48 protein-coding genes and 5 tRNA genes (1 of these 53 running past the window's edge) are annotated in these 57671 nt (G+C 63.5%); 31 read left to right on the forward strand and 22 right to left on the reverse strand.

Annotated elements, in window-relative coordinates; all coding sequences use genetic code 11:
* Positions 1-205 precede the first annotated feature (205 nt).
* On the reverse strand, positions 206-646 hold the full coding sequence (locus QD228_RS03965; protein WP_077375053.1) for a PAS domain-containing protein: 441 nt from the start codon (positions 644-646) through the stop codon (positions 206-208).
* A 219-nt stretch (positions 647-865) separates the two neighbouring features.
* A complete protein-coding gene (locus QD228_RS03970) occupies positions 866-2167 on the reverse strand; it encodes an MFS transporter (RefSeq protein WP_279874610.1) in 1302 nt (433 codons plus the stop codon).
* Between the two features lie 372 nt (positions 2168-2539).
* Between QD228_RS03970 and QD228_RS03975 the strand changes: the two genes are divergently transcribed.
* Positions 2540-2872 carry a SelT/SelW/SelH family protein gene (locus QD228_RS03975; RefSeq protein ID WP_077375047.1) on the forward strand — a complete coding sequence of 111 codons (333 nt, stop codon included), beginning with the start codon at positions 2540-2542 and terminating at the stop codon, positions 2870-2872.
* A gap of 18 nt (positions 2873-2890) precedes the next feature.
* On the opposite strand, the gene QD228_RS03980 is transcribed toward QD228_RS03975, so the two are convergent.
* Entirely contained in the window at positions 2891-3910 is a 1020-nt protein-coding gene (locus tag QD228_RS03980; protein ID WP_077375044.1) for a zinc transporter ZntB, read from the reverse strand.
* A gap of 139 nt (positions 3911-4049) precedes the next feature.
* Here QD228_RS03980 and QD228_RS03985 point away from each other — a divergent pair, with 139 nt between their 5' ends.
* Positions 4050-4970, forward strand: a complete 921-nt coding sequence (locus QD228_RS03985) for a DMT family transporter (protein WP_084208049.1) — start codon at positions 4050-4052, stop codon at positions 4968-4970.
* A gap of 35 nt (positions 4971-5005) precedes the next feature.
* Here the strand turns inward: QD228_RS03985 and ppk2 are convergent, their stop codons facing one another.
* Positions 5006-5905 carry a polyphosphate kinase 2 gene (ppk2, locus tag QD228_RS03990; RefSeq protein ID WP_279874506.1) on the reverse strand — a complete coding sequence of 300 codons (900 nt, stop codon included), beginning with the start codon at positions 5903-5905 and terminating at the stop codon, positions 5006-5008.
* A 232-nt stretch (positions 5906-6137) separates the two neighbouring features.
* Complete coding sequence (locus QD228_RS03995; protein ID WP_279874508.1) at positions 6138-6881, reverse strand: arylesterase; 744 nt, start codon at positions 6879-6881, stop codon at positions 6138-6140.
* A gap of 92 nt (positions 6882-6973) precedes the next feature.
* Between QD228_RS03995 and QD228_RS04000 the strand changes: the two genes are divergently transcribed.
* The 10 genes from QD228_RS04000 (at position 6974) to QD228_RS04045 (ending at position 19415) form a co-directional block, all read left to right on the forward strand.
* Positions 6974-7786 (forward strand): ABC transporter ATP-binding protein, encoded by an 813-nt coding sequence (locus QD228_RS04000; RefSeq protein ID WP_279874509.1) that lies wholly within the window; start codon positions 6974-6976, stop codon positions 7784-7786.
* A 43-nt stretch (positions 7787-7829) separates the two neighbouring features.
* Positions 7830-10553 carry an FtsX-like permease family protein gene (locus QD228_RS04005; protein ID WP_279874612.1) on the forward strand — a complete coding sequence of 908 codons (2724 nt, stop codon included), beginning with the start codon at positions 7830-7832 and terminating at the stop codon, positions 10551-10553.
* Between the two features lie 219 nt (positions 10554-10772).
* Positions 10773-12035, forward strand: a complete 1263-nt coding sequence (gene glyA, locus QD228_RS04010) for a serine hydroxymethyltransferase (protein WP_077375029.1) — start codon at positions 10773-10775, stop codon at positions 12033-12035.
* A gap of 252 nt (positions 12036-12287) precedes the next feature.
* Positions 12288-12581, forward strand: coding sequence for a DUF6506 family protein (locus tag QD228_RS04015; protein WP_279874510.1), 294 nt, complete (start codon positions 12288-12290; stop codon positions 12579-12581).
* 221 nt (positions 12582-12802) lie between these two features.
* Complete coding sequence (locus QD228_RS04020) at positions 12803-13690, forward strand: FCD domain-containing protein (protein ID WP_279874512.1); 888 nt, start codon at positions 12803-12805, stop codon at positions 13688-13690.
* Positions 13691-13895: 205 nt separating this feature from the next.
* Positions 13896-14864: a TRAP transporter substrate-binding protein gene (locus QD228_RS04025; RefSeq protein WP_205700493.1), complete on the forward strand. Its 969-nt coding sequence runs from the start codon at positions 13896-13898 to the stop codon at positions 14862-14864.
* 155 nt (positions 14865-15019) lie between these two features.
* The gene (locus tag QD228_RS04030; protein WP_279874515.1) at positions 15020-15661 is read left to right on the forward strand and encodes a TRAP transporter small permease; all 642 of its coding nucleotides are present in this window, start codon (positions 15020-15022) and stop codon (positions 15659-15661) included.
* The gene (locus QD228_RS04035) at positions 15661-16962 is read left to right on the forward strand and encodes a TRAP transporter large permease subunit (protein WP_216061351.1); all 1302 of its coding nucleotides are present in this window, start codon (positions 15661-15663) and stop codon (positions 16960-16962) included. The genes QD228_RS04030 and QD228_RS04035 overlap by 1 nt, the downstream gene beginning before the upstream one ends.
* A 303-nt stretch (positions 16963-17265) precedes the next feature.
* Positions 17266-18162, forward strand: coding sequence for an HAD-IIB family hydrolase (locus QD228_RS04040; RefSeq protein ID WP_170212637.1), 897 nt, complete (start codon positions 17266-17268; stop codon positions 18160-18162).
* A gap of 41 nt (positions 18163-18203) precedes the next feature.
* On the forward strand, positions 18204-19415 hold the full coding sequence (locus tag QD228_RS04045) for a glycosyl transferase (protein ID WP_077375009.1): 1212 nt from the start codon (positions 18204-18206) through the stop codon (positions 19413-19415).
* Positions 19416-19533: 118 nt separating this feature from the next.
* Here QD228_RS04045 and QD228_RS04050 read toward each other — a convergent pair whose 3' ends face one another.
* Positions 19534-21408, reverse strand: coding sequence for a sugar phosphorylase (locus QD228_RS04050; RefSeq protein ID WP_254696543.1), 1875 nt, complete (start codon positions 21406-21408; stop codon positions 19534-19536).
* 207 nt (positions 21409-21615) lie between these two features.
* Complete coding sequence (locus tag QD228_RS04055) at positions 21616-21864, reverse strand: GlsB/YeaQ/YmgE family stress response membrane protein (protein WP_077375006.1); 249 nt, start codon at positions 21862-21864, stop codon at positions 21616-21618.
* Between the two features lie 306 nt (positions 21865-22170).
* Here QD228_RS04055 and nrdR point away from each other — a divergent pair, with 306 nt between their 5' ends.
* The 9 genes from nrdR to lon all read left to right on the forward strand — a co-directional run bounded on the left by nrdR (position 22171) and on the right by lon (position 31925).
* On the forward strand, positions 22171-22659 hold the full coding sequence (gene nrdR, locus QD228_RS04060; protein ID WP_077375003.1) for a transcriptional regulator NrdR: 489 nt from the start codon (positions 22171-22173) through the stop codon (positions 22657-22659).
* Positions 22660-22796: 137 nt separating this feature from the next.
* Complete coding sequence (ribD, locus tag QD228_RS04065; RefSeq protein WP_279874518.1) at positions 22797-23939, forward strand: bifunctional diaminohydroxyphosphoribosylaminopyrimidine deaminase/5-amino-6-(5-phosphoribosylamino)uracil reductase RibD; 1143 nt, start codon at positions 22797-22799, stop codon at positions 23937-23939.
* Positions 23940-24108: 169 nt separating this feature from the next.
* Positions 24109-25257 carry a bifunctional 3,4-dihydroxy-2-butanone-4-phosphate synthase/GTP cyclohydrolase II gene (ribBA, locus tag QD228_RS04070; RefSeq protein WP_077374998.1) on the forward strand — a complete coding sequence of 383 codons (1149 nt, stop codon included), beginning with the start codon at positions 24109-24111 and terminating at the stop codon, positions 25255-25257.
* A gap of 111 nt (positions 25258-25368) precedes the next feature.
* Positions 25369-25851, forward strand: coding sequence for a 6,7-dimethyl-8-ribityllumazine synthase (gene ribE / locus QD228_RS04075; RefSeq protein ID WP_043331374.1), 483 nt, complete (start codon positions 25369-25371; stop codon positions 25849-25851).
* A complete protein-coding gene (gene nusB / locus QD228_RS04080; protein WP_084208057.1) occupies positions 25848-26363 on the forward strand; it encodes a transcription antitermination factor NusB in 516 nt (171 codons plus the stop codon). Before ribE ends, nusB begins: the two co-directional genes overlap by 4 nt.
* A gap of 1 nt (position 26364) precedes the next feature.
* Complete coding sequence (gene thiL / locus QD228_RS04085; protein WP_176493459.1) at positions 26365-27393, forward strand: thiamine-phosphate kinase; 1029 nt, start codon at positions 26365-26367, stop codon at positions 27391-27393.
* Complete coding sequence (locus QD228_RS04090) at positions 27390-27863, forward strand: phosphatidylglycerophosphatase A (RefSeq protein WP_077374989.1); 474 nt, start codon at positions 27390-27392, stop codon at positions 27861-27863. The genes thiL and QD228_RS04090 overlap by 4 nt, the downstream gene beginning before the upstream one ends.
* A 65-nt stretch (positions 27864-27928) precedes the next feature.
* Positions 27929-29209: a DUF945 family protein gene (locus tag QD228_RS04095; protein ID WP_271302186.1), complete on the forward strand. Its 1281-nt coding sequence runs from the start codon at positions 27929-27931 to the stop codon at positions 29207-29209.
* A 265-nt stretch (positions 29210-29474) separates the two neighbouring features.
* Positions 29475-31925, forward strand: coding sequence for an endopeptidase La (gene lon / locus QD228_RS04100; protein WP_279874520.1), 2451 nt, complete (start codon positions 29475-29477; stop codon positions 31923-31925).
* A 119-nt stretch (positions 31926-32044) separates the two neighbouring features.
* Here lon and QD228_RS04105 read toward each other — a convergent pair whose 3' ends face one another.
* Positions 32045-32386 (reverse strand): YegP family protein, encoded by a 342-nt coding sequence (locus QD228_RS04105; protein WP_077374980.1) that lies wholly within the window; start codon positions 32384-32386, stop codon positions 32045-32047.
* 402 nt (positions 32387-32788) lie between these two features.
* Here QD228_RS04105 and ilvD point away from each other — a divergent pair, with 402 nt between their 5' ends.
* A complete protein-coding gene (gene ilvD / locus QD228_RS04110) occupies positions 32789-34633 on the forward strand; it encodes a dihydroxy-acid dehydratase (protein WP_136938759.1) in 1845 nt (614 codons plus the stop codon).
* Between the two features lie 191 nt (positions 34634-34824).
* Here the strand turns inward: ilvD and QD228_RS04115 are convergent, their stop codons facing one another.
* Positions 34825-36390 (reverse strand): sensor domain-containing diguanylate cyclase, encoded by a 1566-nt coding sequence (locus tag QD228_RS04115; RefSeq protein ID WP_279874522.1) that lies wholly within the window; start codon positions 36388-36390, stop codon positions 34825-34827.
* 650 nt (positions 36391-37040) lie between these two features.
* Complete coding sequence (locus tag QD228_RS04120; RefSeq protein ID WP_271302191.1) at positions 37041-38636, reverse strand: helicase HerA-like domain-containing protein; 1596 nt, start codon at positions 38634-38636, stop codon at positions 37041-37043.
* Between the two features lie 637 nt (positions 38637-39273).
* On the opposite strand from QD228_RS04120, the gene QD228_RS04125 reads away from it, so the two are divergent.
* Positions 39274-39633, forward strand: coding sequence for a hypothetical protein (locus QD228_RS04125; RefSeq protein ID WP_065392586.1), 360 nt, complete (start codon positions 39274-39276; stop codon positions 39631-39633).
* Positions 39634-39814: 181 nt separating this feature from the next.
* Here the strand turns inward: QD228_RS04125 and nudE are convergent, their stop codons facing one another.
* A complete protein-coding gene (nudE, locus tag QD228_RS04130; RefSeq protein WP_077374968.1) occupies positions 39815-40444 on the reverse strand; it encodes an ADP compounds hydrolase NudE in 630 nt (209 codons plus the stop codon).
* A gap of 215 nt (positions 40445-40659) precedes the next feature.
* Between nudE and QD228_RS04135 the strand changes: the two genes are divergently transcribed.
* The 4 genes from QD228_RS04135 (at position 40660) to QD228_RS04150 (ending at position 44905) form a co-directional block, all read left to right on the forward strand.
* Positions 40660-41349, forward strand: a complete 690-nt coding sequence (locus QD228_RS04135; RefSeq protein WP_077374965.1) for an HAD-IA family hydrolase — start codon at positions 40660-40662, stop codon at positions 41347-41349.
* Positions 41349-41741 carry a S4 domain-containing protein gene (locus QD228_RS04140; protein ID WP_077374962.1) on the forward strand — a complete coding sequence of 131 codons (393 nt, stop codon included), beginning with the start codon at positions 41349-41351 and terminating at the stop codon, positions 41739-41741. The genes QD228_RS04135 and QD228_RS04140 overlap by 1 nt, the downstream gene beginning before the upstream one ends.
* Positions 41742-41951: 210 nt before the next feature.
* Positions 41952-42878, forward strand: a complete 927-nt coding sequence (hslO, locus tag QD228_RS04145; protein WP_176493583.1) for an Hsp33 family molecular chaperone HslO — start codon at positions 41952-41954, stop codon at positions 42876-42878.
* Between the two features lie 467 nt (positions 42879-43345).
* Entirely contained in the window at positions 43346-44905 is a 1560-nt protein-coding gene (locus QD228_RS04150) for a phosphoenolpyruvate carboxykinase (RefSeq protein ID WP_084208062.1), read from the forward strand.
* Positions 44906-45026: 121 nt separating this feature from the next.
* Here the strand turns inward: QD228_RS04150 and QD228_RS17140 are convergent, their stop codons facing one another.
* On the reverse strand, positions 45027-45896 hold the full coding sequence (locus QD228_RS17140) for a lytic transglycosylase domain-containing protein (protein ID WP_333781906.1): 870 nt from the start codon (positions 45894-45896) through the stop codon (positions 45027-45029).
* Between the two features lie 165 nt (positions 45897-46061).
* Positions 46062-47792, reverse strand: a complete 1731-nt coding sequence (locus tag QD228_RS04160) for a proline--tRNA ligase (protein ID WP_279874525.1) — start codon at positions 47790-47792, stop codon at positions 46062-46064.
* 293 nt (positions 47793-48085) lie between these two features.
* On the opposite strand from QD228_RS04160, the gene QD228_RS04165 reads away from it, so the two are divergent.
* Positions 48086-49516, forward strand: coding sequence for a hypothetical protein (locus tag QD228_RS04165; protein WP_279874527.1), 1431 nt, complete (start codon positions 48086-48088; stop codon positions 49514-49516).
* A gap of 40 nt (positions 49517-49556) precedes the next feature.
* On the opposite strand, the gene QD228_RS04170 is transcribed toward QD228_RS04165, so the two are convergent.
* The 8 genes from QD228_RS04170 to uvrY all read right to left on the reverse strand — a co-directional run bounded on the left by QD228_RS04170 (position 49557) and on the right by uvrY (position 56024).
* A complete protein-coding gene (locus QD228_RS04170; RefSeq protein ID WP_167592971.1) occupies positions 49557-49988 on the reverse strand; it encodes an STAS/SEC14 domain-containing protein in 432 nt (143 codons plus the stop codon).
* A 158-nt stretch (positions 49989-50146) separates the two neighbouring features.
* On the reverse strand, positions 50147-50977 hold the full coding sequence (locus QD228_RS04175) for a formate/nitrite transporter family protein (RefSeq protein ID WP_279874529.1): 831 nt from the start codon (positions 50975-50977) through the stop codon (positions 50147-50149).
* 315 nt (positions 50978-51292) lie between these two features.
* Positions 51293-51377, reverse strand: a tRNA-Leu gene (locus QD228_RS04180).
* 385 nt (positions 51378-51762) lie between these two features.
* A tRNA-Cys gene (locus tag QD228_RS04185) sits at positions 51763-51836 on the reverse strand.
* 109 nt (positions 51837-51945) lie between these two features.
* Positions 51946-52020 (reverse strand) — tRNA-Gly (locus tag QD228_RS04190).
* A 205-nt stretch (positions 52021-52225) separates the two neighbouring features.
* Positions 52226-52774, reverse strand: coding sequence for a CDP-diacylglycerol--glycerol-3-phosphate 3-phosphatidyltransferase (gene pgsA, locus QD228_RS04195; RefSeq protein ID WP_077374945.1), 549 nt, complete (start codon positions 52772-52774; stop codon positions 52226-52228).
* A 244-nt stretch (positions 52775-53018) separates the two neighbouring features.
* The gene (gene uvrC / locus QD228_RS04200) at positions 53019-54971 is read right to left on the reverse strand and encodes an excinuclease ABC subunit UvrC (protein ID WP_077374942.1); all 1953 of its coding nucleotides are present in this window, start codon (positions 54969-54971) and stop codon (positions 53019-53021) included.
* A 387-nt stretch (positions 54972-55358) separates the two neighbouring features.
* Entirely contained in the window at positions 55359-56024 is a 666-nt protein-coding gene (gene uvrY, locus QD228_RS04205) for a UvrY/SirA/GacA family response regulator transcription factor (RefSeq protein ID WP_279874531.1), read from the reverse strand.
* A 221-nt stretch (positions 56025-56245) separates the two neighbouring features.
* Here uvrY and QD228_RS04210 point away from each other — a divergent pair.
* The 3 genes from QD228_RS04210 to QD228_RS04220 all read left to right on the forward strand — a co-directional run bounded on the left by QD228_RS04210 (position 56246) and on the right by QD228_RS04220 (position 57572).
* A tRNA-Ala gene (locus QD228_RS04210) sits at positions 56246-56321 on the forward strand.
* Positions 56322-56394: 73 nt separating this feature from the next.
* Positions 56395-56470 (forward strand) — tRNA-Ala (locus QD228_RS04215).
* Positions 56471-56699: 229 nt separating this feature from the next.
* Complete coding sequence (locus QD228_RS04220) at positions 56700-57572, forward strand: AraC family transcriptional regulator (protein ID WP_279874533.1); 873 nt, start codon at positions 56700-56702, stop codon at positions 57570-57572.
* An 87-nt stretch (positions 57573-57659) separates the two neighbouring features.
* Here the strand turns inward: QD228_RS04220 and QD228_RS04225 are convergent, their stop codons facing one another.
* Positions 57660-57671, reverse strand: partial view of an ABC transporter ATP-binding protein gene (locus QD228_RS04225; RefSeq protein ID WP_279874535.1) — the 3' portion only. The gene runs 1068 nt beyond the window's last position; 12 of the gene's 1080 nt are visible here — the last part of the coding sequence; its start codon lies beyond the right edge, outside the window — the gene reads right to left on this strand; its stop codon occupies positions 57660-57662.

Below are 57671 nucleotides of genomic sequence, written 5' to 3' on the forward strand. Positions count from 1 at the left end.
AGGCGTCAGACACCGCCTGCGGCGACCTGCCGAAGGCTCCTTCGCTATATAGCGCTGGAGAAGTTCGATGACAAGTCCTGTGTGCGTGGAAGCATGCTCTGGTGGGTCGCGGGGAAGTTTTCGTCTGCGCACGAACGCCAACGCCCACCGGGTGGTGGGCGTTGGAGAGTCGTTCATGACCGAAAGGAGGGGAGCGTGTCAGTGGTCACTCGACATCGCTCTTGCGGGCTTCCCGCAGGCGCTCCAGCTCCTCATGCGCGGTCATCAGGCTGGTGACATCCTTCTGGACACCGACGAAGTACTGGAGATTGTCGTGCTCGTCGAAGACCGGTGTCATGGAGAGTTCGTTCCAGAACAGGCTGCCATCCTTGCGATAGTTGCGCAGTATCTCGCGGCACGGGCGCTTGTCGCGCAGCGCGGCACGGATGTTGTCCAGCTGTGGCTGGTCACGGTCGTCATTCTGCAGAAAACGGCAATCGCGGTAGAGAATCTCGTCGGCGCTGTAACCGGTAAGGCGCTCGAAGCCCTGATTCACGTAGATCAGGATGTTCTCGTCACCTTCCTGTTCGGCCACCACGATGCCATCGTCCGAGGCATTCACCACTCTCTCGAGCAGCTCGGGGCTGATCATGTGGGGTCTTTTCATCTGGCACTGATCCTTGCGGCTAAAGAACCCGGCCCTTGTGACCGAGCCCGAGAGTACGGGTATCGGGTGCCTGTCCGTGTGCCCGGACATTCCAGCACCATCATCGGTTTCACTATGGCGGGGAGACGCGGCTTATGCAATCGCAGCCGCTAATGTGTCGGGGGCCAGCGCCTGTCCCGGGCCCCCGTCGCGAGGTTTGGCAGACCGCTCCGTCCGGTATCAGTCGTCTTCCACTTCCGGCAGACGTTGCGCACACAGGGCGGCCGCCGTGGCGACACCGGCTAGAATCAGCAGCAGCCACTCGCTGCCCAGCCATTGGGCCAGACCGCCGATGGCCAGACCCAGCACCAGCATCAGCACGCCGGTGAGGGTGTTGGACAGAGCCACGTAGAGCGCGCGATTGTCAGCGCTGGCGAGATCCACTACGTAGGTCTTGCGTCCCAGACGAATGCCGGAATGTGCGATCACCAGCAACCCGTAGACCACGGCATAACTCCAGACGCTGTCGGAAAGCGCTCCGGGCCACCACACCATGCTGCCGGCCAGCGCGCAGCACACGGCGGCACCGGCGCCGGCGTTGCGCATCACGCGCCGACTCGAGGTATCGGCAAGCTTGCCCCAGATGGGGCTGGCGACCATGCCCGCCAGGCCTGACACGACCACCAGTACCCCGAGTCCGCCGAGGCTTTCGCCACTCTGCTGCTGGCCCAGCAGCGCGATGTAGGGGAGTGCCAGGGCACTTGAGAGCAACAGCGCACGCGCCAGATTGAAATTGCGGAAGGCGGCGTCATGGCGCAGCTGGCTGAACCCCTGGCGCACGGTGTCCCAGGCATTGGCACCGCCGCTGGTGGCGCCGCGATCTTCCTTGATCAGCGCCGCGCAGAAAGCATTCAGGCTCCAGCCCAGTGCCGCGATCGCCATCAGGGTGGCAAGCACCTGTTGACCGGGCTGTTCGCCCAGCAGCATCAGAACACCCCCCGCGAGCAACGTCATGGCGCCGGCCAGGCTGCCACTCCATCCCATCAGGCGGCCACGGCGCTGCCTGGCGATCGTCTTGCCCAGCACGTCCTTGGTGGCGATGGAGGCCACGCCACGCCCCAGTGACAGCACGACCAGACACCCCAGCACCAAGCCACCGGCCAGGCTGCCGCCCAGGCCACTGTCACCGTCGCCTCGAGAGAGCAGCGTGATGATCACCAGGCTGAAGGCCATCAGCGCTTGCAGCACGGACCCCGCGACCCAGACCCATTTGCGCCGCGGGAGCGGGCGGATGAAGCCCGCCACCACCAGTTGCGGCAGCAGGGCGCCGGCTTCACGAATCGGCACCAGCAGCCCCACCATCCACACCGGGGCGCCGATCAATCCCAGCAGCCACGGCAGCACCAGGCGTGCACTTGCCAGCTCGTCGGCCAGCTTGGTCCCCAGCGAGGCCAGCAGATGACGCCAGACATTGCCGGGCTGCTGATGGCAGGCATCCTCGGAGATATCCTTGCACATGCGCGAGTCTTCATCGCCGGTCATGCGCTCGAAGAAGCGGCTCTGGGCGCCGCTGGTGGTGTCCTTGACCTGGTCCTGCTCCGGGCGTTGTCCCGTGGCGTGCTCCTTCTGGGGGTCAGGCGTCCCTGTCGTCGTGGCCTCCGTCGAGGCATCTGACGAGGGCCTTGAGGCCGAGCGCGAGGAGGGAGACGATGGGGACGAGGACGATGACGGGTCTGACATGCATGGCTCCGAAGGTCGGCGGCTGAAACCTCATTATTCCGTGCCCGTGCGGGGATGCCCAGTGCCAGTTGTCGACGCTCTCATCCCTGCACGCATTTCGGCATTGACCCGGACGCCTCGCTGCAGTGAAGTGGGAACGGCAACTCTTCACTCACGATTGGAACGCTCGCTCTCATGGATCAACCGTCCACGCTCAAGATTCGCATTCACTACTGCACCGGCTGCAACTGGCTGCTGCGCGCGGCTTGGTATGCCCAGGAACTGCTCTCCACCTTCGGGGAAGCGCTGGATGAGGTCGCTCTCGCGCCCAGTCACGGCGGGCACTTCGAGGTGCTCTGCCAGCCTGCGCCTGACGCCGAATGGCAGGTGCTCTGGGAGCGCAAGCGGGATGGCGGCTTCCCGGACAGCCGTGACCTCAAGCAACGCGTGCGTGATGTGCTCGACCCGGAGCGCGATCTCGGTCATATCGACCGCGCCAGCCGCGAACAGGGCACCCCGACACCGTGACGAGTGCCCCGATCCGCGTCACCACCATTTCTTGCGCTTGAGCAGCCACATCTGCATCGCGACCACCCCAAGCGTCATGCCGACGAACAGCGTGAAGCCCCATGGGCTCTCGCTGCCGGGAATCCCGCCGACATTGACGCCCAGCAGTCCGGTGAGGAAGCCCAGCGGCAGGAAGACGGCGGTGATGACGGAGAGCAGGTACATGCGCTGGTTGAGCTGCTCGTTGTGCTCACTCATGCGCTGCTCGTGAAGGATCAGGGCGCGTTCCTGCATGGCCTGAAAGTCCTCCACATAACGCGACAGCTGGTTGGCGATCTCGCGCAGGTCCAGTCGCGCCTGCTCATCGATCCACAAGGGCCCCTGAGCCAGCTGGGCCAGGCAGTCGCGCTGAGGACCCATGAAGCGCCGCAGGGTGATCAACGGGCGGCGTAGCCGCGTGATGTCGTCGGGATCGATCTCCACGTCATTGAGCTGATCCTCCTCGAGGATCGCCAGTTGATCGTCAAGGCGGTGGCTGAGCTCGGCGACGCGATCAACCAGCGCATCGCTGATCATCGCCAGCAGCCAGGAGATGTTTTCGGCTCCCTGGCCGGCTTCCAGCTGCTCGCGTACCTGGGTGATCGACTGGAAGGGGCGTCGGCGCAGGGTGATCAGGCGAGTCGGGCTCATCCACAGGCGCAGTGACAGCAGGTCTTCCGGCGCGGCACCCGGGTTGAGATTGATGCCGCGCAGGGTGGTGACGATGCCGCCGCCGAAACGTGCGACGCGTGGGCGTGTGTCCAGCTCGGTGAGGGCCTCGATGCTGGGATCATCCAGCTGCGCGATGCCGGCGAGATAATCATTGACGTCGCCTCGCGTGTAATCGAGGTGCATCCAGATCAAGGCCTCCGGCTCCTGCCAGGCCTGGCGCAGCTCATCATCGCTCAAGAGGGTCGCGCTGCCCTTGCCGTCGAGACGGTAGGCGCTGACCAGCGCCGTGGAGGGGGGATCGGGCTGCGGGTTGGCGTGCGGTAGCTGCGAAGAGGGGCTGGTGGTCATCGTAAAGCGTCCTTTGCGTACACGGGCTTGCAGCTGCACGCCACGCGCGCGATGCTCAAGCCTGCGACGCGCATGGCGGGCATGGGCGTCAGGTCGACACCGCCAGGATAGCGGTATCCGAATTGCGAGGAAGCATGCCATGAGTCAGGACAGGGAGGCCATGCTCTATGGTCTGGGAGCGGTCGGGCTGTGGTCGACCGTGGCAACGGCCTTCAAGCTGGCGCTGGCGCAGATGTCGCCGCTGGAGCTGGTGTGGCTGGCAGCGCTGGTCTCCTGGCTGTTGATCGGCGTGCTGATGTGGCGTCAGGGTCGGCTGCGCGAGGCGCTCGCCAGCGGCTGGAAAGGCGGCTGGCGGACAGCGGCCTGGGCCGGGCTGATGAACCCGGTCGGCTATTATCTAGTGCTGTTCGGTGCCTACGCACGTCTGCCGGGGCAGGAGGCCATGGCGCTCAACTATACCTGGGCACTGGCGATGGCCTTTCTTGCCGTGCCGATCCTCGCGCAGCGCCTGACGCGCATCGATGTCGCGGCAGGGCTGATCGCCTACGCCGGGGTGTGGACCATCGCCACCCGCGGGCAGGTGTTCGATGTCGCCTTCGCCGACCCCCTCGGCGTCGGACTGGCGCTGGGCTCGACCCTGCTGTGGGCCCTCTACTGGCTGCTGAACGCGCGGGATGCCCGCGCCCCGCTGGTCGCCCAGTGGCAGAACTTCAGCGTCGCCTTGCCGGTCCTGACCTTGCTGGTGGCCATCGGGCCGGGGTTTGGCAACTTCATCGGGGAAGACGCCAATCCTCAGGCGCTGATGGCCGGGCTCTATGTCGGCCTGTGCGAGATGGGCATCGCCTTCGTGCTCTGGCAGCTGGCGGTCCACAAGGTGTCGCGTACCGCCAAGGTCTCCAATCTGATCTTCCTGTCTCCCCCCGTGTCGTTGACGCTGCTGCACTTCATCGTCGGCGAGCCGATCCTGACCTCGACACTCGCGGGGCTGGTGCTGATTCTGGCAGGCCTGGGCCTGCAGCAGCTGCAGAAGGCGCCGGAGACACTGTCACACACGACATGAGCGCGCTCCGCCCGCGTCTGCATCCTCAGGGCGTGCTAGTCCGTGGGCAGGATCAGACGGCCGGCATCCACCACGATCAATGGGTCCGGCGTGCCGATCAGCCGTGGGTCCTTGCCGGGGTAGTCGAGCTGGCTGAGCACATGGCGCAGCGCGCCGATGCGAGCACGACGCTTGTCATCGGAGCGAATCAGCGTCCAGGGCGCGTGGCGACTGTGGGTACGCGCGAACATCGCCTCGGCCGCGGTGGTGTAGTCGTCCCACTTCTCCTGGGCCACGGCGTCCATCGGTGACAGTTTCCAGCGCGTCAGCGGGTCGGCGGCGCGCTTGGCGAAACGATTGGACTGCTCTTCCCGGGAGACCGAGAAATAGAGCTTGACCAGATGCAGGCCATCCTCGACCCACAGGCGCTCCTGCTGTGGCACCTGGACGAGAAAACGCTCGACCTCGTCAGGGCTGGCGAAGCCCATCACCGCCTCGACTCCTGCACGGTTGTACCAGCTGCGATCGAACAGCACGACCTCACCACTGGTGGGAAAGCGCGAGACGTAGCGCTGGAAGTACCACTGTCCCTTCTCCGTCTCGTTGGGCTTGTCCAGTGCCACGATGCGCGCGAAACGCGGGTTGAGGTATTCCATGAAGCGCTTGATGGTGCCGCCCTTGCCGGCGGCGTCACGCCCCTCGAACACGATGGCCAGCCGCTCGCCACTGTCACGCAGCCAATGCTGGACCTTGAGCAGCTCGATCTGCAGGGCCCGCTTCTCGGCCTCGTAGACCTTGCGCTTGAGCCGCTTGTCGTAAGGGTAGGCGTCGCTGGAGACCGGCCCGAGCGTCATGTGGGGAGTTTCGGGGGCCGACGGGGGCTGCCCGGTTGCCGCATGCGCGGGTGTCGCTGTGGGGGGGGACTTGCCGGGGACTGCCTTGCGGGACTGGCTCATGGTGGAATCCTCAGTGCTCTGAAGGGCGAAGCGCCCCGGGCGGGGCACGATGGACGAGCGTGATGAAAAGCGTGGCGGCAGGGCATGACAAGAGGGCTTGTCGGGAGGACGTATCGAGAGGGCGTATCGAGAGGGCGCATCGAGAGGACACGCCCTTCGGGAAACCACCGTCACCTTTGATTCTGGCCGGGATGCCCCATGTCATGTTCAGGCAAGGTAGACACGTGCAGGGTCATTGTGTGGCAGGTAGCGCGAGCGGCTCGAGCGTCGGCCAGATGTTGTCCAGCAACCTCGGCTGGGCCTTGGCCGTCGGGTGGATACGGTCCTGTTGCATCAGTTTCTGGCCGGCCGGCGCCGTGGCGATGCCCTCGAGAATGAAGGGCACCAACGGCACGGAGTATTCGTCGGCCAGGTCTCGATAGACCTGGCGGAAGGCGTCGGTATAGGCCGGGCCATAGTTGGGCGGGATCTCGATCCCCAGCAGCACGGGCTGGGCGCCGGCATCCTCCACGGCATCGATCATGCTGGCCAGATTGGATTGCATGCGCGCAGGCGGCAGGCCGCGCAGGCCATCATTGCCGCCCAGTTCGATCATCACCAGCGAAGGGTCGTGTCGGTCGAGCAGTGCCGGCAGGCGATTCAGGCCGCCTTCGGTGGTATCGCCGCTGATGCTGGCATTGATGACCTCAGGCGCATCGTTGCCCAGGGTGTCCTCGAGGCGCTCGTCGAGCAACGCGACCCAACCCCGGCTGCTGTCGATGCCGTAGCCGGCCGAGAGGGAGTCGCCGACCACCAGCCAGGGAGCCGGCGCCTCTGCCAGCGCCACCTGAGGCGCCAGCACGGCCACGAGGGTCAGTGCCGTACTGGCAAGCGCATTGCGCAGCCGCGTGAGTCCGGCAGTCTTGCGCGTGACGCGCGGTTCGGCGACTCGGGACAGACGTTGCGTTTCACGGCGATTCACCAGCCATCTCTGCATTCCTCATCTCCATCATCTGCACACGTTTCACATCCGTTTCGGGGACTGGCGTTCATGGCCATCCCGTTCACAACCATAAGCGAGCAGACACGATGTCACATAACGCCTCCATTAACGACGCCCCCTTTGCGTCGGATCAAGCGTCAGTCGCGGCACCGTCAGCAGCGAATCCGCAGGCGCCGACGGCAGTCCTCAATGTCACGGGTCTGACCCAGCGTGTCGCCAGCGGTGACGGCCAGTTGACCATTCTTGAAGATCTAGAGCTTGCCGTGGCAGCCGGCGAGAGCGTGGCGATCATCGGGGCCAGTGGTTCCGGAAAATCCACGCTGCTGGGGTTGCTGGCGGGGCTGGACAGTCCGACCCAAGGCGATATTCGCCTGTTCGGCACCTCGCTTGCCGGATTGGATGAAGACGGGCGTGCGGCGCTGCGCGCGGGGCAGGTGGGCTTCGTGTTCCAGAACTTCCAGCTGCTGCCGACCCTGACGGCGCTGGAGAACGTGCTGATGCCGTTGGAGCTGGCGCCCCGGGGCGATATCGAGGCCAGGGCGCGCGACTGGCTGGCGCGGGTCGGGCTGGGAGAGCGTCTTGATCACCTGCCGCGTCATCTGTCTGGCGGCGAGCAGCAGCGGGTGGCGATCGCCCGCGCCTTCGTGGCGGGACCGGGGCTGGTGTTCGCCGATGAGCCCACCGGCAATCTGGATACCGCTACCGGTGATCGCATCGCGGAGCTGCTGTTCACGCTCAACCGTGAGCGCGGCACCACGCTGATTCTGGTCACCCATGATCTGACCCTGGCCAGACGCTGTGATCGCTGTCTGACGCTGGAAGCCGGCAAGCTGGTCGAATGGCAGGACGATGCCTCGGCACCTGCGGTGGCCACACCGCAAGGAGGGCAGCATGACTGATGCCAGCATGACATCTGACGCGCGATCGCCGCGCGGGGGCGCCATGCGTCTGCCGCTTGCGTTGCGTGGCCTGCTGCGGGACCTGCGTGCCAGTGATGTGCGGGCGCTGTTTCTGGCGTTGATGCTGGCGGTGGCCGCGACCACCATGATCGGCTTCTTTCTGGATCGTCTGGATCGTGGTCTCACGCGCCAGGCGGGACAGCTGCTGGGGGGAGATCTGGTGCTGGAGTCCAGCAATCCACTGGACCCGCGTTTCCGGCAGGCCTTCGAGGAGGCCGGGCTCGAGATGTCGCCGCAGCTGGGCATGGTCTCGATGGCCTCGCATGGCGACAGCTTCGTGCTCTCGAGCCTCAAGGCAGTCTCGCCGGGGTATCCGCTGATGGGGCAGGTCGAGCTTGCCTCCGATACGCCCGAGACCCGAATCGCGGGGGCGGACGGCAAGCCTGCCGACGACGGGTCGGCTGATGGCGAGAGAGCCGCCACGCGCCCCGCCATCCCGCCACCCGGGGAGGCCTGGCTGGTGCCACGCCTGGCCACGGCGCTGGGAGTGTCGCCGGGGGATACCCTCACCGTGGGACGCAAGACCCTGACCCTGACCGGTCTGATCACTCGTGAGCCGGACCAGCAGGGTGGTTTCTCCGAATTCAGCCCGCGCCTGATGTTCAACATGGCGGATCTCGAGGCGACCGGTCTGATCCAGCCCGGTTCACGCATGGAATATCGCCTGCTGGCCGCTGGCGATCCGGCGGCGGTGCAGCAGGCGCGCGATGCCATCGCGCCGCTGCTGGCGAGTGCCGACAATGCCGAGGTGCGCCTCAAGGACGTGCGCGAGGATCGCCCGCGACTGGGGCGCTCACTGGAGCGTGCCGACAAGTATCTGAGTCTGGCCGGACTGGTGGCGGTGCTGCTGGCCGGGGTCGCGGTGGCGATGTCGACGCGCCGCTATGTGGAACGCCATCTGGACAGTGCCGCGCTATGGCGTTGCTTCGGGGCTTCCCAGCGTCAGCTGTCACGGTTGTTTGCCGCTCAGCTTGGCTGGCTGGCGCTGCTGGCCAGTACCCTGGGGGCCGTATTGGGGCTGCTGGGGCAGATGGGGCTGGTGGCACTGCTGGAGCGCTTCCTGCCGCTGGAGCTGCCGGCGCCGGGCCCCTTGCCGCTGGCATTGGGGATTCTGACGGCACTGGCGGTGCTGGCCGGCTTCGCCGGTCCGATGCTGCTGCGCCTGCGTCAGGTCAGTGCGCTCAAGGTGCTGCGGCGTGAACTGGCCCCGCTGCCGGCCTCGGCCTGGGTGGTGGTGGCGATGGCCAGTCTGGTGTTCGGCGCCTTGATGTGGCTCTACTCGGGCGATCTCATGCTGGCGGCCGGGTTGCTGGTCGGTGGCATCATCGGGCTGGGACTGTTGCTGGTGGTGGGGCAGCTGCTGCTGTCACTGATGGTCAAGGTGGTGGCGCGTACGCGGGGACAGGGCGGCTGGAGTCGGCCGGTCCGTCTGGCGGGCGGGCTGCTGGCGAGGCGTCGCGGCGCCAGTCTCGGTCAGCTGGTGGCCTTCGCCGTCACCTTCGCGGCCGTGGCACTGATCGCGCTGGTGCGTGGTGATCTGATCAGCCGCTGGCAGGCGCAGATTCCGGCCAATGCCCCCAACCACTTCGCCATCAACATCCAGCCGGGCCAGCAGCAGGCCTTCGGCGAGGAGCTGTCGGCCATCGTGGAGGCGCAAGGGGCGGAGTCGACCCAAGACGGCCTGAGTGAGCTCTATCCAATGGTGCGAGGGCGCATCACCGCCCTGAAAGGCGAATCCTTGCTGGGTCGCTCACAGCAGCGGGCGCTGGAAAATGCCGCTACCCGTGAACGTCAGCCGGACACGGAACAGGCGGCCGGTGGCATGCAGGAAGGCACCGGGGAGGCTGAATCCTCACGCGGCGTGCCCCAGCGTGAGCTCAATCTCACCTGGCATCGTGATCTGCCTGATCACAACCGCGTGACGGCAGGTGACTGGGCGCCGCTCGAGGACTTCGCGGATGCCGAACCCTCGCGCCGTCAGGCCATCGCCGAGGCGCAGGGGGTGCCGGTCTCGATGGAGGAAGACCTGGCGCAGCGCATGGGACTGTCCATCGGCGATAGCCTGTCGTTCACCATCGGCAGCGAGACCCTCAAGGCGCAGGTGGTCAATCTGCGCCATGTGGACTGGGACAGCTTCATGCCCAACTTCTATGTGATCTTCCCGCCCGGGGCGCTCGAGAGCTTCGCCCACAGCTACATGACGGCGTTTCATCTCGAGGATGAGGGAGCGCTGGCACCGCTGGTGCGCGATTACCCCAGCGTGTCCCTGATCAACATCGACGCGATTCTCACGCGGGTGCAGGAGCTGATCGCCCAGGTCTCGCGGGCCGTCGAGCTGATTCTCGGTCTGGTACTGCTGGCCGGTGCCAGCGTGCTCTACGCGGCCCTGGTGGCCAGCCGCCCCGCACGAGAACACGAAGGCGCGCTCTACAAGGTATTCGGTGCCGGGCAGAGCCTGCTGGCCCGCCTGCAGGCTGCCGAGTTCGTGCTGCTGGGGGCGTTGAGCGGTCTGCTGGGTGCGATGCTGGCGGAAGGGGCGGCGGTCGGGCTCTATTCCGGCTGGCTGGGCCTGCCGGTGGTGCTGCATCCGTGGCTGTGGCTCGGCCTGCCGCTGATCGGCGCTTTGCTGGTCGGCGGGCTGGGCTTCTGGCTGTCGCGGGAAGTGCGCCGCCAGCCGCCCATGGCAGGGCTGCGCGCCCTGCAGTGAGCACGGAAAGGCAGCGTCAGCGCAGTGCATGACGCCGCCGCAGGATGGCCTCGGGATCGTCGTGTCGATCGTGAGGCCATCCTGCGTTAACAATGATGCTGATTCATGTGAATCGGACCGCCGGCTGAGGTATCATGCTGGTCCTGATCTTACCCCTAGATGGCGATCCGGCCGCGCCGGAATTCGCTGTCGTCATCACCCTTCAGGCGAGGACACCCGATGTTCACCCGTGACATGCAGATTGCCGGTTTTGATGATGCGCTCCTGAGCGCCATGGACGACGAAGTCGTTCGCCAGGAAGCTCACATCGAGCTGATCGCCTCCGAGAACTACGCCAGCCCCCGCGTCATGCAGGCGCAAGGCTCCCAGCTGACCAACAAGTACGCGGAAGGCTACCCGGGCAAGCGTTACTACGGCGGTTGCGAGTTCGTCGACAAGGTCGAGCAGCTGGCCATCGATCGTGCCTGCGAACTGTTCGGTGCCACCTACGCCAACGTTCAGCCGCACGCCGGTTCCCAGGCCAACAGCGCTGTCTTCCAGGCGCTGGTCTCGCCGGGCGACACCATTCTGGGCATGAGCCTGGACGCGGGTGGCCACCTGACTCACGGTGCACGTCCGAACTTCTCCGGCAAGCACTACAACGCCGTGCAGTACGGTCTGGGCGAAAACGGCCTGATCGACTACGCCGAAGTCGCGCGTCTGGCGCGTGAGCACAAGCCGAAGATGATCATCGCCGGCTTCTCCGCCTACTCCCAGATCATCGACTGGGCCGAGTTCCGCAAGATCGCCGACGAAGTCGGTGCCTACCTGCTGGTTGACATGGCCCACGTGGCCGGTCTGGTCGCCGCCGGTGTCTACCCGAGCCCGCTGCCCCACGCCCACGTCGTCACCACCACCACGCACAAGACCCTGCGCGGTCCGCGTGGCGGCCTGATCCTGTCTGCCGAAGGCAATGCCGACATCGAGAAGAAGCTGAACTCCGCCGTCTTCCCGGGTGGCCAGGGTGGTCCGCTGATGCACGTCATCGCGGCCAAGGCGATCTGCTTCAAGGAAGCGATGGATCCGTCCTTCAAGACCTACCAGCAGCAGGTCGTCAAGAACGCCCAGGCCATGGCGTCCGTGTTCCTGGAGCGTGGCTTCGAAGTCGTCTCCGGCGGCACCGAGGACCACCTGTTCCTGCTGTCACTGGTCAAGCAGGGCCTGACCGGCAAGGACGCTGACGCTGCCCTGGGCCGTGCCCACATCACCGTCAACAAGAATGCCGTGCCGGGTGACCCGCAGTCGCCGTTCGTCACCTCCGGTCTGCGTATCGGCACCCCGGCCGTCACCACGCGCGGCTTCAAGGAGCAGGAGTGTCTGGATCTGGCGGGCTGGATCTGCGACATCCTCGAGGCGATGGTCGCCGGCGATTCCGCCGCTGCCGAAGCCGAGGTACAGGCCAAGGTCTCCGAGGTCTGTGCACGTCTGCCGGTCTACGCCTGAGTTCCTGACGGATGGCGCTCGCCGACACATGATGTTCGCATCATGAGGGAGCTGGCCATCGGTTCGGAGTAAGGTGCTCGAGAACGCCTGTCGCGAAAGCGGCAGGCGTTTTTTTGTGCCCGGCTCACGTCCAGATGGGGCGACATGTCGTTGATCCGTGGTCCACAAGCGCTCAGAAAGATCAGTCCTGATGCTCGCGGGGACACGCTAGGCTTCTTGATGCGTGATCCATCTCGTGGTGAGGAGACTTTCATGGCCGTGAAGACGCACGACGTTATGCACCATGCCTTCCTGATTCTGGTCGAGCACAGTGGCAATACCTCGCTGAGCAGCCAGGGGAGCGGGGAGATGCGACTCTCCGTCGCGACACTGGGCTCGCTCAAGGCGGCCGAGCGACTGGTCAGTGAGCTGATCGCCCAGGGGGTCAGTCAGATCGAGCTCTCGGCAAGCTTCGGCGTGGCGGGCGAGGCCGCGGTGAGAACGGTGGTGGCCGATAGCGGCGCCGAGCGAACGGTGATGATCGGTCGTGTCCGGTTCGCGACGTGAGCGAAGATGGCGCGAAGTCTGGTGAAGTTGAATAATCCTTGCGCAACATGGAGTTGCGTAAAGGTGTGACCAAAGTCGGGTCTCACCCTTGGTCTAAGGTGTCTTGTTGGCATGTCTGACATGGGCTATTCCTTGACGGACAAGAGCGCACCGCGACCCATCCTGCGAGGGAGGTGAGCGAGCCACAATTGACGCGCCACGCCATCAAGGAACGTTCGATCATGCCCACGCCACCCAGGAGTGCAGCAGGCGGCCACCCGCGCGCCAGCACGTCATCCCCAACGTCAGCGACCGCCAGTGAATCGTCGACCACCGCCCGTGTCGATGTGGCGGAATGGCTGGCGCAGGCCATCTTCGAGAATCGTTATCCGCCGGGCAGTCTGATCCCTCGTGAGCTGGATCTCTGCGATCAGCACGCCCAGAGCCGTGCCACCGTACGCACCGCGATCCATAGTCTGGTCAATGCCGGCATCCTGACCCGCACCACCGGGCAGGGCACGCGCGTCAATCCGCTCAGCGAGTGGCATCTGCTCGACCCACGCGTCACCGGCTGGATGACACGCTATGCGATGCCGCATCCGCAGCTGGCACGGGATATCTACGCCTTCCGCATTTCCATCGAACCCTTCGTTGCCGCACTGGCGGCCACCGAGGCCACCGCCCAGGACCTGTCCGCCATCGAGCAGGCCTACGACGGCATGGCGGCGGCGGTGCATGGCGGCAGCGCCATGGAAGAATTCGATCGTGCCGACATCGCCTTCCATGACGCCATCTTCGCCGCGACCCACAACGTCATCTGGGCACAGCTCGGCCATGTGCTCAAGCCTTCGATCAGCCTGCTGGTGGCGACCTCCAACCACAACGCCTCGGAGCTGGGCGACAGTCTCGGTCGCCATCGTGCGGTGATGGAGGCCATTCGTCTGCGCCAGCCGGAGGCGGCCCATGCCGCGACCCTGCATGTGCTGGACCGCACCGGGCGCGATCTCGGACTCGCCATGCCCGAGGTGGCTGATGGGCCGCACGGTGTCGGGCGCGCCCAGGAGCCGCTGGAGCTGCTGCGTCGTTTCGGTCAGCTGCCCAGTCTCTCCGCCCCCCTGTCAAGAGAGTGACCCGCGCCCTGGGCGTCGCCACGCCGGGAAGTGTCTGCACGTCTTCCCTCCGCCAAAGAACGTCATAACAAGTCATAACACGTCATAACAACACGCCAGGAGTTCCACCATGCCGCATTCCACCACGTCCCACCGTCCGTCCCTCGCCTCCGGGCGTTTCGCGCTCAAGGCGCTTGCCCTTTCAACGGCGCTGGCCGCCAGTGCGATGGCCGCGCCCAGCTGGGCGGCCGAGTACGAATGGACCTTCCAGACCTCGGAAACGGCCGGTGAGCCGCAGTTCGAAGTCAAGAAGGCCTGGGCCGAGAACATCAAGACCATGTCGGATGGGCGCATCGCCATCGAGATCCTGCCGGTCAATGCCGTGGTACAGGCCAACCAGACGCTGGACGCCGTCAGCGCCGGCATCCTGCAGGGCCACCTGACGGACCCGTCCTACTTCTCGGGCCAGAATCCGGCCTTCGGCATGCTAGGCAACCTGGTGGGTGCCTGGGGGGATCCACTGGAATATCTCGAGTACATGCAGCACGGCGGTGGTGAGGCGCTCTACAACGAGCTGGTCGAGCCCTACGGCGTGCATCTGATCGGCGCAGGCGCCACCGGGCTTGAGTCCTTCGTCTCCAAGAAGCCGGTGCGTACCGTCGATGATCTCAAGGGCCTCAAGGTGCGTGCGCCGGAAGGCATGGTCTACAACATCTTCCAGAAGGCCGGTGCAGCCCCCGTCAACCTGCCGGGCTCCGAGGTCTACACCGGTCTCGAGAAGGGCGTGATCGACGCGGCGGATTACACCGTGTTCGCCACCAATGATGACCAGGGCCTGCACAGCTTCGCCAAGTACCCGTCCTATCCGGGCTTCCACTCGCTGCCGATGGTGGCGGTGTCGATGAACAAGGACATCTGGGACGGCCTGCCGGCGGATCTCAAGGCGATCATGGAGACCGCGACTGACTCGATGGCCTACGACATGGTCTTCACCCTCAAGGCACGTGACCTCAAGGCGGTGAGCGCGGCGCGAGCCAATCCGGATATCGAGGTGATCGACATGGCACCGGAAGAGCGCGCCAAGTTCCGTCGCATCGCCCAGCAGGAATGGAAGGTATGGGCCGAGAAGAACGAGCTGACCGGCAAGGTCTACGAGTCCGTGGTCACCTTCCTCACCGACCGCAACCTGATGTAAGCGTCCACTCGCTGTCATCGGCCGCGTGACAAGAGTCGCCGGGGCGAGACGTCGACAGGATCAAGACGATCAGGAAAGACGCGGGAGATGATGATCGGCGTGCTCACTGGGCGCGCCGATCCTCCTTGAGCAAGCCAGTTAGCAAGGAATTCGATATGGCAGAACATGATGTGGCGTCGCCGGGCCTGCCGGAGGCGTCGGATGACCACGACCCGAATCTGGGCACGCGCACGCCGCTGGACCGACTGGTCGGCAAGGGCACGCGCGCCGCGGCGTGGCTGGTATTGCTGGCGATGGCGATCAGCGTGTTCGAGGTGGTGATGCGCTATGGCCTCGACTCGCCGACCTCCTGGGTCCACGAGACGGTGATCTTCCTGGTCGCGACCAGCTTCGCGCTGGGCGGGCCGGCGGCGCTGGCCAACAACCGCCACATTCGCGTGCGTGTGCTCTACGACCTGGTCGGCACGCGCTTTCGCTACGTGCTGGACTGCTTCAATGACGTGATGACGCTCGTGTTCTGCATGGCGATGAGTTACGCAGGCTGGGTCATGTTCTGGCGCGCCTCGCACAGCCCGCTGGGCGAATGGCAGCTGGAGCGCTCCGGTACCTCGTGGAACCCGCCGTTTCCGGCGCTGACCAAGGGGGTGATCCTGTTCGCGCTGGCGGTGATGACCCTGCAGGCGCTGTGGCATCTCTACCAGACCTTCTTCTCTCCCCGTCCGCCCGAAGGGGAAAGTGACGCCGCTGCCCACCCGGCACAAGAGACGCGTACCACGTCAGACAAGGAGCAGTGCTGATGGATATCGCAACGGCTACCATGCTGCTGGTCGGCGGCATCTTCGCGCTGCTGGTCACCGGCCTGCCGCTGGCCTTCGTCACCGGCCTGGTCGCGCTGGCCTACACCTTCGGCTGGTTCGGCCCGATGGCGCTGCCGCTGGTCACCAGTCGTGTCTATGGCTTCGTCACCGAGTATTCGCTGGTGGCGGTGCCGATGTTCGTGTTGATGGCCTCGCTGCTGGATCGCTCCGGCATCGCCAAGGACCTGTTCAATGCCATGCGCGTGATGGCCGGACGCCTGCCCGGCGGCGTGGCGATCCAGACCATCGTGGTGGCGTTCTTCCTGGCGGCGATGTCCGGCATCATCGGCGGCGAGATCGTGCTGCTGGGGATTCTGGCGCTGCCGCAGATGCTCCGGCTCGGCTATGACAAGCACATCGCCATCGGCGTGGTGTGTGCCGGGGGCTCGCTGGGCACCATGATGCCGCCCTCCATCGTGCTGATCATCTATGGCCTGATCGCCAACCAGTCGATTGCCGATCTGTTCACCGCGGCGATCACCCCGGCCATCGTGCTGATGGCAAGCTATATCCTCTATGTGCTGATCCGCTGCCTGCGCAATCCCGCGCTGGGGCCGGTGATGCCCGAGGAGGAACGGCGTGCCAGCTTCCAGAGCAAGCGTGAGCTGCTCAAGGCCGTCGGCGTGCCGGCGATCATCGCGGGACTGGTGCTGGGTTCCATCTATGGCGGGGTGGCCTCGGTGACGGAGGCAGCGGCGATGGGCAGCTTCGGCGTGCTGGTGGCGGTGATGCTGCGGGGTGAATTCTCCATCACCCTGATGCAGCGTGCGCTGTCCCAGACCATGAACACCTGCGGCATGATCATCTGGATCGGTATCGGGGCGGCGGCGCTGGTCGGGGTCTACAACCTGATGGGCGGCAACCGCTTCGTGTCGAGCATGATTCTCGGCCTCGATATCCCGCCACTGGCGATCATCATGGTGATGATGGCGATCCTGCTGCTGCTGGGTCTGTTCCTCGACTGGATCGGCATCGCGATGCTGACCCTGCCGATCTTCGTGCCGATCATCGTTCAGCTCGGCTATGACCCGGTATGGTTCGGCGTGCTGTTCGCGGTCAACATGCAGGTGTCCTTCCTGTCGCCTCCCTTCGGGCCTGCCGCCTTCTATCTGAAAGGCGTGGCACCGGAAGGCATCAGTCTCAAGGATATCTTCGTCTCGCTGCTGCCGTTCATCGCCATCCAGCTGTGCGTGCTGGCGATGTTGCTGCTGTGGCCGCAACTGTCACTGTGGCTGGTCTAGTCTCAACAGATGTTGCTGATGGCCGAAGACTCGACGCCCTCGCAGATGCGAGGGCGTCGTCGTTCGTGACGACAGGTTTGCGCTGCAATGTGGCGACGCGACATGCATCAGGGGATTTGTGCTCATTGTTGGTGCAAGCAAGCCGGCGGTGAATCAGAGTTGAGAGTTGAGAGGCCAGACTGTCATTGCGACTGCACCATCTTGGCACATTCCCTGCAATGCTCTTGGCAGGCTTGCCTGGCGCAACGAGACCGCACCGCGGGGATGCCTGGCACGCTGCAGCACTTCATGAGGAGAGTTCACATGTCAGAGACTCAAGCACCGCTGTTGTTGCTGACCGACCTGGATGGCTCGCTGCTGGACCATCACGATTACTCGCCGGGTCCGGCGCGCAGCTGGCTGACCCGCCTGCGTGCTCGCGGCGCCTGGGTCGTGCCCAATACCTCCAAGACCGCGGCTGAACTCACGCCCTTGATGCGCTCGCTGGGGCTGGCGGGTCAGCCCTGGATCGCCGAGAACGGAGGCGTCGTGGCGCTGCCGGCCTCCTGGCTCAGTGCCTATCCACTGGAGGAGGCCAGTGCCCCGGATGCGCACGGCCTGTGCCGTATCGCGGTGGCCATGCCGCGCCGCGCGATTCTCGAGGTGCTGGAGGGACTGAGCGAGGAATTCGCCTTTGAAGGCTTTGCCGCGATGTCGGTGGCAAGAATCAGCGAGCTGACGGGGCTGGGAGAGGCGGATGCGGCGCTGGCGGGGGAGCGTGATGCCAGTGAACCGCTGGTATGGCAGGACGCGCCGGAGCGCCTCGAGGAGTTCCGCACGCGCCTGGCCAGCCATGGCCTCAAGCTGACGCGGGGCGGGCGTTTCCATCATGTGACGGGCGACACTGACAAGGGGGTGGCGGCGCGCTATCTGATCGCGCGCTACCGGCTCTGTGAGCGGGTGCGTCCCTGGACACTGGGCTTCGGTGATGGCGCCAATGACCTGCCATTGCTGGCCGCGGTCGACAACGCTGTCCTGATCCCCGGCGTCGGTGATACCTCACAGCGCGATCGGGAGCTTGCCGAGTATCCGCTACTGGCGGATGAACGCCGCTGTTTTCGCGCCAATCACCCCGGGCCGCAGGGATGGGTCGAGGGATTACGTCACTGGCTGGCCAATGGCCAGCCGGAAGAATGGACATCCAGAGGCCTGCGCGCCTGACGCCTGCCTGATGCGTGTCTTCGGTATGACAAGGAGCTGACATGAGCGATTTTTACCAGAATGGCATCATCACCAACTTCCATAACCTGACCGACCGTCCGGTGGAGGACCTTGAAGCGGATCTGATGCGCTTCTCCCGCAAGCGGCCGATGAGCCTGATTCTGCCCTCGCTGTATTCCGAGCTGGAAGGCCCCGCGCTCAAGCACATCGTCGATGAGCTGGCGCAGGTGCCGTATCTCAGCGAGATCGTGATCGGGCTGGATCGTGCCGACCGCGACCAGTTCGAGCATGCCAAGGAGTTCTTCTCTCACCTGCCACAGCATCACCGTATCCTGTGGAACGACGGGCCGCGCCTGCGTGCACTGGATGAAGAGCTGACCGAGCATGGTCTGGCACCGATGGAGGCCGGCAAGGGGCGCAACGTCTGGTATTGCTCCGGTTACGTGCAGTCATCAGGCATCGCCGAGGCGGTGGCACTGCATGACTGCGATATCGTCACCTATGATCGCGGCCTGCTGGCGCGTCTGATCTACCCGGTCGCCCATCCGCAGTTCAACTACGAATTCTGCAAGGGCTACTATTCGCGCATCGCTCAGGGCAAGCTCAATGGGCGCGTGGCACGTCTGATGGTCACGCCGTTGATCCGTGCGCTCAAGAAGGTCTATGGCCCGCTGCCGTATCTGGATTATCTCGACAGCTATCGTTATCCGCTGTCCGGTGAGTTCTCGATGCGCACCGACGTGCTGGCGGACATTCGCATCCCCAGCGACTGGGGGCTGGAGATCGGCGTGCTGTCCGAGGTGCATCGCAACTATTCCACCAAGCGTCTGTGCCAGGTGGACATCGCCGATGCCTATGATCACAAGCATCAGCCGCTGTCCGAGGAAGATGCGCTGGGCGGCCTCAATCGCATGAGTCTGGATATCGCCAAGGCCATGTATCGCAAGCTGGCGACGCTGGGGGTCGAGATCCATGGCGAGACTTTCCGCACCATCAAGGCGACCTACTATCGCATCGCGCTGGATCTGATCGAGACCTATTACAACGACGCCGTCATGAATGGCCTGACGGTGGATCGTCACAGCGAGGAAGCGGCAGTGGAGCTGTTCGCCGCCAACATCATGGATGCCGGCAGCGCCTTCCTCGACAACCCGCGTGACAAGCCCTTCATTCCGAGCTGGAATCGGGTGCAGTCCGCGGTGCCGGACCTGCTCGAGCGCATGCATGAAGCGGTGGAGCTGGACAACCAGTAACGACACCTTTCACCAACCGCTTTCATGGGTCACGCACGTTGCGGCAGACACGGGAAGGTAAAACGACAACGGGGCTGCCACTGGCAGCCCCGTTGTCGTTGGCGGGCACGTCGTCAGGTCAGACGACCTCGATGGCCGGTGGGCGCACCGACTGCTCCATCAGCCAGGCTGCCTGATAGGGGCGGCGCGCCATGGCGGGGTCGAAGGCCTTGTCATGACACAGGTGGTCGGTCAACGCGAGGCCCTGCCAGCTTTCCGGCAAGGGCAACACACGCGGCTGGTCGGTGACATTGAGGGCGAACAGCAGGCGGCGTCCCTCGTGGGTGACGCGCTCGAAGACGAAGAAGTCCGGCCCCAGGTCGAACACCTGTTGATGGGCATCGGGGTGGAAGCACGGCTCCTCGCGGCGCAGCGTCATGCGACGCTTCAAGGCATGGAAGACCTCATGGGTCGCGGTGTTGGGGCTGGACAGCAGGGCTTCCAGTTCATCGCGCTGCCACTTGCGGCGGTTGATGGCGCGCAGATGCCCGTCGCGTTCGACCCCTTCCTGGTGATTGGGGGTGGCGGTCAGTGAATGAAGATAGAGGCCGGGAATGCCCTGCAGGCTCAGCATCAGGGTCTGACTGGCGATGAAGCGCTCGATCTGCCACGGGTCCCGTCCACGCCGCGTGCCCTTGAGGGCATCGAAATAGCTGATGTTCAGCTCATAGGGGGTGTCGGCGCGTCCCGGGTTGGCGCGCATGCTGACGTAGCCACCGAAGTCATGCACCAGGCGCACGAGGGTATCGCGCTCATGGTCCGGCAGCAGGCCTTCCAGCGCACGCACGCCGATGCCATCGTGGCTGGCCGTGAAGTTGAAGTAGCTGCATCCCGCCGGCAGAGAGGGCAGGCTGGCGGCCCACTCGGTCAGTGCACTGGCATCCCCGGAGGTCAGGGTATGCAGAGTCAGCGGCGGCAGCGTGAACTGATAGATCATGTGGGCTTCATCGGCCTGGGCGCTGCCCTCGAGAGAGGTCAGGTCCTGCTCGGAAAGGCGGTCGAGGCCGAAATACGACATGTTCTCGGCGTGGGGCACGTTGGTTTCCGTGATCAGCAGGCTGCCGGGGGCCAGATGATCCACGATGGCGCGCAGCAGGCGGACCACGGCATGCGTCTCCGGCAGATGCACGCAGGAGGTGCCCAGACGCTTCCACAGGAAGGCCACGGCATCGAGGCGGATCATGCGCGCGCCCTGCTCGAGGTAATAGAGCAGGATACCGATGAACTCCAGCAGGACGTCGGGATTGGCGAAGTTGAGGTCGATCTGGTCATCCGAGAAGGTTGCCCACAGATGACGCAGGCCACGACGGGTATGCACCGGCGTGAGCAGGGCCGAGGGGCGTGGTCGCACCACGCTGGAGACGTCCGTTTCCGGGTCCATCTCGATGAAGTAATCGCGGCCGGGTTGCACGCCGGCCAGATAATCGGCGAACCACAGTGATTCCCGCGAGCAGTGGTTGATGACGAGGTCCGCCATCAGGTCACGTTGCTCGCTCAGACGCTGGATGTCCTGCCAGTCGCCGAGGGCCGGATTGACCTCACGGTAGTGGATGACGCTGAAGCCGTCGTCGCTGCTCCAGGGGAAGAAGGGCAGGACGTGCACCCCGGAGAGGCAGTCACCCAGACGGCTCGCGAGGAAGTCATTCAGGGTGGCCAGCGGAGCCTCGCCTTCCTGTTGCACGCTGTCGCCGTAGGTGATCAGCCACTGATCGCGTTCGCTCCACAGCGGTTCGCCCTCGGGAACCCGGGGGGCAAGACGCGAACGATGCAGCTCCATCAGTGTCTCGAGACGCCGCAGCACCTCATCCTTGCGCTCGGGATAGATCACCGCCAGCAGCGTCTCGGCGTGGCGGGCGAAGGCATCATTCGAGAGCGGGTGTGACAGGGAGCGTGGGCCCGGTCGAGCGGCGTGTGAGGAAGAGGTGGAAGGATCGGGAGGTGGCATGTCGGGCATGAGCGGTCCTCGAAGTCATCAGTGCATGTGACTTGACCATGCAAGACGACGGCCAGCCCACTGGTGCAGGCTGGCCGTCGTCGAGTCATGGCGGGTGAAACCGGCGGGGAAAGCCATGTGATCAGCTCCTGTCAGGCCATGGAGCCGATCAGGCCCACCCGCACTGCTTGCGACGTGCTCGCGAAGTGCCTGCGAGCGGGTCGCGGGCTACCTGCGAACGACTCGATACAGGATCAGCAGGATGATGGCACCGAGCACGGCGATGACGAAGCTTGCCAGATTGAAGCCGGTGACATCTCCGAAGCCGAGCTGCGTGCCGATCCATCCCCCTACCACGGCACCCAGGATGCCGATGATGCTGGTGACGATGATGCCACCGGGGTCCTTGCCGGGCATGATGACCTTGGCGATGATGCCGGCGATCAGTCCGAAGATGATCCAGGCGATGATTCCCATGTCGCGTCTCCTTGCGTCATTTGTAAGCACTTGGTCGTGAAGATCATTCACTCATGTGGCGAGCATCCTTGTGGGAGTTTCTCGCCGGCCTCGGTTCTCGGGAGTCTATGCGGATTCCTCTTCCGCTCCTCAAGGCTAACGCAGATAGGATCTGACTGACATAGGCTCCCGTGCACGAGTCTTAACGGTTACAATGGCGCCCATTCCATGTCTTTCGGCTGTGCTGCCGTGGCCCGACGCTGCTCGGCAGTACCGGAGGCCGAAGTACGCAACGCCGCCACCTCGCACTCAAGCAGGCTCCCAACAATGCACTGTCCCTTCTGTGGAACTCATGAAACCAAGGTCACGGATTCCCGGCTGGTGGTCGAGGGTGACCAGGTGCGTCGTCGTCGCCAGTGCGCGGCCTGCGGCGAGCGTTTCACGACCTACGAGACGGCAGAGCTGGTCATGCCGCGAGTGGTCAAGGGTGACGGTTCCCGTGAGAGCTTCGATGAGCACAAGCTGCGGGCAGGCATGTTGCGCGCGCTGGAGAAGCGTCCTGTCTCCTCGGAGCTGATCGAGGCGGCTGTCGAGCGTATCCGTCAGCGTCTGCGCGCCACGGGGGAACGTGAGATCGAGGCGCGCCGGATCGGTGACGAAGTGATGCAGCAGCTCAAGCGGCTGGATCAGGTCGCCTATATCCGCTTTGCCTCCGTCTATCGCCGGTTTCAGGATCTGGACGAATTCCGTGCCGAGATCGACCGCCTCGCCCAGGAGCCCAGTTTCCTGCCCGGCGAGGAAGACAGCCGCTCCTGATCCGCGCATCGCCCGACCGTCCTGCGGTCCGACTGTCGGGGCGGTCCATGTTGTCGTCACACGCCGATAGGTATTGCATGTCCCTCACCTCTCATGACACCGCAGTCGGCCAGGAGCCTGGTCACGATATTCGCCACATGGCGCATGCCTTGCGCCTTGCGCGCCTGGGAAGCTACACCACCCATCCCAATCCACGGGTCGGGTGCGTGCTGGTCGACCCCGTCACTGACGAGGTGATCGCCACCGGCTTTCATGTGCGCGCCGGGGAAGGGCATGCCGAGGTCAACGCCTTGGCCGCCGCCGGTGAGCAAGCCCTGGGCTGCGTGGCCTACGTGACGCTGGAGCCCTGCTCGCACACCGGGCGAACCGGACCATGCTCACGCGCCTTGATCGCGGCGGGCATCTCGCGGGTGGTGATCGCCATGCGGGACCCGAATCCGCAGGTGGCCGGGCGTGGCATCGCCATGCTTCAGGGCGCTGGCATCGCCGTGACGGTGGGCGTGCTGGAGCAGGAGGCGCGTGCGCTCAATCCCGGCTTCCTGTCGCGCATGGAGCGCGGGCGCCCCTTCGTGCGTCTCAAGCAGGCCATGAGTCTGGACGGTCGCACCGCGATGGCCTCCGGTGAATCCCAGTGGATCACCGGCCCGGAAGCGCGCAGCGCCGTTCAGCGACTGCGCGCACGCTCCAGCGTGGTGATGAGCGGTATCGAGTCGGTCATCTTCGATGATTCGCGCCTCAACGTGCGCGCCGAGCAGCTGGGGCTGGAGTCGCATCCGCTGGGGCTCGAAGCGCTGGTGGCGCGTCAGCCGTTGCGCGTGGTGGTGGATACGCATCTGCGTCTGCCACTGGCGGCGCGAATCCTTGAACAGGACGGCAGAACCCTGGTGGTCTGTGTCGCGGATGAGACAGCGGCTCAGGCAGAACGGCGCAGACTGTTGGAAGCGGCCGGCGCCGAGGTGCTGGCGTTGCCGGCGGGCCCGGAGGGACGTGTGGATCTCGAGGCGCTGTTGCGCCATCTGGCCGAGCACGAGCAGGCCAATGAGGTCCTGCTGGAGACCGGTGCGGTGCTTGCCGGTGCCATGCTCAGTGCCGGACTGGTGGATGAGATGCAGCTGTTCATGGCGCCGACGCTGCTGGGCGGGGAGGCGCGTCCGTTGCTGGCCCTGCCCGGACTCGAGCACATGGCGCAGCAGCGGCGGGTCGAGATCCGCGAGATTCGTGCCGTGGGGCGCGACTGGCGCATCACGGCAGTGCCCGACAACGGCGAGCCTGTCGGCTGAACTGACTGAGAGAAATTGCCTGCCAGCGCAAGGACTTGCCGCTGTCTGGCGACAGTGGCGTCGCGGGGCGCTGGCGCAAAACCGGGTGGCGGGGTACCCTGACGCCCGACTTTTTGATAACACGCGTGGGCCGGGCAACCGTCGGCGCGGTCCGAAATGTGGAGCAAGCATGGCGCTATCAGGCATCGCAGCACTCGTCGAGGATATCCGGCAGGGCAAGATGGTCATCCTCATGGATGACGAGGATCGTGAGAACGAAGGCGACATCATCATCGCCGCGGAAGCCGTGACAGCCGAGCACATCAACTTCATGGCGCGTCATGCGCGTGGCTTGATCTGCATGCCGATGTCGCGTGAGCATTGCGAGCAGCTCCAGCTGCCCTTGATGGTGCAGGCCAACGGTTCCGGCTTCGGCACCAAGTTCACGCTCTCCATCGAAGCCACCGAAGGCGTCACCACCGGTATCTCCGCTGCTGATCGCGCACGTACCGTGCAGGCGGCTGCCGCCCGCAACGCCCGTCCGCAGGATATCGTCCAGCCGGGGCATATCTTCCCGCTGATGGCGGAGCCGGGTGGCGTGCTGCGTCGTGCCGGCCACACCGAGGCGGCCTGTGATCTGGCCTCCATGGCGGGCTTTGGCGCGACCGGCGTGATCTGTGAGGTCATGAACGACGACGGCAGCATGGCGCGTCGTGAGGAGCTCGAGCGCTTTGCCGCCGAGCATGATCTCAAGGTCGGCACCATCGCGGACCTGATCGAATACCGCATCCACAACGAACAGACCGTGGAAGTGCTGGACAGCGAGCAGGTCGAGACGGCCTTCGGCGAGCTGACGCTGCACTGCTTCAGCGATCGCATCCAGGGCCGTCATCATCTGGCGCTGGTCAAGGGCACGCCGACGCCTGACGCCTTGACCACCGTGCGTGTGCATGTGGAGGACCCGATGCGTGACCTCCTGACCCTGCGTCAGCCGGGCAGCAGCAGCTGGGCGCTCCATGATGCACTGTCACAGGTCGCTGCCGCTGATGCGGGCGTGCTGGTGCTGCTGGATACCGGCAGTGATTCACAGGATTACAAGGAACGTCTCGATGTCTTCCTCGGACGACGTCGTACGCCGCGCACCAACGAATCCGATGGTGCGGGCAACTATCTGACTACCGGTACCGGTGCCCAGATCCTCAGGGATCTCGGCGTCGGCCGGATGCGTCTGCTCAGCTCGCCGTGGAAGTTCTCTGCGCTGTCCGGTTTCGGCCTCGAAGTGGTCGAGCTGATCGGCAGTGATGACGCGGCCAGTGGCACAGACACCGTGGGTGCATAAGGCCCCGGCACTACCCAAATGGCGGGAGTGGGGACCAGTCGCGGTCGTCGCTCCCGGTATGATTGATATCTCCGCCCCGGTTCGCCGGGGCGCTAGCATTGTGGACTGACCATGCAACCGATTGCTCAACTCGAAGGCACCTTCACCAATGTCGATGGCCGTTACGTCATCGTCGTCGGGCGTTTCAACCACCACGTCGTCGATAGCCTGGTGGAAGGCGCGGTCGATTCCCTCGTACGCCACGGCGTCGATGAGGAAAACATCGACTTGATCCACGTGCCGGGCGCCTGGGAAATCCCGCTGGCCGTCAAGGCCGTGCTGGCCAAGGTCAAACCGCACGCCGTCATCACGCTGGGCGCGGTGATTCGTGGTGGCACGCCGCACTTTGAATATGTCGCCGGTGAATGCAACTCCGCCCTGTCTCGTCTGCAGCTCGAGTTCGACACGCCGGTGGCCAATGGCGTGCTGACGGTCAACTCCATCGAGCAGGCCATCGAGCGTGCGGGCACCAAGGCCGGCAACAAGGGCACTGAAGCCGCGATGGCCGCCATGGAAATGGTCTCGCTGCTCAAGGCCATGGGAGGTGATGCATGAGCGAACGTCAGCAACGTTCCGAGCGTGAGCCGTCCAAGCAGCAGCAGGCACGCCGTGCCGCGCGTGAGCTGGCGGTCCAGGGCATCTACCAGTGGCAGATGACCGGCAAGAGCATGACCACCATCGAAGCCGAGTTTCGCGGTCAGCAGGTCGATGACGATGTCGAGCTGCACGAGAACTGGGTCGAGGTGATGCGCATCGCTGACCAGGCGCTGTTCCATGAGCTGCTGCACAACGTGCCGCGTTTCCAGAAAGAGCTGGATGCCAGCATCAGCCCGCTGCTGGATCGTCGTCTTCAGGATCTCGACGAGATCGAGCTGGCCATCCTGCGTCTGGGCGCCTACGAGCTCTCCAAGCGCATGGAAGTGCCGTACCGTGTCGCCATCAACGAAGGGGTCGAGCTGGCCAAGACCTTCGGTGCCACCGATGGTCACAAGTACGTCAACGGGATCCTCGACAAGCTGGCAGTCAAGCTGCGCAGCGCCGAGGTGACCCAGGCCCGCCTGCGCTGACATGCCGGGCGAATTCGAGTTGATCGCCCGCTACTTCCAGCGCGATCTGTCCGGGGCACCGGGCGTGCTGCTGGGGCCGGGTGACGACTGTGCGCTCCTCGCCGCCGGTGATGGCATGCAGCTGGCGATCAGTGTCGATACCTCCGTGGCGGGCGTTCACTTCCCGCCGGATGCTCCGGCGTCCTCGATCGGGCATCGCGCCCTGGCGGTCAATCTTTCCGATCTGGCCGCCATGGGGGCGACGCCGCGCTGGGCGTTGCTGGCCTTGACGCTGCCGGAGGTCGACGAGGACTGGCTGCATGGCTTCGCCGCCGGCTTCCATGCGCTGGCCGAACGTCATGGCATCGCTCTGGTCGGGGGCGATGTCACACGCGGCCCGCTCTCCATCACGATCACCGTGCATGGCGAGCTGCCGCTGGTGCTGGAGGATGCAGTCCATCCGGATAGCGTATCCCGCCCCATCCTGAGACGTGATGGTGCCCGTGAAGGCGACCTGGTGGTCATCACGGGCGCACCGGGAATGGCGCATGCCGGTCTGAAGGCATGGCAGTCCGGCACGCGGGATGTGCTGGACCCGTGTCTGGCCGCCTATCTGCGTCCGGAGCCGCGTGTGGAGGCGGGCCTCGCACTGCGCCAGCTGGCCAGTGCGGGCCTGGATGTCTCCGATGGCGTGATGGGTGACCTGGCACACATCTGTCGTGCCAGTCAGCTGTCGGCGGCGCTGGAGCTTGGCGAACTGCCGCTGGCGCCGGAGCTGATGGCGGCGCTGGGCGAGCAGGGCGCGCGCGAGGCGGTCCTCAATGGCGGTGATGATTACGAGTTGCTGCTGACGATGCCGGAAGAGCATCTCGAGAGCGCCATCAACGCGCTGCGCCCCCTGAATCTGTCCTTGAGTGTCATCGGGCGCATGCAGGCAGTGGAGGGAAGCGAGCCGCGTGTCATCCTCGAGCAGGAAGGGGTCGAGCAGGCCGCCGCAGGACGCAGCTGGCAGCACTTCCCGCCGGCGGATGCCACGGAGGTGAGCTCATGAATCGTGCACCTGCCAGTGTCTGGCGTCGTCCCGTCCATTTCCTGGCCTTCGGGCTCGGCAGTGGCACGGCGCCCTTTGCGCCCGGCACCTTCGGCACCCTGGCCGCCATTCCGTTCTATTGGATGATGGCGGGACTGGGGCTCTGGCCCTACATCGCCATCGTGGTGGCCGCCTCCGTTCTCGGGATCTGGATCTGTGATCGCACCTCGAAGGATCTGGGCGTCCACGATCATTCCGGCATCGTCTGGGATGAATTCGTCGGCTACTGGATCACCATGGTCGCCGTGCCGTTTTCATGGCAGGCTGCCCTCTGGGGGTTCGTGGTCTTCCGGGTCTTCGACATTCTCAAGCCATGGCCGATCCGCTGGGCTGACCGTCGTGTGGCGGGGGGATTCGGCATCATGCTCGATGACATCTTCGCCGGCATCTTCGCCTGGTCGACCATGCATCTATGGCTGTGGCTGCATTGAACAGGAAGCGAGGCACTGCGTGGTGGGTGTGACGCATCAACAATGATAAACAAGGGATAACAACGATGGGCAAGGGACTCGTAACTGCGGCGGCTGTCGTCGTCATCGGTGCTGCCGGCTATGTCGGTGGCGTGGCGTATTCCAGTCAGCGTTTCGAAGACGAGATGGCGCGAATGGTGGCGGAGCTCGACAGCAGCGCCGACATCAAGGCCAGCCGCGATGACGTGCAGAGCGGCTGGTTCGACTCGAGCGGTCGACTCAAGATGGAGCTTGCCACGGGGGAGCAGCAAGGGCCCGTGCGTGTCGTGCTGCCTTATGAAGCCGGTCATGGCCTGCTCTCCACCAGCATGAAGGGCAACATCAAGCTGCAGTACGGTACACCGGCCCGCGATGTGCTTTCCGAGGTCATCGGGGATGGAAAGGCCATCGCCTTCGACGGCAGCGTCGACAATTTCAGCGGTGCCAGTGATACCACGGTGACACTGCCTGTCTTTGAATGGCAGGACCCGGAAAGCGGCACGCGCTTCAACTTCAAGGGCGGCGAGCTGACGGCGTCACATGATGGCGGTGATACTCCCGAGATCACCGTCGACGGCGAGGTCTCTCCCTTCGAGATCACCAATGGTGACGAGAAGATCAGCGTCGGTACCCTGAGCCTGAACGGTCTTTATCGTGGTGCGGACAACGACTTCCGCCAGGATGACAAGATCGAGCTGGATACGCTGACCATCGACAATGGCATGGGGCAGCCGCCGGTGGTGGCGACCGATATCAGCTATTCCGGCGAGACGCGGCTCGACCCGACCGAGCTTCGCTATCTGATGAAGCTGGCCGTGCAGGACGTGAGTGCCGGTGATCAGCAGATGGCCAGCGGCAGTCTGGCGCTGTCGATCGACCGTCTTCAGGGCGCGGCGGTCTATGATTTCATCACTCAGCTGCAGGGCCTGCTGGAAGAAGCCGGCAAGCCGTTTGAAGAGCTGACGGAAGATCAGCAGGTCGCCATGCTCGAGAAGGTCGAGGCGCCGCTGTTCACCATGCTGAGCACGTCTCCTCGTCTGACGCTGGAGTCCCTCAAGGCGCGCAGCGAAGTCTTCGGTGTCGACATGCAGGGTGAGGGGCAGCTGATTCTCGATGGGGCCGGCATGACCGATCTGAGCATCGCCGAACTGCAGACCATCGAAGGGCAGCGTGCCTTCCTGGATCGCATGAGTGGACGTTTCGAGTTCCGCAATGTGCCGCCGATGCTGGCGATGATGGCGGGCATCCCGCCGGACTCCGCTGACAAGAACCTGGTGCTGACCATCGATGGGGATGCGCTGCTCGTCAATGGCAAGCCGATCTATTGAGCCAGCCTGACTGAGCCGGCCTGTCTTTCACAGGTGGCTGAGCCACCTTCGGATCTGACCGTCCCCTTCTGTCTGCCATCGTGCTGGACAGCTGACAAGGCCCGCCTTCTGGCGGGCCTTGTCGTATCCGTCGGCAGGTGGCGAACCGGTGCCGATAGACAGGCATCCCGTCAGACAAGTGCCCGACAGTACTTGATAAAGTGCCCGACAGACCACATTGGTGAAGATGATCGCCTCAACCGAGGCCCGGTTTCACGAGGGTTGCATGTCACGTCACGAAGATACCTCCGATCACGACAACGTTCTGTCCGGTTTTGAAGATGCCAGTCAGGAAGAGCCTGAGCATTCCCCGGGGGCTGGTGGGCTGGTACCCAGTGGTGATCAGCTGCCTGAGCGCCTTTACCTGCTGCCGATCCACAATCGTCCCTTCTTTCCGGCTCAGGTCCAGCCGCTGGTCATCAACAAGCAGCGCTGGGCAGAGACCATGGAGCGGGTCGGCAACACGCCACACCATGCAGTGGGGCTGGCCTTCGTCGGTGATGTCGAAGTCGACGAGATGGGGGCAGAGCATTTTCCCGAGATCGGTTCGGCAGTGCGTGTCCACAAGCCCGAAGATGGCCAGGATCAGGTCCAGTTCATCGCGCAAGGGTTGCGCCGCTTCCGGATCACCCGCTGGTTGTCACGCAAGCCGCCCTATCTGGTCGAGGTGACCTACCCGCGCGAGCCGGTGGATGCCGAGAGCGACGAGGCGCGTGCCTACGCGATGGCGATGATCAATGGCATCAAGGAGCTGCTGCCGATCAATCCGCTGTACGGCGAAGAGCTCAAGCAGTACCTCAATCGCTTCAGCCCGCATGAACCCGGCCCGCTGACCGACTTTGCCGCTGCCATCACCTCGGCCAAGGGGCCGGAGTTGCAGGAGGTGCTGGAATCGTTGCCGGTGATGGAGCGCATGCAGAAGGTACTGCCGCTGCTGCGCAAGGAGATCGAGGTCGCCCAGCTGCAGACCGAGATCTCTCAGCAGGTCAACGCGCAGATGGAAAAGCATCAGCGTGAATTCTTCCTGCGTGAGCAGCTCAAGGTCATCCAGCGTGAACTGGGCATCTCCAAGGATGATCGCGAGAATGATGTGGATACCTTCCGCGGACGCCTCGATGAGCTCAAGGTTCCCGAACGGGTGCAATCGCGCATCGACGATGAACTCGACAAGCTCTCGGTGCTGGAGACAGGCTCGCCGGAGTACGGCACCACGCGCAACTATCTGGACTGGCTGACCTCGCTTCCCTGGGGCATCACCTCCACCGACCAGCTGGATCTCGCCCATGCGCGCAAGGTGCTCAATCGCGACCATGACGGGCTGGATGACGTGAAATCACGCATCATCGAGTTCCTGGCCGAAGGCACCTTCAAGGGCGATGTCGGTGGCTCGATCCTGCTGCTGGTGGGCCCGCCCGGCGTGGGCAAGACCTCGATCGGGCGCTCCATCGCTCAGGCACTGGGGCGCGAGTTCTATCGCTTCTCGGTCGGCGGCATGCGCGATGAGTCGGAGATCAAGGGCCATCGCCGTACCTACGTGGGTGCCATGCCCGGCAAGCTGGTGCAGGCACTCAAGGAGGTCAAGGTCGAGAACCCGGTGATCATGCTGGATGAGATCGACAAGCTGGGGCAGTCCTTCCAAGGCGATCCGGCCTCGGCGCTGCTCGAGGTGCTGGACCCGGAGCAGAACGTCGACTTCCTCGATCACTACCTCGACGTGCGCCTCGATCTGTCCAAGGTGCTGTTCGTGTGTACCGCCAACACGCTGGATAGCATCCCGGGGCCGCTGCTGGACCGCATGGAGCAGATACGCCTCTCCGGTTACATCGCCGAAGAGAAGATGGCGATCGCCAAGCATCACCTGTGGCCGAAGCTGCTGACACGCGACAACATTCCCAAGAAGCGCATCAATCTGAGTGACGCCGCGCTGCGTCAGGTGATCGAGGGCTATGCTCGCGAGGCGGGCGTGCGTCAGCTGGAGAAGCAGCTGCACCGCATCGTGCGCAAGGCGGCGGTCAAGTTGCTCGAGGAGGACCTGCAGACGGTCAAGGTCTCGGTCAAGAATCTCGAGGAATTCCTGGGGGCGCCGATCTTCCGTCGCGAGAAGGTCCTGGCCGGCGAAGGCGTGGTGACCGGGCTTGCCTGGACCAGCATGGGCGGCGCGACCCTGCCCATCGAGGCCACACGTGTGCACGGCATGACGCGTGGCTTGAAGCTGACCGGCAAGCTTGGGGAAGTGATGCAGGAATCGGCCAATATCGCCTATTCCTATACCCTGGCGAATCTTGAGGCCTACGATGCCGAGGCTGACTTCTTCAATGAGTCCTTCATTCACCTGCACGTGCCGGAAGGGGCGACGCCCAAGGATGGCCCGAGCGCTGGCGTGACCATGACCACGGCGTTGATGTCGTTGGCCAGGCATCAGGCGCCGCGCAAGGGACTGGCGATGACCGGTGAGCTGACATTGACCGGGCAGGTGCTGCCGGTGGGCGGTATCCGTGAGAAGGTCATTGCCGCACGCCGCAGTGACATCTTCGAACTGATCCTGCCACAGGCCAACCAGCGGGATTATGATGAGCTGCCGGACTATCTGAAGGAGGGCATGATCGTCCACTTCGCGGCCCGCTACGCGGATGTGGCACGAGTGGTCTTTGACAGCGACAACGCGCAGCGCCACTGACAATGCACGGCGCAGAATGGATGGCGACATCCGACGAAAAGCAGAAGCCCCGCCAATCGGCGGTGCTTCTGCTTTTCCGTGGGGCGTCGTGTGCATGCAGACGTCGCGCTCGCGGGCATTCAGGCGGTATCGAGCTGTTCCAGCACGGCGGCTTCCGGTGCATTGCGTCCGACGCTGGCAATGCCGTTGTCGCGGCCGGATTCCGACTTGTACATCTGGCTGCGGCCGATCTGCTGGCTGTTGGCGGCCAGCAGCGTGAAATAGAAGCGACCATCCTTGGCGACTTCCTTCGTGAAGCGTTTTTCCTCGGCGGCGTTCTTGCGCACGGATTCCACGCCGTTCAGGCAGCCGCGCTTGTCGGCATAGCCTTGGCTCTGCAGGATCTTTTCACCGTTGCCGGCCTTGAGTGCAAAATAGAACTTGCTGTCCTTGCCGCGGGTGATGACGAATTTTCCGGCCATGGATGACTCCTGTTCCTTGAGGGATGTCTGACACTGCCTGATATGTCGTCTTCCAGTGTAAACAGCGCCTCTCGTGGGAAACCCACGCTAGGAGTTGCGGCATTCAACGTTCGGGAGCCATCGCGGCGTCTTTCACGCTGCCGCCGCGTACATGCGATGCTATCTGGTAGGCAAGCAGGGGCGGGACATGACAGAATTGAGCTCAGGCAGATAGCGGTGGCTCACATGCCCCGCATCTCCACTGGACACTAGGTCTGCGTCTTTTCACAAGAGAAGCGCAGCCTGATCAAAACAGAAGCCACTCCCGTGCGAAGGATCACCCGGACAAGCCCCGCGCTAGGGGATGTTCTCCGTCGATCGTTCTGCACAGGAGAGTGGCCAAGCATCATTGACGAGGACACCATGCCAGAGTATCGCTCCCGTACGACCACCGCAGGTCGTAACATGGCCGGCGCCCGCGCCCTGTGGCGCGCCACCGGCATGAAAGATGGTGACTTCCAGAAGCCGATCATCGCCGTTGCCAACTCCTTCACCCAGTTCGTGCCCGGCCACGTCCACCTCAAGGACATGGGGCAGCTGGTAGCGCGCGAAATCGAGAAGGCCGGCGGTGTCGCCAAGGAATTCAACACCATCGCGGTGGACGATGGCATCGCGATGGGGCACGACGGCATGCTGTATTCGCTGCCGTCGCGTGACCTGATCGCCGACAGCGTCGAATACATGGTCAATGCCCACTGTGCGGATGCGCTGGTGTGCATCTCCAACTGCGACAAGATCACCCCCGGGATGCTGATGGCCGCCATGCGCCTCAACATCCCGGTCATCTTCGTCTCCGGCGGCCCGATGGAAGCCGGCAAGACCAAGCTGCTGGACCACGGTCTCGACCTGGTCGATGCGATGGTCATCGCGGCCGATGACAGCGTCGACGACGAGACGGTCGCCGAGATCGAGCGCAGCGCCTGCCCGACCTGTGGCAGCTGCTCGGGCATGTTCACGGCCAACTCCATGAACTGCCTGATGGAAGCGCTGGGTCTGGCGTTGCCGGGCAACGGTACGGTGCTGGCGACTCACTCCGATCGTCGTCGCCTGTTCGAGAACGCCGGGCATCGTATCGTCGAGCTGGCACGCCGTTACTACGAAGGCAACGAAGAGCACCTGTTGCCGCGTGCCATCGGTTCACGGGCGGCGTTTGCCAACGCGATGACGCTGGATATCGCCATGGGGGGCTCGACCAACACCATCCTGCACCTGCTGGCCGCCGCTCAGGAGGCCGGTGTCGACTTCACCATGTCTGACATCGACAAGCTGTCCCACAGCGTGCCGCAGATGTGCAAGGTGGCGCCGAATACCCAGAAGTATCACATCGAGGATGTCCATCGTGCCGGTGGCATCATGGGAATTCTGGGCGAGCTGGACCGCGCCGGCGTGCTGGATACCTCGGTGCCGACCGTCTATGGCGACTCGTTGTCTGCGGCGCTGGAAGAGTGGGACATCATGCGCTCGCCCACCGATGAGGTGATCGAGTTCTATCGTGCAGGTCCGGGGGGGATCCCGACCCAGACCGCCTTCTCGCAGAGCGCGCGCTGGCCGAGCCTGGATGGTGACCGCGCCCAGGGCTGTATCCGCGATTACGATCACTGCTTCTCCACCCAGGGCGGCCTGGCCGTGCTCTACGGCAACATCGCGCTGGATGGTTGCGTGGTGAAGACGGCAGGCGTCGATGACTCCATCCTCGTCTTCGAAGGCCGTGCCTATGTCTGCGAATCTCAGGATCAGGCGGTGGAAGACATCCTGGCCGACAAGGTCAAGGAAGGCGATGTCGTGATCATCCGCTACGAAGGGCCGAAGGGCGGTCCGGGCATGCAGGAAATGCTCTACCCGACGTCCTATCTCAAGTCCAAGGGACTGGGCAAGGCGTGCGCGCTGCTCACCGATGGTCGTTTCTCCGGCGGCACCTCTGGCCTGTCCATCGGCCATGCGTCTCCGGAAGCGGCGGCGGGTGGCGCCATCGGCCTGGTCGAGCACGGTGACACCATCCTGATCGACATCCCCAATCGCACCATCAATGTCCAGCTGAGCGATAGCGAGCTACATGCGCGTCGTGAAGCGATGGATGCGCGCGGCAAGGATGCCTGGAAGCCGAGCATCCAGCGCAATCGTCGTGTCTCCGCCGCGCTCAAGGCCTATGCCTTGCTGGCGACCTCGGCTGACAAGGGCGCCGTGCGTGATCTGAGCAAGCTGGATTGATTCCGTCCGCTCCGTCCCCGTCCGCCAGTGCCGCCGTGAAGGTGCTGGCGGTCAGTGCCTGTTGAAGACCGGCAGCACTGATCACCAGGCAGGACGCCAATGACATGCAAACGGCCACCCCGAGGGGTGGCCGTTTGCATGTCTGGCATTCGAAGTGGTTGCCGTGCATTTCAGCCGCCTCGGGCCCTGAGTCAGTCAGTACCGGCAGGCTTTGGCGGCAGGTTGGTCAGCGTACCGGCGTCAAGCGGCATGACCGGGTCTGGGTCGAGAAACCGTACCCGGTTGCATCCCTGGCGCTGGGCTTTCTTGAGCGCCTGCTGGGCACGGTCCATCAACTCGAGTCGATTGGCCAGTCTCATGGTATCGGGGGCCGGATGATAGCCGGTCAGGCCGACACTGCAGGTGATCGGCCGATCCAGCCCTGACAGTTCGGCGGCGGCATGGCGGACGCGTTCGGCAAGGATGATCGCGCCGCTGGCATCGGTGCTGGTGAGGATCGCCATCAAGGAGTTGTCCTCACGCATGCACAGGAGATCGCTCTTGCGGCTGGCGTTGCGCAGGATGGATGCCACCTGCTGAAGAGGGCGTTCTCCCGCCACGTGGCCATATTCGCGCGTGTAATCCTCAAGGTCATCCACGCTGAGGATCAGGATGCACAATGGCTGGCCATGGCGTGCACTGCGCGCGATCTCGTTGTCCAGCTGTTGCTCGATCAATTCGAACGGCATCAGCTTGTCGAGTGTCGAGCCGGGGAGTCGGCCAGCGGCAGGCGAGCGAGTTTCCAGTTGGTGGCGCAGCTTGGTCAGGCTCGCTTCATGAGCACGGCGCTCGCTGATGTCTTCATGCTGGGAGAGAATGATCCCGGCGCGACTGTCGATCACCTTCAGCTCCAGCATCACGTCGATCATCTGGCCATGACGCCCGAGATAACGGTGTGGCTGCCGATATTCGCTGATGTCGCCCGTCCGCATGGCGCTCAATGCCTCGCGGCACGTCAGCATGTCCTGTGGGTGCGAGATGTCTTCCAGGGTACTGCATGTCAGTTCCTTTGGCTCCATGCCCAGCAGTCGGGAAAAGGCCGGATTCATGCGGGTCCAGTGGCCATGAAAGTCCATCAGGGCCATGGGCAGGCTGCAATGGGAGAACAGTCCTTCCATTTTCTGGTAGGCGAGACGCAGGTTGTCGAGCTCACTGCGTGTGCGCTCTTTCGCGCGCTGGACATCCAGCAGCTGGCCCAGTGCCGTGGCAAGCGTTTCCACCAGGGCTCGCTCACTGGCGGTGAAGTCCTGTTGGCGCGGTGTTTCATCGCCGAAGCACAGCGTGCCGGTCAGGCGACCTTCAGACCAGAGTGGCGCTGCCACATAGCTTTCAAAGGGCATGCAGGAATAGGCAGCGTGGGCGCGAGTGTCTTCTTCAGCGCTGATGTGGCGATGAGCCACGCAGGCAGCCTGCGCGATGACGCTGGAACACCAGGTCTCTTCCAGTGGGCATTCGCCTCCGACTTCTCGCCCAGCAGGGGGATTGACCGCCGCCATGATCTCATAGCGACTGGATTCTGCATGTCCGAGGATGGCGGTGGTCATGCCAAGCAGACGGCAACCGGCATCCAGATGGGCTTCCACGTGGCGTTCGTGGGAGGGCTCAGGTGTCAGGCTGAGCGCCAGCAGTGCCTGCAGGTGCTCTGGCAGCAGGGAATCATGGGGTTGTCCGGCGTTGCCCGAAGGCAAGGGCACGGCAGAGAATGAGCTTGGCATCATGCGATATCCTTATCTGACATGCTGCAGGAGAGGGAGGGCTTTCCATACCACACCTCAATATACGACTTGCCGGGAGGCGTGACAGGCGAGGAAATCGATTGTCTCAACCTTTCGCAAACGCAGCGGGCAGTCTTTACAGGCTGACAAGGGCAGAGCCCCTCAGCGAGGGTCTCGATGAGGGGCTCCGAAATGAGGGCTCCTTGCCTTCGCCATGGATTGGCGTGTCTTCGCAAGGACGTTGATGGCGGTCTGCTGGTACTGCTCACGAGTCGTGGGCGGGAGTCAGGCCGCCTCGGCCAGCGGTGGTGCCGGCTGCTGCTGAGCTTCCAGATCTTCCAGTGCCAGTTCGATACTGAACCAGTTGCTGTCAAGCCAGTGATCGATCACTTCTTCGTTCATGCACATCGTGAAGCCTCCCCGAGAGTGTTGGCGAGCCATTGAGTGTATGGGTGTGCTGCCGGTAAGCAGCACTCTCCAGTATGGCTGGTTCCGGGAAGACGCGAGTGAAGATCGTGTGATGCCTTGATGTCAGTCAAAGACAGGCAAACCTGCAGGACATTGACCATGTATGCCTGCCCATGCCGAAGCGTGGGCAGCCCTTCGTGGCAGCTGGAAGGGCGAGGCGGTCATCGTCTTGCCCGGTCAGCGCGTCAACGACGTGTGAATGAGCGAAGGAGGCTGCGAATCAGGGAGCGTCCCAGCTGCGACCCCAGCGCGCGCATCACCGATTTCAGCAAGGTTTCCATGACGCCCTGGCGCTTGCGACCACCTCCGGTGTCCCGAGAGGGCCTGGCGGCAGCGGGCGGCCGGGTGGCTTGCGCCCCTTCAGACCGGGCTTCTTCAGAATCAACGTTTTCCGATGGACGCTGGCTTGGATCACGGTCTGCCTCCCCGGGCCTGGTCTTGTCAGGCTCACGGGGATTCGTGGCATGTGAGGCTTGCGCCTGGGCGGCAAGTCGCGCCTCCAGTCGCTCATGGGCGGACTCACGATCCACGCGCTCGTCGTAGCGCCCGGCCAGGGAGGAGTCGGCCAGCAGCGTGGCACGCTCCGCGTCGCTCAATGGACCGATGCGTCCTCGCGGCGGGGCGATCAGCGTGCGTTCCACCTGCGTCGGTGTGCCGTTGGCATCGAGTACCGAGACCAGTGCTTCGCCTACGCCCAGTTCCGTGATCACCTGCGCCGTATCGAGTTCCGGATTGGGGCGGAAGGTGTCGGCGGCCGTCTTGACGGCCTTCTGGTCACGCGGTGTGAAGGCGCGCAGCGCATGCTGTATGCGATTGCCCAGCTGACCGAGCACCTCATCGGGGATGTCGGCGGGTGACTGGGTCACGAAATAGACACCGACGCCCTTGGAGCGAATCAGGCGGACCGTCTGCTCCAGACGCGTCAGCAGTGCCTTGGGGGCTGAATCGAACAACAGGTGCGCTTCATCGAAGAAGAACACCAGTACTGGCCGGTCGGCATCCCCGCGCTCGGGAAGCTCGCGGAACAGGGTGGACAGGAACCACAGCAGGAAGGTGGTGTAGAGACGAGGGCTCTGCATCAGCTCGCGACCGTCGAGCAGATTGATATAGCCACGGGCCTGCTCTGCATGCCCGCGCGTCGCCAGCATGTCGTGGATATCCAGTGCCGGTTCGGCAAAGAAGCGTTCGCCGCCCTGCGTGGCCAGGACGTGGACCCGACGCAGCATCGCCCCCAGACTCTGCGGACTAACGCTGCCGTAACGCGCCTCGAAGCTGTCACGCTCGCGCTCGATGTGCTTCAGCAGGCTGATCAGGTCCTTTAGGTCGACCAGTTCCAGACCCTCACGCTCGGCGTGATCGAAGGCCAGATGCATCAGGCCGCCTTGGGTCTCGTTGAGCTCCAGCAGACTAGCCATCAGCTCGGGCCCCATCGATGCCACGCTTGCGCGAACCGCGTGACCGCTCTTGCCATGGAGGTCCCATAGTCTGACGGGGGCGGCGTGCGGCTGCCAATCATCGATCCCCAGGCTGTTCAAGCGCTCATCGATGCGAGGATGGGGAGTGCCGGCGGCAGCGATGCCGGAAAGATCGCCCTTGATGTCGGCAGTGAACACCGGCACCCCCATGCGCGAGAATTCCTCGGCCAGTACCTGCAGGGTGACGGTCTTGCCGGTGCCCGTCGCGCCCGCCACCAGCCCATGGCGATTGGCCAATGCTGCGTCCAGCGTGATGTGGCCTGCCGAACCTTGTCCCGCGCGGCCCCCTATCAGCACATCTGGCATGTGATTCTCCTGTCGTGGTCAGCATGTCGGTGGCGGTGCCCGTAGAGAGGATGGTGCTGTGCACTGCGAGTGGCCGCGAGGAAGTGTCCTTGCTTCTCAAACAGAGTTACAAAATGTTTCGTTGAGTAAAATACTGCAAGCGAATCCTGGGCATCCGATCGCACTGGATGGCTGCATCGTCGGGCTGGAGCCTGCTGCCGTGCTGTCCTGGAGCGGGGTGGGCGCTAATTAAACGCGACGCGACAATTCACTCTTGTACAAGTAATTCTCTGGCAGATCATTTTTCTTTCCTTCCTGTGCTTGAAACTCAGCCCAAGTAGTTCCATATCTTTAGGCATCAGACGCTGTGTGATGGAACACGCTCGATCAGATCAATGTCATCACTCGCCAACTCGTCACGCTTTCACGGTACAACTCTAGTGACGGTTTTCGAGTGATCACGAGCGCTGACGATGTCACGACAGGATGTCTTGGCAACCCTTATCCGCAAGACGCAGGTGAATCGCTCGCCCGTCGTCTTGCCTGGCCCGGATGACAGAGGATCACTTCGATCCCGATGCATGCCGCGGCTCAACGGCAACGGTCGAGTGAATCATCTGCTCGCCTTTTGCATCAGACCGCTACTGGAGGATGGATCATGAACAAGCTGACTGCTGCACTCATCGCAACTGCCTTTGCACTGCCGACCGCCGCTGCCTATGCCGATCACCACGAATCCAGCAACACCGGTTCCGCCAATACCGGTGCTCACTCCACCAAGGTAGAGGGTGGCACTGCCGCTGGCCATGAAGGTGGCATGGTGCAAGACGATGCCGAACGCAATACCGAAAGTGGTTCTGCCAACACCAAGAAGGATTCCATGATGGTGGAAGGCGGGACCGCACAGTCTGAATCCGCCAAGCACGGCAAGGTGATGGACGAAGGCGAGGACCACATGGGTGTGAGCCCGGAGTCCGGCTCGGCCAACACTGCCGATGGCAGCATGAAGACCGAGTGAACGTCTTCTGATCCCGAGGACGACTCGGGTACGGCATGATCTCGTGGTGTGTCCGGGCAGGTCGCCAGCACGATCCGTCCACTGACATCACGGGTGAAACGACAAGCCCCCGCCATTGGCGGGGGCTTGTCGTTGTCTGAAGAACAGCGCGAGAGGGCAGGGCCAGGGCACGCCCGACGCCTTACCACCAGTCGGGGCTATGGAGCTCCTCGCCGGCCAGCAGGCGCTCCCTGGCCATGAAGAGAGCGGCGATGGCCCGCGCCTCATGGAAGTCCTCGCGTGCCAGCAATGCCGGCAGCTCGTCGAGGCGGTGGCGCTCGACGACCAGAGGTTCCGGCTCATCCCCCGGCAGACGCTTCTCGTACAGGTCACGCGCCAGCATGACGTTCATGCGGTGATCCATGTAGTTGGGCGCCAGGCTCAGTTCGGCCAGCGGCTCGATGTCGTGAGCGCCGAAACCGCACTCCTCCATCAGTTCACGGTTGGCGGCGGTCACCGGGTCTTCGCCGGGGTCGATCAGCCCCTTGGGCAGGGTCAGCACGTACTGCTCCGGCCCGGCGGCATATTCACGGATCAGCAGTACGTGATCCGGGTCTGGCATGGCGACGATCATCACCGCACCATGGCCACCACTCTTGAGACGCTCGAAGCTGCGCGTCGCGCCATTCGAGAAGGTCAGTTCCAGCGCCTCGACGGTAAACAGCCGCGAGCGAGCCACCTCGCGTCGCGAGTCGATACGGGGGGGTGTCAGCGCGTCTCCATCGGCGTAGTGCCCGATGGTCGAGTGATCGGGGCGTGGCGCATCATCCATCGGAAGTCCTCAAGGCAGAGATCAAGAAGCGGGCGCCGGGCAGGCGGTCATGCCCGAGCATCGAGCTGTCGCGCCCATCGTGGCAGGCTGTGCCGGGCAGGGCAATTGTCGTGAGCTTGCCGGCATCGCTGATGTCCCATGTGGGCACATGCGCAGCGCAGGACCATGCTTTACACTATACAACCCCAAATTCCCCGCCGGCTGACAGACTACCGATGATTGACTGGACCACGATCGACACCGTGCTGCTCGATATGGATGGCACCTTGCTGGACCTGCATTTCGACAGCCACTTCTGGCTGGAGCACCTGCCACGCCGCTACTGTGAGCTGCATCGTCTCGATAGCGCGCTGCAGGCGGACCTCAAGGCGCGCATCATCAGCGAATCCGGCACGCTCAACTGGTACAGCCTCGATTACTGGAGCCGCGAGCTGAAGCTGGATGTTGTCGCGCTCAAGCGTGAGGTGCAGCATCTGATCGGGTATCGCCATGAGGCAGAGGACTTTCTCGCCTGGCTACGGGATCAACCGCAGCGCGTGGTACTGGCGACCAACGCGGACCGTCACGGGATCGAGCTCAAGTTCGGTCTGACCGGCATGGGCGATTACTTCGATGCCGTCGTCTCCTCGGCGGATCTCGGACACGCCAAGGAGGAGCAGGCCTTCTGGCATCGGCTCAACGAGATCGAGCCCTTCGAGCCGGCACGTACCCTGTTCATCGATGACAATCCCCAGGTGCTGGAGAGTGCGCGCACCTACGGTATCGCGCATCTGCTGGGCGTGCGTCAGCCGGACTCGAAGCGCGAAGCGCGTGACTTTGAGCACGTGCACGGACTGGACGGTTTTGCCGTGCTGACGGCGGGTGGCGGCCTTCATCTGGAACACGAGGAGCGCAAGGAGTCTTGATGAGTGACCAGGTACGCATCGACAAGTGGCTGTGGGCGGCGCGATTCTTCAAGACGCGCGGCATGGCCAAGAAAGCCATTGAAGGTGGCAAGATCCAGTACAACGGCAGCAAGGTGAAGACGTCCAAGACCGTCGAGGTCGGCGCCTTGATCGAAGTGCCGCAAGGTTGGGATCGGCTGGTGGTCGAAGTGCTGGCACTCAGCGACCAGCGCCGTGGCGCGCCCCAGGCGCAGGCACTCTATCAGGAGACGCAGGAGTCGCGTGCGCGCCGCGAACGGGAGGCCGAGGTGCGTCGCCTTGGCAATCAGGGCATGAGCCCGCCCGTGGGGCGTCCCGACAAGAAGCAGCGGCGCAGCATCCACCGCTTCCAGCGCCAGGATTCCGAAAGCTGACGACACAGGCTCTCGCCACCCTTGCGGGGGGAATGCCTGTGGACGTCACGTTGATACTTACCCAATTCATGACGCACGGCCCGGCCTTCGGTGCCGAAGCTGAGGCAGGCCTGCGTCGTCGCCGAGGTTCATCGCGGTCCGTCGCTCGTGGTCCACGAGCTGGCGGCTGCGCTGGCTCGGTTCGAGGAGCCCCCAATGAGTGATCACGACATGCAAGACCCTGACAAGCAAGCCGGCGACGCCCACGAAGAGACGGCGCCGAATTTCGATCAGATCCAGCGATTCCTGTTCGACGCCACCAATGTGCGCGGCGAGATCGTCACCCTGGACAAGGCCTATGCCGAAGTCCTTGATCGTCATGCCTATCCCCAGGCCATCTCGCGCCAGCTGGGCGAGATGCTGGCAGCGGTGGCGCTGCTGACCGAGACCATCAAGCTGGATGGCACAATGACACTGGAAGTGCGTGGCACGGGGATCGTGCGTCAGCTGATGGCCGAGTCCAATCCCGGCGGTGAGCTGCGTGCCATTGCCCGTCTCAGTGACGAGGACGTGCTGCCGACCGATGAAGCCACGCTGCAGGCTCTGGTGGGGCAGGGGCAGATCGTCATCACGCTGGACCCGCGTGACGGCAAGCGTTACCAGGGGATCGTGGCGATCGATCAGGACAGCCTCGCCGGCTGTCTGGAAAGCTACTTCAGTCAGTCCGAGCAGCTGCCGACGCGTCTGTGGTTGATGGCCGATGCACAGCGTGCCGGTGGCGTGATGCTCCAGCAGCTGCCTGACGACGATGCCAACAAGGACCCCGATGCCTGGGAGCGAGTCGTCCATCTCGCCGACACCCTCAAGGCCGAAGAACTGCTGGTGCTTGATCAGCAGGACGTGCTGCACCGTCTCTATCACGAAGAGACCGTGCGCATCTTCGAACCCAAGGCGCTGCGTTTCGGTTGTACCTGTTCTCGTGAGCGTCTCGGCGCGGCACTGCACAGCATCGCCGCGGACGAATTGCGCCAGATCGTCGCTGAACATGGTGAGCTGGCCACGCAATGCCACTTCTGCCATACCCGGTATTCCTTCAATGCCGCGGAAGTCGAAGCCATCATCGAAGACCCGGCTGCAGGCAGCCCGATCGTCCACTGAGTCCAGCAATCGCGCTGGCGCCAGCGCGGCCTGTTGGTCTGCCTTGCGTCAGCTCGGGCAGTGTTGGCCGAAGTCTCGGGCGGAGACTGTCGATGCGCAGCAGCTGTCGATGGGCAGGTGCTGTCGACGACGGGCAGGAGGGGCAGGAGTGCAGGAGGGGCGCCCATCATGGGGCCAGCGGCAGGGGTGGGTAGCGAGCGAGGTGAAATTGTTGGACATTTCGCGTCTCGAGTGTCAGTCAATGCGCTGTCGGGCGTTGCAGCAATCAGCGTTTCCGCCCGAGTCCCTTTTTGCCATAATGCCTTGCCAGTACGGGGCTGGACGCTCCGTTGCGGCAACATGGCCTGTAGGCCATGGTCGATTCCGGCAGCATCGTTCGATACCCCAAAATAAGCCTGCGGCATGTACCGCCGGCATCTGGCAAGAGCCATCAAGAGAGAGGGCGGCCCTGAGCCGCGGAGACGCGAATGAGCAAGCATCAAGACAGTGCGGTGACCACTCACACCAATCTCAGCAGCGCAGAGCTGATCGAGCTGGCAGTGGCTCGCGGCGAAGGACGTCTGGCCGACAACGGCGCGCTGGTCGTGGAGACGGGGGCTCGCAGTGGTCGCTCCCCGAACGACCGCTTCATCGTCGATGAGCCGTCCACCTCGGACGCCATTGACTGGGGAAGCGTCAACCGCCCGTTCAGTCCTGAGCGTTTCGACGCGCTGTGGGACCGGGTCGAGGACTACCTCGGTGCGCAGACAAGCTTCGTGTCCGAACTGCACGTCGGCGCCGATCTCGAGCATTACCTGCCGATTCGTGTCACCACGGAAACGGCGTGGCACAACCTGTTCGCGCGTACCATGTTCGTGCGTCCGGACAGCTTCAATGCCAAGGACAAGAGCGAGTGGACCATCCTCAACGCGCCGCACTTCGTGTGTGAGCCCGAGCGCGATGGCACCAACTCCGATGGCGTGGTGCTGATCAACTTCGCACGTCGTCGCGTTCTGCTGGCTGGCATGCGCTATGCCGGCGAGATGAAGAAGGCCATGTTCTCGGTGCAGAACTTCCTGCTGCCGGAAAAGGACGTGCTGCCGATGCATTGCTCCGCCAATGTCGGTGATGACGGCGAGACCACGCTGTTCTTCGGTCTTTCCGGCACCGGCAAGACCACTCTGTCCGCCGATCCGGCGCGCCATCTGATCGGCGATGACGAGCACGGCTGGGGCGAAGGCACCGTCTTCAACATCGAAGGGGGCTGCTACGCCAAGTGCATCGACCTCTCCGAGAAGAACGAGCCGGTCATCTGGAATGCCATCAAGTTCGGCGCCGTGCTGGAAAACGTGGTGCTGGATGACCGTCGCGGTGCGGATTACGGCGACGACACTCTCAGCCAGAACTCGCGTGCGGCCTACCCGCTGGAGCACATCGAGAAGCGCGTGCCGGAAAATCGTGCCGGTGAGCCGAATGCCATCGTCTTCCTGACCTGCGACATGTCCGGTGTGCTGCCTCCGGTGTCCGTGCTCAGCAAGCAGGCGGCCGCCTATCACTTCCTGTCCGGCTACACCGCCAAGGTCGGCTCCACCGAGATGGGCTCCACCGCCGGCCTCGAGGCGACCTTCTCCACCTGCTTCGGCGCGCCGTTCTTCCCGCGCCCGGCGCGTGAGTACGCGGATCTGCTGATCAAGCGCATCGAGGCGTTCGGCTCGCGCGTCTATCTGGTCAACACCGGCTGGACCGGTGGTGCCTACGGAGAGGGTGGCTCACGCTTCTCCATCCCGACCACCCGCAGCATCATCAGCGCGATCCAGAACGGCGCACTCGCCGATATCGAGACGCGTCACATCGACGTGCTCAACCTGGATGTGCCGGTGCGTGTGCCGGGCGTCGATTCCAGCCTGCTCGACCCGCGCGAGACCTGGGAAGACCGCGCTGCCTATGACAGCAAGGCGCGTGACCTGTCCGCCAAGTTCGTCGAGAACTTCAAGAAGTTCGCCGGTGTGGATGAGGCGATCATCGCGGCGGGCCCGGCGCTGGTCTGATCGGCCGCCGTTCTCGCGATACGCCAGATGAAAACGCCTCGCTCGGGTGACCGAGCGAGGCGTTTTCATGTCCGGACAGCGATGACACCGCTTTCGGATCACGGCTGCGACATGGCGTGGCTCAGGGGCTGCCACCGGCGGCCAGAGAGCGACTGGCAGGCGCATCCAGCGCCTCTTCGTCTGACAGCGGGTTGCCGGTGGTATTGGCGCTCAGGATGGCCTCCGTCGCCAAGGCGTCCTGTGGTGCCATCCTGCGCTCGTCGTGGGCCGTATCAGGAGGCTCGGGCGTGTTCTCTCCGGGCATTTCACTGTCCGGCAGGCGCTCGGCGACGAAGGGAGCGGGGGCCTGATACCACCAGCGGGTGGTCCAGGCGCGCATCACCCGTTCCGGGTACCAGGTCTTGCCGAGGCTGCCATTGTAGCGGGCCAGTGCATCGGTGATGTCGCCCTTCTCACGCTTGAGGTAGTGGGCGAGGATGGTGGCGCCGTAGCGCAGGCTGGTGTCCTGGTCGAGCAGGTTGTCGCCCGGCTCGCCGATCTCGCGCTTCCAGAATGGCATCACCTGCATCAGCCCTCGTGCGCCGGCATGGGATACCGCCGTCGGCTTGAAGGCGCTTTCCACCTGGATCACGGCCAGAATCAGCTCCGGTGCCAGCCCCGTGCGGGTGGCTTCGCGGCGGATCTTGCGCAGCAGGTCGATCCGGGCGGCGCGATCGGGCATGTAGCGCTCCAGACGCTGCTGCATGCTCAGCACCCAGTGCAGGGCATCGATGGGGTCGTCGAAGGCTTCAGGCTCTGCCAGCGCTTCTCTCAGGCTTTCACGCAGTGCCGGAGAGAGGCCGTGCTCGGGGATGGCGGCCGCAGCATGGAGGGGCGCGCTCTGCAGCATGGCTACCATGCTGCCCACCACGAGACAGGCTGCTCCCGCCAGGTGGCGGAGCAGGCGTTGATGGTGTGGAGTACGAGCGCCTTCGGGGCGTGGTGTGGTCATGCGCAGTCCCTGCGTATCGGTCATGCCGGCATTATGCCGTGTTCGCGGCGTTGACGTTAATGACCCAGTCAATCAGCCGCCTGAAACGACGACAGCCCGCCCCCCGAGAGGGAGACGGGCTGTCGTGCTTCGCGTCAAGGAAGCACCCTGGGCGGCGCCTGAGGCTTACTTGCCGCTGCGCTCGGCCAGGAAGTCCATCAGGTTGTCGACGGGGACCATGGTCGCGTCCGCGTCCGTGCGGCCCTTGTACTCATACTCGCCGTTGTCGAGACCGCGATCACCGATCACCAGACGATGCGGAATGCCCAGCAGTTCGCCATCGGCGAACTTGTTGCCCGGACGCAGATCACGATCATCCAGCAGGACATCGTAGCCTGCGGCGGTCAGCGCCTGATAGACACGCTCGGAGGTCTCGCTGACGCGCACGGACTTGTGGGCATTCATCGGCACGATGGCGATCTGGAAGGGCGCGATGGCTTCCGGCAGCACGATGCCGCCCTTGTCGTTGCCCTGTTCGATGGCCGCGGCCACCACGCGGGTCACGCCGATGCCGTAGCAGCCCATCCACAGCGGCTTGGCCTTGCCGTTCTCGTCGAGCACGGTGGCGTTCATGGCATCGGAGTACTTGGTGCCCAGCTGGAAGATATGACCCACCTCGATACCGCGCGCGATGTCGATCACGCCGTGACCGTCCGGTGACGGGTCACCCGCGACGACATTGCGGATATCGGCGACTTCCGGCAGCGGCAGGTCGCGCTCCCAGTTGAGGCCGAAGTGGTGCTTGCCTTCGATGTTGGCACCGGCACCGAAGTCGCTCATCAGAGCGACGCTGCGATCGATGATGATCGGCATCTCGAGTCCCACCGGACCCAGCGAGCCGAAGCCGGCGCCGACGGCGGCACGCACTTCCTCGTCGCTGGCCATGGTCAGCGGCTCGGCGACCTGTGGCAGGTGTTCGGCCTTGATCTCGTTGAGCTCGTGATCACCGCGTACCATCAGCGCGACCAGCCCTCCCTCGATACCTTCGGCCGCCTTGACGATCAGCGTCTTGACGGTCTTCTCGATGGCCAGGCCATGCTGCTCGACGAGGGCGGCGATGGTCTTGGCATTCGGCGTATCGACCAGCTGCATGTCCTGAGTCGGTGCGGCGCGTTGCGGCGTCTCGCCCAGCGGTGCGGGCAGAGCCTCGCACTTCTCGATGTTGGCAGCGAAGTCGGAGCCGGTAGAGAAGGCGATGGCGTCTTCTCCGGAATCGGCCAGCACGTGGAATTCGTGGGAGCCGGTACCACCGATGGAGCCGTTGTCGGCGATGACGGGGCGGAAGTCGAGACCCAGGCGCGTGAAGATGCGCACATAGGTGTCGTACATCACCTGATAGGTGTCCTTGAGCGAGTCTTCGCTCAGGTGGAAGGAATAGGCATCCTTCATGATGAACTCACGGGAGCGCATCACACCGAAGCGCGGACGAATCTCGTCACGGAACTTGGTCTGGATCTGATAGAAGTTGGCCGGCAGCTGCTTGTAGCTGTTCAGCTCGCGACGCGCGAGGTCGGTGATGACTTCCTCGTGGGTCGGGCCGACGCAGTAGTCGCGCTGATGACGATCAACGACACGCAGCAGCTCCGGGCCGTACTGTTCCCAGCGACCGGATTCCTGCCAGAGCTCGGCAGGTTGCACGGCGGGCATCAGCACTTCCTGGCCGCCGGCGCGGTCCATCTCTTCACGGACGATGCGCTCGACCTTGCGCATGGTGCGCAGACCCAGCGGCATCCAGGTGTAGAGCCCGGAGGTCAGGCGACGAATGAAGCCGGCACGCAGCATCAGCTGGTGGCTTATGACTTCAGCATCGGACGGGGTTTCCTTGAGAGTGGAAATCAGCAGTTGACTGGCACGCATGGGCTCAGCGATCCCTCGACTTGTCGCTTTGATCGGTACGCTTCGCAATCGCGAAGCAAGAACAGGCAGGACTTCGGCACGCCAACGGCGGGCGTATCAGCGAAGCAGACTGGGGGCATTGTACTGCCGCGAGGCTTTGTGGGGCAAAGTGCTGCGACAGACTGGAAAAAAGTGCGCCGGCCTGCCGATACTGGTGCAGGGCGCAGGGCGTCCTGTGTCAGAGGCATGAGGGCACTGCAGGACGAAGACTGCCTCGTCAGGTGACGGGGAGGGTCGCACAAGGAGAGGTGGACATGGCGTCACAGGATCATCACGCAGGATGCGCGCCCGTCAGACGACACCCGCGGTGGCGGACCGCTCTGGTGCTGATGGTGCTGGTGTCATGTCTGGGGCTATCCCTGTGGCTGGTGAGCCACCATCTGCCGATTCCCTTCGTCGATGAGGGAGTCCATTTCGCGCAGATCCGCCAGTTTCTGGAGGGCGACTGGCATCAGCATCCCAAGCTGACCACGCTGACGCTCTATCACGCCAGCATGGCGCTGGTACTGATGACGCTCCAGACGCTCGGGGACTGGCTGAATCTGCCGCTGGCGACAGCCACCATGACGGGACGCTGGCCACAGATGCCGTCGGTGGACTGGGTGCGCGGTCTTTCGCTGGTGGGCTTCAGCGTCATGGCGTTCCTCCTCTGGCGGGCATTGCCGCAGGGCTACCGGCGTCTCGCTCCTTCGCTGGAGGCGCACGACGCTCGTCACCAGGCCAGCCGTCAGTGCTGGCAGTGGCTGTGGCTGCCGCTCATCTTTCCCTATCTGGCGCTGGTGTATACCGACCCCTGGATCATCGCGCTGGTCGCGTTGCAGCTCGTCGCACTGGTGCGAGAACAGCGTCTGCTGCTGCTGGTATTGATCATGGCGGGATTGGGGTTGCGTCAGGACAGCATCGTGCTGCTGGGGTTGTGGGGTGGCCTGCTGCTGTGTCTGACCCATCACAAGGCCGTGAGCGGGGCGCGGATGGCAGGACTGGCGACTCCCTTGCGCGCGCCGCTCTCTCGGCTCTCCACCTGGTGGGCACTGTTCATCAACTGGTGGTGGGTGCTCGGGCTACCGGTGGTCGCCTTTCTCGGCTTCCTTCTCTGGAATGGCGGCATCGCCATGGGAGACACCACGCGCCATCAGGCCGGTTGGCACACCGGCAATCTCGGCTATTACCTGGCGGTGATCGGCATGGTGTTCCTGCCGCTGTGGCTTTCGGACCTGCCGCGTCAATGGCAGGGGGTGAAGCGTGCATGTTCGCGGGAGGGATGGCGGCGAGGAATGCCGTTGCTGCTGCTGGCGGTCGGCCTGTGGCTGGTGCTGGCAATGAGCTTCGAGCTGACCCATGACTACAACTTCCAGCGCTGGACGATTCGCAATGTCTGGCTGATGTGGTGGAACGAGCACCCGGTCGCGCGCTGGATCACCCTGCTGATGTCCACCAGCGTGGCTTTCTGGTGGCTGAGAGCACCGTTGAGACTGGGGCATGGTGGGCTGCTGCTGGTGATGCTCGCGCTGATGATCTGCACGCGGGAATTGATCGAGACGCGCTACATGCTGCCGTTGATCACCGTGTACCAGCTGCTGCGTGTGCCTGAGCGTCCCGCCGTGGAGAGCGCGATGACGCTGTGGGCCATGGCGATGGGAGTGATGCTGCTGGCGGGACTGGTGCTGACCCGCACCTTGCCCTGAAAGCCGTAGGGCGAGGGAGCAAGGTGTGGACTGGAGGCTGTCAGGCCTCGTCGTGCTGATGGCGGGCTTCTGCCGAGGCGTGCGGATCGGTGCTCGGAGTGCTGCCACGGGGTGACTCGGCCACCCAGGCATAGGCGGCTTCTCGCTCGGCAGGCGAGAAGTGGCGGACTTCGATGGAGCGCACCAGATGCTTGCTGAATTCGGTGACGTGACGCAACCACTCGGCCTTGCTGATGATGGCCTCGCGTTCGAAGTCGCCAAGATGACGCAGGGCGTAGCCGATATCGTTGAGCAGCGCTGCCGGCGTGATCAGCCCGAAGCGCTCGATTTCCACCAGCAACGAGATGCGCTCATGGCGCGCGAGGCGCTCATCACATTCGCGGATCACGGGAGCGAGCGACGCCTGATCGATGCTGCCTTCCAGCCGCAGGGCGACGACGTGATCAGCGGGACTCTTGAGCAATGTCAGCATGTTGGGCTCCTGCACGTGAGCGTGGTGGGGGAGTGGGTCACACAGCCACTCTGACAGCGATGTGACACATTTCAGTGTAGTCGCATGTAGCCATCGCAGCAGGCGCATCTGTGCGCCAGCATCATGGGGAGAGCGCCATGACGGCGTACCCCGGCCTGTCACTCACACCGTTTCGGACGCAGTCCGTACCACAATGGCAGCGCGACCAGCAGGCTGCCGCCCAGCAGGTTGCCGATGCCTGCCGGCAGGATGTTCCAGCGCATGGCGTCCCACCAGCCGGGGCCTTCTCCCGTCGGCATGATCATCGAGAAATAGGCCATGTTGGCCGGGCTGTGCTGGAAGTTGCCTGCCACGAACAGACTGACGGCCAGCACGATGGGCACGAACTTGTCGATGATGGTCCTGCCCATCACGGCGAGAAATGCCGCCATCCCGACCATCCAGTTGCCCAGCATTCCCGACAGCACCAGCGAGAACCAGCCTTCGGGACCTCCTGTCTGCTGATAGTGCATCTTCTTCGCCACCAGTTCGGCCAGCAGCTGATAGTGCTGGGGGGAGTAGACCTGTGCCACCGAGATCACCCAGCCTGTCAGCATCGTGCCGAGCAGATTGCCTATCCAGGCCAGTACCCAGAACTTCAGGCCGCGTCGCAGCATGTCACTGCGGGAGCAGTTGAGCGCACTGACCGGCAGGATGACATTGGCCTCGGTAAAGAGGGCGGCACCGGTCAGGATGACGAGGAAGAAGCCAACCGAGAACCCGACCCCCTGAAGCAGCAGCTGCAAGCCATGTGTCTCGACCCCGGTCGACAGCAGGATGGAAAACAGCGCCCCCATGGTGATGAAGGCGCCGCCCAGCATGGCCAGTACCAGAATGCGGGGGGCTGACAGGGTATGGATGTGTTCGCAGGCTTCTCGACAGATTTCCTGTGCCACATCACGGGAAGCGATGAACTGGGCGGCAGGGCGGTGGGACGAATCGTCGGACATGGGGAGTTCCTTCGGCCATTTCATGAGGCGGCAATGAGGTGGGCGGCAATGAGGGGGGGGCGGCAATGAGATGATGCACACTCACGTGGGCTCAGAGGAAATAGACCTTGGGGAGCAGAGAAGCCAATTCAATCGCACGGGCACCTGGCGGTGAGTATCGAGCAGGTAATGGCAGCTCAGCAGGAGGTGGCGTCTGGCGAGGTTTCTGGACGACAGGCATGAAAAAGCGCCGCCCGGACATGATGAACATGACATGGCGACGCTCTTGAATGCTGCTTGAGTCTGTCCTGCTTGGCGTGGTGCTGCCTGAAGCGATGGTACGGCCAGCCGGACTCGAACCGGCACGCCCGAAGGCAGGAGATTTTAAGTCTCCGGTGTCTACCGATTCCACCATGGCCGCGCAGACTGGCGCATAACTTAGCATATTTCAGAACAAGGTCAACTTTAATGCGTGACATACGAGGGTTAACTGTTTGTTCTGCAATCCCTTTGCCTCATCACTGAGGGCAGTGGTGCACATGACGCGCGTTCGGGCATCAGAGCGGACAGGCGCAATGAATCCTCTGCGCAAGACGTGTGCGACAGGGGCTCAGGCAAGGATGAGGGATGAAAAGACCAGCGGGAAATGATGCAGGTACTGAAGGCGAAAATCAGAGAAGACCGACAGGGAGTGTCAGTGATTCAACAGATGAAACGAGATGGATAAAGTAGAAAAGCAAGACGACCAGGAGGGAAGGTGTCTTGTCCATTTCAGTGCAGGACAGGGGATGTCAGGCGTTCTGAAATGGAGGCTGGAGTCGGAATCGAACCGGCGTACACGGAGTTGCAGTCCGCTGCATGACCACTCTGCCATCCAGCCTCAATGATCGAGATGTCAGTCGAAACTGATGTCTGATCCGAGGTTTCTCTGCGCGTTGCGCAAGAGAATTGAGTCAATGTCGAAGTGCCGTCAAGGCCACCTGTTTCATTGGAGCGGGAAACGAGATTCGAACTCGCGACCCCAACCTTGGCAAGGTTGTGCTCTACCACTGAGCTATTCCCGCTGAACTCGAGGTCGAATTATACGGATAATTCCCATGCTGTCAAACAGTTAATGAAAAAATGTCTCGCAGACCTGGTGGTCGGAAACGACGACGCCCACCTGCCGAAAGGGCGGGTGGGCGTCTCGAGAACTGGCCTCTGCCAGTCGGGCAATTTGCTGGGCCCGTGTCGTACTGAACATTCGTCATGCTGAACATGCGCCGCGTGTCAGACGGAGCGTATCAGTTCCGGCCATGCCGCACGCAGGTAACTGATCATCGACCACAACGTCAAGGCAGCGGAGATATACAGCAGGCCGAGGCCGGCATCGCCCCCGAGACTGCCTGGGGAGAAGTACAGCAGCATGAACAGGGCGAGCATCTGGGCAGCGGTCTTCAGCTTGCCGACCCATGAGACTGCCACGCTGCCGCGCTTGCCGATCTCGGCCATCCATTCGCGCAGTGCGGAGATGACGATCTCGCGACCGATGATGATCAAGCTGGGAATCGTCATCCACAGGCTGTCGTAGCGTTCGATCAACAGTCCCAATGCCACGGCGACCATCAGCTTGTCAGCCACCGGGTCCAGGAAGGCGCCGAAGGGCGTCGTCTGATTCCAGCGTCGCGCGAGATAGCCATCGAACCAGTCGGTCACTGCCGCCAGGGCGAACAGCAGGGCGGTGACGGGCAGGCTCCAGTCATATGGCAGATAGAAGCACACCACCAGCAGCGGAATGAACAGGATGCGGATCAGAGTCAGGATATTGGGAATGCTCATCGTGACGGCACGAGTCCTTGCATGAAGCGTCGGGTGGCTGGGCGAAATCAAGGGCGACGCCCCGAAAGGGCAGATCGCTCCGCTAGCGCCGCACAAGTCGTCTATTCTAGCCTGCCGGTGAGGTATTCAGCCATGCCAAACCGCAGGATATTCAAGCCGACTTCCGTTACCCCTGCCTGTGCGGCAGGTTGAGGGTGACAGAGGTCGGCGTGGGGTGTCGATGCATCCCCTGCTGCATGATCGGTCAGCCGTGCAGTGCCTGATGGATCACCTCGGCAAGGGATTCGCTGATGCCGGGCACCCGCGCCAGTTCCGGCTTGGAGGCCTGCTTGACCCCCTGGAGTCCCCCGAAGAACTTGAGCAGCTCCCGGCGGCGCTTGGGCCCGACCCCCGCGATGCCCTCGAGGCTCGAGGTGCGGCGCGCCTTGTCACGCTTGGCGCGGTGGCCGGCAATCGCGAAGCGGTGCGATTCATCACGGATATGCTGGATCAAGTGCAGCGCCGGTGAATGGCTGTCGAGATCCAGGGTGTCATGCACCGTCTCGATGAACAGCGTCTCCAGGCCGGCCTTGCGCGTGGTGCCCTTGGCGACCCCGAGCAGGATGATGTCGGTCACGCCGAGTGACACGAAGACCTCACGCGCCATGTTGAGCTGACCCTTGCCGCCATCGACCAGCAGGATGTCAGGGCGCTTGCCTTCTCCCTCCTGCAGACGCTTGAAACGTCGCGTCAGCGCCTGCTGCATGGCGGCGTAGTCATCACCGGCCGTCACTCCCTCGATGTTGAAGCGTCGATAATCCGACTTGATGGGGCCCTCGTGATCGAACACCACGCAGCTTGCCACGGTCGCCTCGCCGTGGCTGTGGGAGATGTCGAAGCATTCCAGGCGCTTGGGCACTTCCGCGAGTCCCAGAGCATCGCGCAATGACAGAAAGCGATTGGAGAGCTGCTGGCGGCTGGCCAGCTGAGTGGCCAGATACTGCTCGGCGTTGGTCTGTGCCAGCGTGAGCCACTGGGCGCGATGGCCGCGTACCTGGTGCGCCACGCGAACGCGGCGACCGGCTTTCTCGCTCAGTGCACCTTCCACCAGCGGCGCATCCTCGAGTGCCAGTGAGGTGAGCACTTCATCGGGCATCTCGCGATCCTGGCCCAGGTAGTACTGACTGACGAAGCCGGTCAACAGCTCGCTGCTGGTGAGGTCCAGTCCGTTGCCCGGCGAGAAATGACGCGCTCCGAGCATGCGCCCCTGGCGGACTGACAGCACGCTGATGCACAGTCCGCCCGGGCGCTCGGCGAGTGCCAGAATGTCGGCATTGCCGGTGCCGGTATCGACATATTGCTTCTCCTGCATCCGACGCAGCTGGGCGACCTGATCGCGCAGGCGTGCCGCCTCCTCGAATTCCAGGCGCATGGCGGCATCTTCCATCGCCCGACTCAGCTCATCGGTGACCTGATCGCTCTGGCCGTTCAGGCACATCACCGCGTGTTCCATGTCGCGACGATAATCCTGCTTGCTGATGTAATCGACGCACGGCGCAGTGCAGCGGTTGATCTGATATTGCAGGCATGGACGCTCACGATGCGCGAATACCGAATCCTCGCAATTGCGCAGCCGGAAGATCTTCTGCATCAACGTCAGCGATTCCCGCACTGCCACGCTGCTGGGATAGGGGCCGAAATACCGGCCATCGTTGCGCTTGTGGCGCACGCGCTTGAACTCCAGCGCCGGATAGTCGTGATGCTGGCTGATGAAGACGTAAGGGTAGGACTTGTCGTCGCGCAGCAGGATGTTGTACGGCGGGCGCAGCTCCTTGATCAGGGTCTGCTCAAGCAGCAGCGCTTCCGTTTCGCTGCGGGTGATGGTGACCTGGACATCCGCGATGCGCCCGACCAGTGCCTGGGTCTTGGCATTCAGGCCGGTATTGCGGAAATAGCTGGAGAGGCGTGCCTTCAAGCGCTTTGCCTTGCCGACATAGAGCACCTCGCCGGCGGTATCCAGCATGCGATAGATGCCGGGCGCATCACTGACATGCTTGAGGAAGTGGCGCGGATCGAAATCATTCGCCTCGGCCGCCGGGGCGGAGGCATCGCTGGTGATCAGACGACTGGACACCCGAGCGGCGTCACTGCGCTCGCGGTTCGCGTTGGACTCGTTGGCGGATTCCGGTGGCGTGGAATCGGGATGCTGCTTGGCCATGGGGTTCCTCGTTCGGAGATGTCGCCAGTCTATCAAACAAGCCGAAGGCCCGATCAAGGGAGCTGCATGTCCATCTTCAGGTGCCGTGGCTGTCTTCAGGGGCAATGCGCATCGGCAGGCAAACAGATCAGATTGGGGCGGGTGTCCCGCGCAGCAAGGGGGCAGGAGACGCGACGGGGTGGGATGCCCGGTGATGTCGGGCGCCGCCATGCCCATCGAGAGATGCCAGGCGAGCGATGCCCGTGGAGAGATGCCAGTGGAGAGAAGGAAAGGCCAGCAAGACGATCAGAAAAAAGCCCACGGCCCGATGATGCCTCCCCTGGGGGATGGTGTCATCGGGCCGTGGGCTTTCCCGTCAGCGAATCACTTCGCTGTCGCCTGCGTGGCTCAATCCGACAGCGGCCGAGCCTCGAGAGCATAGTCGTCGAGCAATTGATGGCGCATGGCCAGATGCGTCATCTCGACGTCACTGGTCACGCCCAGCTTCTCGAAGATGCGATAGCGATAGGTATTGACGGTCTTGGGGCTCAGGTGAAGGCGGTCGGAGATCTCGTTGACGCGATGACAGTTGACGATCATCAGCGCCACCTGCATCTCGCGGGTCGAGAGTTGCTCGAAGGGATTGCTGCATCCGGTGTCCATGCCCGAGAACACCAGGCGTTGCGCGATCTCCGGGGTCAGGTAGCGTTCGCCACTGGCGACTCGGCGAATGGCGCGAATCATTTCATCGAAGGGCGTGCCCTTGGAGATGAAACCGAAGGCCCCTGCTTCCAGCAGGCGTTTGGCGAAGGATTCCTCGAGATAGGCGGTCAGGACGATCACGCGAACTTCCGGCAGGCTGCGAACGATCTTGCGCGTGGCTTCAAGTCCATCGACGCCTGGCATGCGAATGTCCATCAGCACGATATCCGGACTGTGCTCACGGCAGAGTTTGATCGCGGTTTCGCCATCCGAGGCTTCTGCAATCACCTTGAGCCCATCCTCTAGCTCAATGGTACGGACGATGCTGGTACGCACCAGGTGGTGGTCATCAGCGACAAGAACCTTGATCAAGGCGGCTCCAGTAAAGATGTCATCAGGCGTGTTAGTTAGTATGGCTTTCAATGTACCCATTGGCCATGGGCTTGTCGATGCCACTGTCATCCCGTGCGTCGCATGCAAGATGACCACCCTTCATCAGCGTGCTTCGTGACGGTGAACGCGGGAAATCGCTGCAAAAATAAGGGGTTGACGGCTTGTCATGTGGTCTGTAGTATTCGCTGCATCGTGAGCACGGGGCCTTAGCTCAGCTGGGAGAGCGCAACACTGGCAGTGTTGAGGTCAGCGGTTCGATCCCGCTAGGCTCCACCATGTCACGAGATGCCAGCATACCGGCATGCAGGGTCAACTCTGCGAAGTATGGCGCGCAACTTGAGCGCGCAGTGGGGCCTTAGCTCAGCTGGGAGAGCGCAACACTGGCAGTGTTGAGGTCAGCGGTTCGATCCCGCTAGGCTCCACCAGAATATTGAAAAAGCGGCCATCCTTCGGGGTGGCCGTTTTTTTGTGCTTGGCTTTCCGCTCGTCCCTGTCAATTTCATCCCTATAGTTGCCAGTGCCCGGGCCTGCCAATGCTGAGGGAGATGGGTAAGAAATCTCACCCAGGCTCGTGACTGGCTGAAATGTCTGAAAATAATTGCCTGATCATCTCAATGGATTGATGAGAGGCAGGCTTGGCGCTAGATTGGCGACATGAGCAGACAAGAGATCACACGACTCGTGGAGAGCCTCGCCCACGAGGAAGGTATTCGAGAGACCGCAGTGAAGGGCGTGCAGCTCTTTCGCATGACGGAGCCCGTGCGCTGCGCGCCGGCCATCTATGAGCCCGCCGTGGTGGTGATCGTCAGCGGTGCCAAGGAGGCGATACTGGACGGCGAACGGCATGTCTATGACAGCCGCCAGTATCTGTGCTGTCCCATCTCGATGCCGGTCGAGGCGGGCGCCCCCATGGCGTCGCCAGAGACACCGCTATTGGGCGTCTACCTCTCGCTGGACACGCGGGTGATGACGGAGCTTGCCATCGAGATGGAAAGCGCCGCGGGGCTTGTGCACAAGCCGGGCAGGGGGCCGCTGCCGCCGGGGCTTGCCCTGGCGCATTGGGACGCCGCCTTCAGCGATGCCTTGTTGCGACTGCTGCAGGTGGTACAGAGCCCTAGCGATGCGGCGATATTGGGAGAAGGGCGGCTGCGGGAGCTTTACTACGCCGTCCTGAAGGGCGAGGCGGGGGAGTCGGCGCGGCGCGCCTTCGGCGTGGGCAATGAGATCGCGCGGGTAATCGATTACCTCTCCAGCCGCCTGGATGAGCCGGTCAGCATTGACGACATGGCCGGGCGGGTCGGCATGAGTCGCGCCGTCTTCCACCGCAAGTTCAAGCAGGCGACCACGATGTCGCCGATCCAGTTCGTGAAGTCCATGCGCCTCAATACTGCCGCCATGCAGATCGCCACTGGCAAGACCGTCAGCGAGGCGGCCATGGCCGTGGGTTATGTCAGCTCCTCGCAATTCAGTCGCGAATTCAAGCGTCTGTACGGGCAGTCGCCCAAGCAATGGAGTCAGTTCAAATAGCGATACGCCACGAGCGGGACATGAAAAAACGGCCATCCGAAAGGAGGCCGTTTTTTCATGGCTGGTGATCATCCTGCGCGTGGGGCGCTAGAGCACCGC

The organism is Cobetia sp. 3AK, assembly GCF_029846335.1.
Classification (GTDB): Bacteria; Pseudomonadota; Gammaproteobacteria; order Pseudomonadales; family Halomonadaceae; genus Cobetia; species Cobetia marina.

What these genes read in the sequence shown, in the direction of transcription:
- QD228_RS04160 (WP_279874525.1), bottom strand. Translation starts at nt 47,792, where the DNA reads ATGCGTGCCAGTCAACTGCTGATTTCCACTCTCAAGGAAACCCCGTCC.
- QD228_RS04055 (WP_077375006.1), bottom strand. Translation starts at nt 21,864, where the DNA reads ATGGGAATCATCGCCTGGATCATCTTCGGACTGATCGCCGGCATCATC.
- QD228_RS04095 (WP_271302186.1), top strand. Translation starts at nt 27,929, where the DNA reads ATGGGCAAGGGACTCGTAACTGCGGCGGCTGTCGTCGTCATCGGTGCT.
- QD228_RS03985 (WP_084208049.1), top strand. Translation starts at nt 4,050, where the DNA reads ATGAGTCAGGACAGGGAGGCCATGCTCTATGGTCTGGGAGCGGTCGGG.
- QD228_RS04000 (WP_279874509.1), top strand. Translation starts at nt 6,974, where the DNA reads ATGTCACATAACGCCTCCATTAACGACGCCCCCTTTGCGTCGGATCAA.
- glyA (WP_077375029.1), top strand. Translation starts at nt 10,773, where the DNA reads ATGTTCACCCGTGACATGCAGATTGCCGGTTTTGATGATGCGCTCCTG.
- thiL (WP_176493459.1), top strand. Translation starts at nt 26,365, where the DNA reads ATGCCGGGCGAATTCGAGTTGATCGCCCGCTACTTCCAGCGCGATCTG.
- pgsA (WP_077374945.1), bottom strand. Translation starts at nt 52,774, where the DNA reads ATGAGCATTCCCAATATCCTGACTCTGATCCGCATCCTGTTCATTCCG.
- QD228_RS04015 (WP_279874510.1), top strand. Translation starts at nt 12,288, where the DNA reads ATGGCCGTGAAGACGCACGACGTTATGCACCATGCCTTCCTGATTCTG.
- QD228_RS04170 (WP_167592971.1), bottom strand. Translation starts at nt 49,988, where the DNA reads ATGCTGACATTGCTCAAGAGTCCCGCTGATCACGTCGTCGCCCTGCGG.
- QD228_RS03980 (WP_077375044.1), bottom strand. Translation starts at nt 3,910, where the DNA reads ATGACCACCAGCCCCTCTTCGCAGCTACCGCACGCCAACCCGCAGCCC.
- ribBA (WP_077374998.1), top strand. Translation starts at nt 24,109, where the DNA reads ATGGCGCTATCAGGCATCGCAGCACTCGTCGAGGATATCCGGCAGGGC.
- QD228_RS04035 (WP_216061351.1), top strand. Translation starts at nt 15,661, where the DNA reads ATGGATATCGCAACGGCTACCATGCTGCTGGTCGGCGGCATCTTCGCG.
- QD228_RS04030 (WP_279874515.1), top strand. Translation starts at nt 15,020, where the DNA reads ATGGCAGAACATGATGTGGCGTCGCCGGGCCTGCCGGAGGCGTCGGAT.
- QD228_RS04175 (WP_279874529.1), bottom strand. Translation starts at nt 50,977, where the DNA reads ATGTCCGACGATTCGTCCCACCGCCCTGCCGCCCAGTTCATCGCTTCC.
- QD228_RS04135 (WP_077374965.1), top strand. Translation starts at nt 40,660, where the DNA reads ATGATTGACTGGACCACGATCGACACCGTGCTGCTCGATATGGATGGC.
- QD228_RS03995 (WP_279874508.1), bottom strand. Translation starts at nt 6,881, where the DNA reads ATGCAGAGATGGCTGGTGAATCGCCGTGAAACGCAACGTCTGTCCCGA.
- QD228_RS04045 (WP_077375009.1), top strand. Translation starts at nt 18,204, where the DNA reads ATGAGCGATTTTTACCAGAATGGCATCATCACCAACTTCCATAACCTG.
- QD228_RS04165 (WP_279874527.1), top strand. Translation starts at nt 48,086, where the DNA reads ATGGCGTCACAGGATCATCACGCAGGATGCGCGCCCGTCAGACGACAC.
- nudE (WP_077374968.1), bottom strand. Translation starts at nt 40,444, where the DNA reads ATGGATGATGCGCCACGCCCCGATCACTCGACCATCGGGCACTACGCC.
- QD228_RS04115 (WP_279874522.1), bottom strand. Translation starts at nt 36,390, where the DNA reads ATGATGCCAAGCTCATTCTCTGCCGTGCCCTTGCCTTCGGGCAACGCC.
- ribE (WP_043331374.1), top strand. Translation starts at nt 25,369, where the DNA reads ATGCAACCGATTGCTCAACTCGAAGGCACCTTCACCAATGTCGATGGC.
- QD228_RS17140 (WP_333781906.1), bottom strand. Translation starts at nt 45,896, where the DNA reads ATGACCACACCACGCCCCGAAGGCGCTCGTACTCCACACCATCAACGC.
- QD228_RS04125 (WP_065392586.1), top strand. Translation starts at nt 39,274, where the DNA reads ATGAACAAGCTGACTGCTGCACTCATCGCAACTGCCTTTGCACTGCCG.
- QD228_RS04220 (WP_279874533.1), top strand. Translation starts at nt 56,700, where the DNA reads ATGAGCAGACAAGAGATCACACGACTCGTGGAGAGCCTCGCCCACGAG.
- QD228_RS04025 (WP_205700493.1), top strand. Translation starts at nt 13,896, where the DNA reads ATGGCCGCGCCCAGCTGGGCGGCCGAGTACGAATGGACCTTCCAGACC.
- QD228_RS03970 (WP_279874610.1), bottom strand. Translation starts at nt 2,167, where the DNA reads ATGACCGGCGATGAAGACTCGCGCATGTGCAAGGATATCTCCGAGGAT.
- nrdR (WP_077375003.1), top strand. Translation starts at nt 22,171, where the DNA reads ATGCACTGTCCCTTCTGTGGAACTCATGAAACCAAGGTCACGGATTCC.
- QD228_RS04150 (WP_084208062.1), top strand. Translation starts at nt 43,346, where the DNA reads ATGAGCAAGCATCAAGACAGTGCGGTGACCACTCACACCAATCTCAGC.
- nusB (WP_084208057.1), top strand. Translation starts at nt 25,848, where the DNA reads ATGAGCGAACGTCAGCAACGTTCCGAGCGTGAGCCGTCCAAGCAGCAG.
- QD228_RS04105 (WP_077374980.1), bottom strand. Translation starts at nt 32,386, where the DNA reads ATGGCCGGAAAATTCGTCATCACCCGCGGCAAGGACAGCAAGTTCTAT.
- QD228_RS04090 (WP_077374989.1), top strand. Translation starts at nt 27,390, where the DNA reads ATGAATCGTGCACCTGCCAGTGTCTGGCGTCGTCCCGTCCATTTCCTG.
- QD228_RS03975 (WP_077375047.1), top strand. Translation starts at nt 2,540, where the DNA reads ATGGATCAACCGTCCACGCTCAAGATTCGCATTCACTACTGCACCGGC.
- QD228_RS03965 (WP_077375053.1), bottom strand. Translation starts at nt 646, where the DNA reads ATGAAAAGACCCCACATGATCAGCCCCGAGCTGCTCGAGAGAGTGGTG.
- ribD (WP_279874518.1), top strand. Translation starts at nt 22,797, where the DNA reads ATGGCGCATGCCTTGCGCCTTGCGCGCCTGGGAAGCTACACCACCCAT.
- QD228_RS04005 (WP_279874612.1), top strand. Translation starts at nt 7,830, where the DNA reads ATGCGTCTGCCGCTTGCGTTGCGTGGCCTGCTGCGGGACCTGCGTGCC.
- hslO (WP_176493583.1), top strand. Translation starts at nt 41,952, where the DNA reads ATGCAAGACCCTGACAAGCAAGCCGGCGACGCCCACGAAGAGACGGCG.
- QD228_RS04040 (WP_170212637.1), top strand. Translation starts at nt 17,266, where the DNA reads ATGTCAGAGACTCAAGCACCGCTGTTGTTGCTGACCGACCTGGATGGC.
- QD228_RS04120 (WP_271302191.1), bottom strand. Translation starts at nt 38,636, where the DNA reads ATGCCAGATGTGCTGATAGGGGGCCGCGCGGGACAAGGTTCGGCAGGC.
- QD228_RS04020 (WP_279874512.1), top strand. Translation starts at nt 12,803, where the DNA reads ATGCCCACGCCACCCAGGAGTGCAGCAGGCGGCCACCCGCGCGCCAGC.
- lon (WP_279874520.1), top strand. Translation starts at nt 29,475, where the DNA reads ATGTCACGTCACGAAGATACCTCCGATCACGACAACGTTCTGTCCGGT.
- ilvD (WP_136938759.1), top strand. Translation starts at nt 32,789, where the DNA reads ATGCCAGAGTATCGCTCCCGTACGACCACCGCAGGTCGTAACATGGCC.
- ppk2 (WP_279874506.1), bottom strand. Translation starts at nt 5,905, where the DNA reads ATGAGCCAGTCCCGCAAGGCAGTCCCCGGCAAGTCCCCCCCCACAGCG.
- QD228_RS04140 (WP_077374962.1), top strand. Translation starts at nt 41,349, where the DNA reads ATGAGTGACCAGGTACGCATCGACAAGTGGCTGTGGGCGGCGCGATTC.
- QD228_RS04050 (WP_254696543.1), bottom strand. Translation starts at nt 21,408, where the DNA reads ATGCCCGACATGCCACCTCCCGATCCTTCCACCTCTTCCTCACACGCC.
- uvrC (WP_077374942.1), bottom strand. Translation starts at nt 54,971, where the DNA reads ATGGCCAAGCAGCATCCCGATTCCACGCCACCGGAATCCGCCAACGAG.